Below are 57,671 nucleotides of genomic sequence, written 5' to 3' on the forward strand. Positions count from 1 at the left end.
ATCCTAACCTGATAAAACACATGTTGCTTTCAGCCCCTGAACAACTATGGGTAAGCGATATTACCTACATCCGGACCCAGTTGGGCTTTAGTTATTTAAGTCTGATTACTGATGCTTATTCCAGAAAGATTGTAGGATTCGCTCTCCATCCGAACCTTGAGGCTACTGGTTGCATCATCGCTTTGGAGATGGCCATCGCTGGAAGAAAGAAGGACTCACCCTTTATATTGGTTCATCATTCGGATCGGGGGATACAATATTGTTCTAAAAGCTATACTGAGCTTCTAAATAGGGATAGGATCGCAATAAGTATGACTGAAAGCGGTAGTCCGTATGATAATGCTTTAGCCGAACGTGTTAACGGAATAGTAAAGAATGAGTTTTTTCCAAAACGGATATACCGTGATCATAAAGAAGCAAAAAGAAGTATTGGGATCATTATCAAAAACTACAACGAAAAAAGACCTCATGGCAGCCTGGATTATCTTACGCCAAGCAAAGCACATGATATGAGCGGTGAAATAAAAAAACGCTGGAAGCATTACCCTTATAAGAAAAAGGATATAGAAAAGGATCAAATGGAGGCTGTTTGATTCAAATAAAGAAAAAATGAATAGGCTTTTCTTTTAATAATAAATTACGAATTGTACACTTGTAAAGTAATATCAGAATTACCAGAAATGAGATGTAAACTTATTCCAGTATTACCACCTAGAAAATGTAAACTTATTCTAGTATTACAACCCAAAAACGACAAGTAAATTCAGGACGGCACACTCCTCAACCTGGTGAGATTATATTGTACGCTCGTTTAGCTTTTATGCTGACACCCTGTTTCGCACCAAACTGACGTGCTGTCTCGGATCAAGCTGTACGCACTGATCTTTGGATCAGTATTTCTTCTCTCAGCAATTCCTTTTAATTTTTTAAGTTCAGGCCAAATAAAGGGCTCAGCAGTCCAGGTGCTACTTGATGTGGTCTTTGATCAGTCAATTGGGATTTGAGCGTTTCAGGGCTTCTTTTGGAGGGAGATTTAGCTTTGCTTTCAATTCATGCTTTACTGATCTTGTGAAGAGCTTTAGGTATAGTCTTTAAACTGGATGATTGGGAGTCTTTCCTAGGGGAAGGAAATTTGAGATCGAGGCCTGTTTTTGTTCAGAGGGAAATGGACAATTTAGGCAGCCTCCCAGCAATCGAATTCGCGTACTGTTTGGTCCGAAAGGGACTGTACAGTTTCAGTTTCATTGAAATATGCAAATAATTACTCCAAATAATCCTTTTGTACCTCATCAATATTCAAAATTACTCGCCCTTTTTCTAGCCCCATCCAACAAAAAAGCCAGCAGTTATAGGTAACTACTGGCAAAAGGCGTGGTCCCGACGAGAATCGAACTCATATCTAAAGTTTAGGAAACTTCTATTCTATCCGTTGAACTACGGGACCTTATTGTGGCGCAAATATAATAAATCTTTTGAGCTGTAGCAGGGGATTTTTTTAATAGTCCTCAGGCTTTATCAGTCGCTTTGAAAAAGTCATCAGTCCGAAGTCTAAAGTCTTAAGTCCTGGGCGCAGAGCTCGACTCACCGCCTTAACAGCTCACCAGAACACCACCTACCTAATCACGCTTCCTTCCTGAAATTGCGCTACAGGTGCTACAAAAACCAGTTTACCCGTGGCATCCTCAGCCATTAAAATCATGCCTTGCGAAACAATGCCTTTAATTTCTCTTGGTGCCAGGTTCACAATCATGCTCACTTGCTTGCCGATAATATCTTCTGGTTTATAATGCTCTGCTATACCCGATACTACAGTACGCTCATCAATACCGGTATTAACCGTTAATTTTAACAATTTCTTGGTTTTTTCTACCTTTTCTGCAGCAATAATGGTAGCTACACGGATATCCATGGCCGAGAAATCATCAAACTGGATGTTTTCCTTAGCCGGGATAGCAGCTGCTGGTTGTGCATTGGCTGCCTTGCTTTGGTTTAGCTTTTCAACTTGGAAATCGATCTCTGTATCTTCTATCTTTTCGAATAACAATACTGCTTCACCAATACTATGGCCTCTTTTAACCAAATTAATGGTTCCGGCATCTTCCCATTCCTGTCCACCATTTTCCAACATTTTCATCAATTTATCTGCTGTAAATGGCAAGAAAGGCTCAATTAAGATTTGAATATTAGCGGCAATCTGAATGGCAATATTTAAGATGGTACGCACACGGTCTTCATCAGTTTTGATCAGTTTCCAGGGCTCAGTTTCAGCTAAATATTTATTTCCCAAACGGGCTACATTCATCACCTCAGAAAGGGCTTCTCTAAAACGGTAGTTTTCAATAGATGCAGAAATTTTAGCCGGATAAGTCGCCAGTTCATCTATCACTGCCTGATCTGTAGGCGTAATCTCCATACAGGTAGGCACCACGCCGTTAAAGTATTTATGGGTTAAAACTACCACGCGGTTAACAAAGTTGCCCAAAATGGCTACGAGCTCATTGTTATTTCTGGCCTGAAAATCTTTCCAGGTAAAATCGTTATCTTTAGTTTCTGGCGCAGTAGCAGTAAGCACATAACGCAATACATCCTGCTTGCCTTCAAACTCTCTTAAATATTCGTTTAACCAAACGGCCCAGTTTTTAGAGGTCGATATTTTTTGCCCTTCCAGGTTTAAAAACTCATTGGCTGGAACGTTATCAGCTAGAGTATATTCGCCGTGCGCCATTAACATGGCCGGGAAAATGATACAATGGAAAACGATATTATCCTTACCGATAAAGTGCACCAATTTCGTTTCATCACTCTTCCAGTATTCTTCCCATCCGCATTTATCGGCTTCGTAATTGTTAATGTAGTATTCTTCTGCTTTCGGATTCCACACATCTAGCTTGGCGTAGTTACAAAGCTCTTTTGTAGCCGAGATATAACCAATAGGGGCATCGAACCAAACGTACAGTACTTTACCTTCGGCATCGCGCAGGGGAACACGTACACCCCATTCTAAGTCGCGGGTCATGGCGCGTGGCTGTAAGCCTGCGTTTAACCAGCTTTGGCATTGTCCATAAACATTGGGCCTCCACTCTTTGTGGCTTTCAATATAAGTTCTTAATCTATCCTCGTATTGATCTAAAGGCAGGAACCAGTTTTTGGTTTCTTTCAAGATCGGCTTATCTCCCGATAGGGTAGATTTAGGATTGATGAGATCGGTAGCGTTTAAGGTAGATCCGCAGTTTTCGCACTGATCGCCATAAGCATTCTCGTTACCGCATTTAGGGCAGGTACCTGTAATGTAACGATCGGCTAAAAATTGTTTTGCTGTTGGATCGTAGTACTGCTCGGTTACTTCTTCGGTAAAAACACCTTTATTGTAAAGTGTAGAGAAGAAATCTGCAGCCGTTTGGTGATGCGTTTGCGAAGATGTACGATGATAGATATCAAAAGAGATTCCGAATTCTTTAAAAGAATCGCCAATAATCTTGTGGTATTTATCTACTACTTCCTGAGGCGTAATGCCTTCTCTTTTGGCCTTTAGGGTAATGGGAACACCATTTTCATCAGAGCCGCAAATAAACTTCACATCGCGTTTATTAGACCTTAAATAGCGGGCATAAATATCTGCAGGGATATAAACCCCAGCTAAGTGCCCAATGTGAACCGGTCCGTTAGTGTATGGAAGTGCCGCAGTTACGGTATATCTTTTTATTTTACTATTATCCAAAACAATTTTTATTAATTTGGCAAAGATAAGTGTTTTTGAAGATGATTAAGCAAGCCCCATATTTAAAAAAAGGAGATAAGATTGCGCTGGTTTGTCCGGCGAAGAAATTACCTAAATCTATAGACCATGCAATTGCCGTTTTAGAAGGCTGGGGACTGGAAGTTGTCATCGGTAAAAGCCTTTACGCCAGTCACCACCAGTTTGCCGGTACAGATAGTTTACGCACAGCTGATATTCAACAGTTTCTGGACGACCAGGAGATTAAAGCCATTATTTCTGGCCGTGGAGGCTACGGCACCATCAGAATAATCGATCAGCTGGATTTTACTATATTTAAACAGCATCCGAAATGGTTTGTAGGCTTTAGTGACATTACCGTTCTCCTTTCGCACATCATTGCCGAAACGGAGCTTCAATGTATCCATGCCCAAATGCCTTATACTTTTGAGGAAGCTACGCCCGAATCTTTAACATCTTTAAGGAAATCGCTATTTGGCGAAAAGCAGGATTATAGTTACACCAGCGGATTTAAGAATAAAACAGGGGAGGCTTCCGGCCAGTTAATTGGGGGTAATTTAACTTTACTCTGCGCATTGCAAGGCTCGGTATCTGAAATGGACTTTAAGGACAAGATTCTGTTCTTAGAAGACATTGGTGAACAGGAATATGCGGTAGACAGAATGCTTAGGATGTTGCAGAGAGCAGGTAAACTGAAAGACTTACGGGCATTGGTTATCGGCGCATTTAACGAGATAGCGGAAGAGAAAATTCCTTTTGGCCAAACCGTTAATGAGGTGATTTGGGAGGTAGTAAAAGGCTATGATTACCCGGTTTGTTTTGATTTCCCTAGCGGACATATAGACAATAACCTGAGCATGGTTTTAGGTGCTGAAGTAAAGTTAACAGTAGAAAGCAATAACGTTCAATTTAAATATTTATAAGATGGCTATTTTTGACAATTTAGGCAAGTATCGCAACACAGGTTTATTACTGCTGAGGTTAGGTTTGGGGGTAATGTTTATTATTCATGGTTTCCCTAAACTGGCGGGTGGACCAGCTGGCTGGACAGGCCTTGGTGGCAGCATGAAAGTAATTGGTATTGATTTTCAACCTGTATTTTGGGGCTTTATGGCCGCAGCTACCGAAACCTTTGGTGGCTTTCTATTAATTGTAGGGCTCTTTTATCGCCCTGCATGTATGCTTTTGGTATTTACCATGATTATTGCTGCACTGGTTCATTTCGGCAAAGGAGACGGCCTGCAAGGTGCTAGTCATGCCATAGAGTTAGGCATTGTATTCTTCAGTTTGATTTTTATCGGACCAGGGAAGTATAGTGTGGATAAGAAATAAAAAAAACAGGCTGTATCATAAATCAATTAATTTCTTGAATATTATCACGTAGAGTTTGTCGAAATACATTAAGAAAAGTTCATCAAATTCTCGATAACTTGCCCGATTTTCACCAGGGGCCTCAAGTGAAGGGAGAAAAATATGATATGATACAGCCGATTTTTATTGGTTCAAAAACTTGAATAACTCAACCAAGTCTTCCTCATTCTTCAAACTTTTATTTGCAGATAAATAAGTATCCAGCTGACTTTTATGATTTGCCAAAATAGTTTCTAAACTTTTCTTATTGATCTTAAACTCTTCCAGCTTAGTGTTTTTGAGATAATAATACTTTTTGTTTTCATCAATAACTTTATTGAGGTTGGCAGAATTATACCCTTTTGCTTCCAAAAGGGTTTTTTTGACTTTCTTATAAACTTTAAACTTTCCATCGGCCAATACCTCATAATAACCAGCATTGCCTGAGCCGGATTCAGGTGTAAGATATATATACCTCTTACTAGCTGTTCCTGATTTAATCACAAAAGACTTCACCTTAGGCTTGAATTCATAGCTTGCTCCATTTGCCTGAAAAAGGAGGTTATCTGTAACTTGATCGTATTTTAATGAAAGGTTCTGTATCAATTTATTTTCATTTGTAATCACTTCACCAAGTTTCCAATCTGCATAGAGATAAGCACTACCCTCAATATTTTCGTAACGTTTATCCGTTATTAATTTTCCCTTTTCATCAGGAATAAACTGATACTGCGCATTTACATTTTTTACAGCCAAAAGTATAAAAAACAGAATAACGCTCGAGATTTTTGCGTTTAATTTCATATTTATAAAATTAAAAGAGCCCAAAGTGGGCTCTTTATTATAAAGTTAATTTACCATGTAGGATTTTGTTGAGCTTTCAATGTTGGATTGTTGGTCGTTTCAGAAAGCGGAATTGGCCAAACAAATCTATAATCTGCATAAGGTATAGCAACAACAGATCTAGCTCCTGTATATGGGGTTGATGCATTCCATGAAGCGAAGGTGGTGCCGGCAAAAGAAACCTTTGCAGGTATCCCTCCAGTTGTAAATGTAGCATCTGTAGCCAGTCTATGAATATCGCCCCAACGGTGACCTTCAGCTAAGAACTCTATTCTTCTTTCATCTAAAATTGCCTGAACCAGGCTGTTTGGCGTAGCAAAGTTGGCAATCGTGTACTGATCAGCTACATTGGTTATGGCTCTGTTACGCACTGCATTTAATAATGCAAGTGCTCTCAGGTCCAGGCTATTTGTTCTCGATAAAGCTTCAGCAAGATTTAGTAACACCTCCGAATACCGGATTATAGGGTTAGCATCAGTAAAAGTAGCCGGATCACGATATTTATTAGAGAAATAAGCTCTTGCAGCTACCGTTGAACTTGCATCGCTATTAGCCAACAACGTTCTTCTTAAATCATTTGCTTTCCAGAACGGCGCATTCCAGATAATCGGAGAAATAGCAATTAATCCCCGGCCAGGTGCCTTACTGTACATGGTAGAAATAGCCCCATTAGTACCAGAATTTCTATTCGTATTATTCTCGATCGAAAATATAGATTCGTTGGTTCCATAATTTTGAGCAAAGGCAGCATCAGGGCTGCTAGCCAGTTCGTAAGACCCTACAGTACTTTTAAATGGAGCAGTTAACGATACGATTTTATTCCCTTCTTCAACCACTTTAGCCCAGTTGTTCATGTGTAGATAAATTCTGGTTTTAATCGCAATTGCAGCACCCCTTGTTGCGTGGGTGATCTTCAAACTTGCAGAAGAATAAGTAGGAGGCAAATTGCTTTCTGCATAATTTAAGTCTTCCAAAATTTTATCGTAGCAATCCTTAACAGTATTTCTGCCTTGATTATTATTTTGAGTTACCCTTTCAGGTGTATTTACGGGTAGCGTACGATAAGGCACCCCAGGATGAGTTGCTCCCGCGGTATGACCATAAGGACGAGCAAAGTGAATCAGTAGTTCGTGATGCGCCAATGCCCTTAAGAAACGTGCTTCACCTTCATATTGCTTAGCAAGATCGGCAGTAATTACATTTTTTGCTGCCGCACCTTGCACTCCTTCTATAACTACGTTGGCTCGATTAATTAAGGCATAGAGTGTTTCCCACATAGCTGTACCATTAGGAGAGTTGGTAGCATTTGTTGTTTCATAAGTTATAAGATAAAACGATGGAACGGCAATTACATCTTCTCCTCGGGCATCTTGTTGCTCTGTATTTGCTGCTCCAAAAGGATACCCACGATTTGTTCCATCTGTATACGCTCCGGCTTGAGCTGCGCTATATACTCCAGTAACAGCCTGTGCTACACGATCCGGAGTTGTAAAGGCCTCTTCCTCAGCAAAACTGTTATTAGGAACCAGATCAGTAAATTTCTTGCAGGAACTTACAGTTAATGTAAGTCCAATCATCATAAAAGCCACGCTGTTACGAATATTTATATGTTTTATTATTTTTTTCATTTCCTTAGATTTTGATAGTGTTAAAAACCTAGATTCAAACCAAATGTAAATGTTCTCAATTGAGGGTTTCCATTAAAATCTACGCCTGCACCGGTGGTATTGGTTTCAGGATCCAAACCTTTATAACCAGTAATCACAAATAAATTTTGAGCAGACGCATATACTCTTACTTTTTTGATGCTCCCTTTTGATAAAATAGAGCTTGGTAATGAGTATCCTAATGCTAGATTATCCATTCTTAAAAAATCACCTTTTTCAACAAACCTCGACAACGAGTTGTTATCCAGATTAATAAAAGAACCTCTAGCTGCCCATAGTCTAGGCATTTGTCCATCACCAGGATTTTCCGGGCTTTGCCATCTTCCCAAAACCTCAGTACTATTATTTACAAAGTTGTTACTCAATAAGTCTTGTCTGGTTCTGTTCATAATGTAATTACCACCTTGGAATCTTAAGAACACATTTAAGTCGAAATCTCCATAAGTAATGGTATTGTTAAAGCCTCCAAACCACTTAGGTAATGAGTTTCCAAGAATTACCTTATCTGCAGCAGTAAGCGACGAGCGGTTATCTGGGTTTGTAGCACTAACTGGCTGTGCCGCATTGAAGAAATAGTTTGGATTAGCCGGATCATACTTATAGTATGTTGTATTGCTGATTCGACCCTGTACTAAGCTACCATCAGCTTTCACATACAGCGGATTTCCATTTGCAGCATTTACGCCAGCATATTGGTAACCATATAATGTTCGGATAGATTCACCAACACGGGTAAGGTTATAATCTCCAACAATATCGTTACCATCAACTAAACCGGTAACCACATTTTTCTGGATAGAGAAGTTTAATGTAGTATTCCAGGTGACTTTGCCTGCAGGTAACACACTCGCATTTACTGAAAACTCCCAGCCTTTATTGCTCATACTACCCACATTTCTACTAATGGAGTTTCCAGGCACACCTAATACTGGCGCTGTTGGAGCAGCCAAAATCAAATCTTTAGTGTCTTGTTTCCAGTAGCCTAATCCCAAGTTTATCCTGTTTTCCAACAAACCAATATCTAATCCAACATCGTATTTCTTCTGCGATTCCCATTTTAGTAATGGATTTCCGGTATTATTAAATCCAATACCTCCTTGATTACCATAAAGTGCAGCACCGTATGTTCCAAAATAAGGGAATGAACCAATATCAGTATTTCCAACTTCAGCAAAAGACGCTTTTAATCTTAAATCAGAAATGAAACTCAAGCCAGATGCATTTTTGAAGAAATCTTCTTCCGTAATGCGGTACTGAACGCCCACCCCTGGAAAATAACCTACTCTGTTATTGAGTGGAAGTGATGATAAAGCATCTCTACGAATGGAACCCGTGATGTAATATTTATTTTTGTAGTTATAGTTAAACCTTCCCAAATATGATTCAATACCATTCAGAGTTAAACCTCCTGAAACAGTAGGGGTAATAAATGTACCTGAAGTAATGTTTTGGTTAAAGTAAATGTTCAGTAAGTTAGATACGTTAGCCTGGAAGAAAGAAGATCTTTGCTTTTGCAACTCTGATACTAATGTAACATCGATATTATGCTCTCCATTAATGGATTTTGTGTACGACAAAATATTTTGCCAGTTCCATCTGAAAAATGGACTGTATGCCTGAGACATTGATCCATTACCACTAAAACCATCGCCATGGCGAGGATCTGTATAAACAAAATCTTCGATGTAGGAACCATCAATTCCTAATTGTGTTTTGAACTTCAAGCCGTCAAAAATCTTTGCCTCTAAATAGGTTGATCCAATTAAACGAATGGTTTGAGATTGACGAACATTATTATCCAATACAAATCTGATGTTAGGAATATTATCAGAAATAGGACTCAAATTAGCACCTGGCCCGAGTGATCTTCTATCTGCGCTAATATTGTAACCAGTGATATCTGTATCACTATAAACAGGTACGTTAGGCAACATACGTGTAGCCGCAAAAATATTTCCTGAAAGGTTGTTCGAGCCAGCTAAAGGCCCTAAGTTCTTCTGATAAGTTACCCCTGAAGTAATACCGAATGTTAAAAAGTTGGTGATTTTTTGATCCAGATTCGCTCTAAAACTATATTTCCTCAACGAGTTGGATACAATTGCGCCTTTTTGATCTGTAAAACCAAGCGACATAAAGTACTTCGTTTTGTCGGTTCCACCTGAAGCAGATACTGAATGGCTTTGCTGTACAGATTGCTGGAAAACAGCATCTTGCCAATCCGTATCGATGAAGCCTCCGGATCCATCTGGAGTAGCTTTAGCCTGAGGTGTTTGACCTGCATTAGTGAAACGCTCGTTTGCTATGGTCACAAATTGATCAGCATTCAATAAGTCAAAACGGCTGGAAATATTTGCAATGGCGGTCCAACCATCATAGTTGAATTGCACACCCGACTTACCTCTTTTAGTTGTAATCAACACAACTCCATTGGCAGCTCTTGATCCATAGATGGCCGTAGCAGCACCATCTTTAAGTACCTCCACAGATTCAATATCATTGGAATTGATGTCAGCTAAAGCATTAACAGAGGTAAATCCACCCACGTCACCACTAATAACGGGAATACCATCTACCACATACAAAGGTGAAGCACCTGAGGTAATGGAATTTATACCACGAATTCTAATTTGAGGCGCCTGGCCTAATAAACCAGAGGGTGTAATAACCTGAACACCTGTAGCTTTACCAGCTAGCGCACGATCAAAAGAAGGGGCAGGTATATTTTGAAGTGATTCTCCAGACACCTTTGCTATACTACCAATAACGTCCTTCTTTGCGGCAGTACCATAGCCTACTACTACAACATCTGTTAATGATTGTGCATCCGAAGCTAAACTAACATTAATTGTGTTTTTGCCAGTAATTGAAATAGATTGGCTAATATAGCCCACAGAGCTAAATTCTAACGCTGATGCTGATGTAGTAACGCGTATGCTGTACTTTCCGTCGGCACCACTGGTGGTTCCGCCAGAGGCCCCCTTGATTCTTACGCTTACACCTGGTAATGGAAGTCCGTCTTCCTTTCCGGTAACTGTTCCGGAGACTGTTCGATCCTGTGCCATTACCGAAGAGGCAATGAACAGTAACACGAACAAACTTTGTAGAAGTTTTTTCATGAATGGTTTAGTTTAAGTTAATAATGATTTTGAAATATAATTAAAAATTGACAAAAATTACAACTCTTTAATTGAAATAAATTATAGAATTACTCATTTTACCGATTTATTTAAAGAATTCTATTAAAAATACGCTAAAATATTAAAACTACATAAGAAAACTCCTAAATTAAGAGCGCAAAAAACCCGTTATTATGGTTTTTTAAAAGTAAAACACTTACAAAAACCACAAATCAATATTATAAACAAGAAATCTTATGCACTAGAATAAAATTAGCAAGAATAGGCTCAGATGAGCCATATTAGTAGATCAAATTTTCTCATAAATTAGTTTAGGTTAGTTAATAATATACAAGATAACAATAAGTATATTGTAATGCAAATTTTACAAATATTTTTTAATCAAGTAATAACCAAAGGGTTACTACACGTTTAAACTTTTCTCCGAAATACCAAGCCAGCCACTTATTTTCCAAAGTATCATTAAAAGACCAGATCAAAAATACATGACAAATAAAAAGGGCGGCTATTTTAGAAATAACCGCCCTTTTAAGGTATTTAATATCAAATACTATGGGTTTTGAGGACCAATGTTTGGATTGGCATTCAATTCATCTCTTGGAATCAAGAATAGGAATCTTGGATCTCCAGCAGGAATTGAAACTACTTCAGATACAGACGCAGAAACATAGTTAGGAACGTTAGCTGTTGATCTATCTAATGGTAGATTCAATCGTTTCAAATCTAAATACCTGAAACCTTCACCCCAAAGTTCAACCCTACGGTTAATCATAATTTCGTCGGTAAGAGCAGTGCCTGTTTTAGTACTCTGTACAGCAGTTAAGTCTCTTTTAGAAACTAATGCAAATAATGCCGATTGAGCTAAGGCTGTTTGACCACTTCTGGCATAAGCCTCTGCTAAAATTAAATGCATCTCTGCACTTCTCATCCATGGAACATCACCTAAAGAAGGATCTCCCACTGTTTTTACCGAGAATTTTCTGCTCATATAAGCTCTTCTGGTGAAGGCCGTTGTAGGTAAAGGAAAGTTAGCAGCTGTTGGTGATGGCTCCCACATTTTCTTTCTCACATCGTTAGCACCAATCTGATCATATAGCGCCTTGTTAATCATTTTTGGCGTACCTCTCATGTAGGTAGTATTCGCATTATACGCAATTTGTGCATAAAATGATCCGAAAGTATCACCCTGCTCAGTAGTTGGCATGGCGCACCACATAAATTCAGACAAAGTGTTATTGTTGAATCCAATTTGATAATCAGCCTGGCTCATTAACGGATATCTTCCCCCATCAATTACTTCTTTGGCGTATTTAATGGCATTTGGATAATCTTGCATGGTTAATGCTACCCTTGCCCTTAATCCTTTAGCTACCCAAACATCTGCATGGGTTTTATTCACCTTCGTTGTAAGGTTTAAAGCGATTGCCTTGTCTAAATCTGAAATAATCTGAGCATAAACCTGCTCAACTGAAACGCGAGGCATAGCTACATCAGCAACTTTCAATACCAATGGAACGCCCAGTTGATTATTTGGGGCACCAGCTATATATCTCGTTCCATAAAACTGAACCAGGTATGAATAAGCATAAGCTCTGATGGTATAAGCTTCTGCTTTAATTCTGTTCTTATCAGCATCAGATCCGGTAGCCGCATCAATATACTCCAACAAATAGTTTGCATTGTTAATCATACGATAAAACGTACGATAGTAATAGGTATTACTTGGATGAGTATCGTTACGGGGAGCAACATAATTTCCCTCACCAGTAGAGGTAAACCAGGTAGCTGCTGCCTGATGTAAATCTTCACCCATGAAGTCAATACCCAGCAAAATTCCGCCAACACCAGGTTTGCCCTGAACATTGGTTGTAGTTGCTGTTGTTCTGGTAAACATGTAAGAATAAATACCATTTAATACCGATGTGGCATTGGTTGTTGTAGAAAAAATCTCTTCCAGGCTGACCTGATTAGTAGGTTGCGTTTGGAGGTATTCCTTTTTACAGCTTGGCGCAATTAATACGACCAATAGAACTGCAAATATTAAAATCTTTTTCATATCTCTTTCTTCACTAATTTTAAATACTATAATGATAAGTTAACACCAACACTAATAGCACGCCCCTGAGGGTAAGTATTAGCGTTTACGCCGTCAAATGATTCGCTTGGATTTAAACCTTTTCTTTTGGAGTGCAGGTATAAATTTTCTGCAGTAACAAATAAACGTGCATTTTTAACATCAATTTTGCTTAAGAAACTTTGTGGTAAAGTATAGGCTAAGTTTACGTTGCGAATGTTCCAGTAAGAGGCATCAACTAACCATCTTGATGAGGTGGCATTAATATTAACAGAGTTACCATAATCTGCTCTAGGAATACTAGCAGTAGTATTGCTTGGTGTCCACGAACTTAAAATGTCTTTATGTAATGCTGAACCATAAGATCCAGTACTCATTAAGCCCTGGTAAACCCCATCATAAGCTTTTCCACCAATTTGATAGTTGATTAAGAAGGATAATGACCAGTCTTTATAACTGAAAGTATTGTTCACAGAACCCAACAAGTCTGGAATAGCTGAACCAGAATAGTCAAACTTAGCGTTTGCCTGAGTAGTTACATATTGTACGCCGTTAACAGTTCTAATGCTAGTTGCCGCAGTCCCCTCAGCAGGAATATACAAAGCTGCCCCATCCGTAGGGTCAACACCCGCATATTGTCTCAACCAGTAATCATAAATACTATGTCCTGCCTCTCTTCTTTTTGTTCCACTAATAATTTGTGGTGTTTCGGCAGGCAATTTGGTGATTTGGTTCTTGAAAACACTCCAGTTGGTTACGATATTCCAGTTGAAATCTTTTGATCTCAAAATTTCAGCACCTAATTGAAGCTCAACACCTCTGTTGTACATTGAACCAGTATTTCTCACAACAGTAGTAACTGCTGAGGAAAGTGGCTGTGGAATATTTAAAATTAAATCATCAACATTCTTGTTATAGAATTCTAACTCTCCATATAATCTTTTACCGAAGAAAGAGAAACTTACACCAGTGTTTAAGGTATTTTGTTTTTCCCAGGTTAAATCAGGAGTAGCAACTGTAGCTAAAAGCACACCACCTTCAACATTCGAGTTTAAACCCAGGTCAAAGAAAGCTCTGTCTCCATAGTAACGTGCAGATCCATCACTTTCAAGAATCGCATTGTTACCCACTTGTCCATAAGAAACCTTAAGTCTCAAATCGTCAATCCAGCTAGATTCTTTCAGGAAGTTCTCTTTTTTAATAGCCCATGATCCACCCACAGAGAAGAAAGTTCCCCATCTTCTGTTAGGAGAGAATCTTGATGAACCATCACGTCTTAATGATGCATCCACGAAATATTTATCATTATAACTGTAAGAGAACTTTGATAAATAAGACTCAATGCGGTCATTATCCGCTCTACCTGTAGAACTTAATGAAGTTACAAAGTTTGGAAACTCTGTATTTCCGCGTGCGATCAGGTTATTTCTATCAGCAGAGAAAGTACGGAAATTATAACTGTAATTCTCGTGACCCACTAAAGCTGAAAAATTATGCAAGCCAATTGTCTTGTTATAAGTAAGCAACTGGTTAAAAGTATATGATCTGATGGTATTTGTGGTTTGTGATTTATATCCATTGGTTCCTGCACCATCTCCAACCAGTGGATTCCAGAATACTTCTGTATTATTGTTTCTTAAGTCCATGCTGATGTTTGGCGTGAAGGTGAAATCCTTTAAAAATTTCACTTCGACAAACGATCTCGCACTAATTAAACTTCTTCTGAATGCGTTATCATTCAGCATCGTTTCATAAATAACATGACGACCTGGAGAAGCACCTGAAGGACGGTTAATTGCGCCTGGATGAATACCATAATCGTACCATTGCTCGCCTGTTATCGGGTTCATAATTGGATTTCCTGTAGCGTCGAAAGCATGAACAGGGTAAATCGGACCAATACCTCTTGCAAAGCTGAAAGCATTAACAAAACTCGCACCATTTCCGGTAGAAGCATCAGAAGCTACACTCGCATCAGACATTGTACCTGATAAATTTAAACCTGTTCTTAACCATGGCTTTAATTTAGTGTTTACGTTAACCCTCGCGTTGAAACGACGGAAATCTGATTTCAAGATAAATCCCTGATCATTCAGATAACCTAATGAGATCAGGTAATCAGATTTATCTGTGCTTCCTGCAGTACTTACATTCGCATCAGTTCTCTTTCCTGTTCTCTCCATACCGCCATACCAATCGAAATCATCATACAACAATGAGGCATTAGGATTTAGCATACCATCTAAACCTACTACCTGATTGGCCGGCACATTAAATGGGTTATAAATTAAGTTGGTGCCAACGTCTTGACTGGCTCTTGCCGAAGCAGCAGCATCAGTTAATTTTGTTGTGGCAGTGAACATGAAGTTGTTTTTAATTCCTTGCCAAACCGCAGGATAGTATTGATATGCATCTAAGCGATCGTACTCAGGAATACCCCTTGTAGACCAACCCTGACTAAAATTAACATTGATAGTCGGATCGCCACCTCTACCTTTTTTGGTGGTTACAATGATCACACCATTGGCACCTCTTGCACCATATAGGGCAGAAGAAGAGGCATCCTTCAACACTGAGATACTCTCAATGTCATTTTGGTTGATATCACCAATACTACCGTCGTAAACCGCTCCATCTAATACAATTAAGGGGCTGCTTGATGAAGATAAGGAACCAAAACCACGGATTCTGATTGCTGCACTTGCGCCCGGTTGCCCGTTTGAAGCACCAACAGAAATACCAGGTGCAGAACCTTGTAAGGCAGCTGTTAAGTTAGTAACAGTCCTTTTCTCTAAATCCTTTGAACTGATGCTGGACACTGAACCTGTAATAGATTCCTTTTTCTGCGTACCATAAGCCACAACAACCACATCACCTAAGCTCTTCGAATCTGAAGCTAAGCCTACATTTAGTGTGTTTGATGAAGTTACATTAACTGTTTTGGTAACGAATCCGATATAAGAGAATTGGATCGCTGTTACAGAAGAACTGATTCTAAGTGAATATCTTCCGTCGCCGCCCGTCACTGCTACCGCTTGTGACCCTACGGCTTTAACACTTACACCTGGAAGCGGGATATTGTCTTCCGTAGATGTTACTGTTCCACTAATTGTTCGATCTTGTGCCATCGCATGAAATGCAACAAACACCAACACGAACAAACTTTGTAAAAGTTTTTTCATGAAATTTAAGTTAGTTTGAATGATAATTATTTAATGTGCTAATATAAAGAAAGTATTCTGTAATGCAAATTTTACATAAACATTTTTTTTTGCTTATTAATTAGACAAAGAATTTAGGCTTAATGAATTACACTTTGCTACAAAATGGCTTTTTCATACGATAGAAGCAAATTTTTGCCTTGTAAGCCCGCTAAAGCAGAAAACAAACGTTTATTATGAGTAAATTTTGCTTCTGTATTTCTCCTAATACAGGATTGAAGCTTTTAGTGCAAATAATTTGTAAACAAAAAAGCCGTACCATTCTTAAATGATACAGCTTTTTTTGAAAATTATTCGAACTATTAGTAACCTTGATTTTGCTGACCTTGTAAGCCAGGATTGTTATCAATCTCTCTTTGAGGAATTGGCAAAATAGTTTTAGCACCACCAAATGCTGCTGCTGGATTCGCTGCTCTTAATGGTTGCCTGTTACGAAGCAAATCCATTCTGCTATGTCCTTCGAAAGCCAATTCTTTACGTCTTTCAATTAGTAAAGCATCTATAAGGGCTTGTTGAGTAGCCACAACTTTAGGTAATAAACCTGCTCTGTTTCTAATTCTGTTATTCAAAATAGTCACCGCTTCTGCATTAGGTGTTGTATTTTGACGAGCCAAAGCTTCTGCCAGGTTCAAATACACCTCAGTTGTACGGATAACCGGAGAGTTATCAGAGTTATTTACCGCATCAGGGAATTTAGTAGTGAAAAAGTGTGGTAAACCATCAGCTGCATTTCCAGAAATCTTAAGTGCAAAACGTCTGTCTGTAGGCTCAGTGTTATATGCATTAATCAAATCCTGAGAGAAAGGCGCATCACCACGACCAGCTAAAGCTGCCGGATTGTAGTATGAAGCCCAACCGCCAGAACCTGTTCTGCCGTTATCAATAGCACTATTTTGGATAGTGAATACGTCTTCGCTTGTGTTTCCACTGTAGAAAGCATAGTTTGGTGCAGTATCATAAATACCTTGTGCTAAAGTGCTTCTAGCTGCGCTTTCCGCTTTAGCCCACTCTTCTCTGTAGATGTACAATCTTGATAAAAGTGCATATGCAGCTCCTTTAGTTGCACGTCCACGTGTTTCAGCCGCATCACTATATGATGGAGGTAGGGCAGGAATAGCTTCGTTCAAATCCTGAACAACTTGCGCATGTACCTGACTTAATGTACTTCTTGATGGGTAGGTCACTGTACCATTGAAAGGTTCTAAAACTATAGGAACCGCAAGATTACTTCCTGAGCTTACCTGAAAAGGTTGAGCGAAAAGGTTTGATAACTGGAAGTAAGCTAAAGCTCTTAGAAACTTTGCTTCAGCAATGTATTGAGATTTATCAGCATCAGACAAACCGTCTACAGCACCAACCTTCGCAATTACGTTATTTGCACGGGTAATTACTTGGTAATGAATTTGCCAAATTGTAGCCACATTTCCATTGGTAGATACACTTGAGAAGGTGTTAAGCTCTTGCAAGGTCGGGAATGTACCAACAAAGTCAACATTATTCCCCATGTAATCGCCAATTACCTGAGGTAAACTACCATAAAAATCTAAAGTTTGAGCGGTACTATACACCCCCCTTAACGCACCTAATGCAGTTGCAGGAGAGTTAAATACAACTTCTTCTGCCAAATCCTGTTGTGGCAATTTCTCCAATTCTTTCTTGCATGCTGATATAGACACTACAAGAGCTGAGAGTATAATTATATATTTTAATTTCATCTTTTCAAATTTTAAAGGCCAATATTTACACCGAAAGTAAAGGTTTTCGCCTGCGGCAAAGCAAAGAAACTCTGGCCTAACACCAGGTTGGATGAGCCGTCAGCAGAAATCTCAGGGTCTCCTCTGAAATCTTTGTCCTTTATAGTCCAGATATTCTGACCCTGGAAGTAAAGTCTTAAGCTGGAGAAAACCTTGCTTTTTTGCAAGAATTCTTTAGGGAAACTATATCCCACAGATAAAGTTTTTAAACGCATGTATGAACCGTTCAACAACTGTTTTGTAGAAACCTGTTGATAGGTTGTTCTGGTTGGACTAGTTAAACCAGGCGCAAATGCATTATCTCCTGGCTGTTTCCAGTAATCTAACATTTTAACACTCTTGTTATAAGAACCTGACCCAAAGTTGTCTGCAAACTGTAAACCATCTAAGTAAACATCATTACCATAGCTAAAGTTGAAGAATGCTGATAAATCAAAATTCTTGTAAGTAAATGTGTTGGTGATACCCCCTGAAAAATCTGGATTACCTTTACCTACAATTACGCGGTCAGATGCAAGAGGCGTAGTTGTTGGTGTACCATCCTTCTTCAACCATTCTGCATTACCCGTTTGTGGGTTAATGCCATTGTAGCGGATAAGGTAGAAGCTATTTTTAGAGTAACCAGTAATCGCGCGTTGCACGGCACTTCCAGTTAAGAAATTACGGCCATCTTCATCCGGATTAGCCGGTAAATCAATAATAGTGTTTTTATTGAAACCGATGTTAAATGAAGTTCTCCAGGTGAAATCACGTCCAACTATGTTATCAGAATTAATACCAATCTCAAAGCCTCTATTTCTCATTTTACCCACATTCCTATTAGCTGTTGCATAACCTGTAGTATATGGATAAGGAACGGCCAATAAAGCGCCGGTTGTATTCTTATTATAGAAATTTAACTGAACATCAATAGCTTTAAACAATCTGGCAGAAAGACCAATATCTAATTGTGCGGTTTCTTCCCAGCTTAAATCAGGATTTGGAACGACATTTGGAGTTAGTCCAGCCTCACCCAGATAGTTAGACCCTGAGGCAAATGTGCCAATGTAACCGTTGAACCCAATATTATCGTTACCCGCAGTACCATAACTTGCTGTTAACTTTAAGTTTTGAGCAATGCCATTATCTTTGTTAAAGAAAGCTTCGTTAGAAATTAACCAACCTCCAGAAACTGCATAAAAATTACCGTACTTTTTGTTTGCTCCGAACCTAGAAGACCCATCTCTTCTGAATGAAGCTTCAAATAGGTATTTCTTGTCATAGTCATAGTTGAACCGACCCAATAATGATTGAAGTGCCCACTCAAAAACTTCTTCTGAAGCAGTAATTGGTGTAGAGGCAGAACCTACGTTAGGAAGATCATCACTTACGAAACCAGATCCTTCAACCATCATCTGAGTAAGTTTAGATGTTTCAAAACTGTAACCAGCTAAAACACCAATAGTATGTTTGCCAAAGGTCTTGTCGTAGTTTAAGGTATTGTTGTTAACCCATTTATTGTCAGTGTAATGCGTTCTGTAAGCATAACCACCTGGTGTTAATAAATCTGTTTCACGGTATTTTTCATCAACACCATAATTATCAATACCCCAATCAGTTTTCAATTTTAATCCCGGGATAACATTATATTCAAGGAAAGCATTTCCTGTACTTCTATCTGAGTAGTTTTTATTGATCCCAGTTTCTGCAATCGCTACTACGTTGGCTACGAAACCAGTATTCTGGAACTTGCCATCAGGACCAAAAGGCGTTACATAAGGCAATTGTAAATAACCAGCCGTTAAAGGCGCATATGTGTTATTTTCAGCACCAATACGATCCATGTCGATGTGTGACAAATTGTAGTTTAATCCGACAGTGAATTTATCAGAAATTTTGTGATCTAAATTTAACCTTCCTGATAAGCGTTTTAAGTTGTTTCCGATTGTGTAACCACTCTCATCAGAATAGGTACCGCCAATGTAGAATTTAGTTTTTTCATCACCACCGGTTGCATTTAGGTTAACCGTATTAAACTTTCCAGTGCGTACAACGGCATCAATCCAGTTATAACTAGCTGTCGGATAAGTAGGTACAGTAAGATTATTAGCTCTTAGATAATCTGTTCTAAACTGACGAAACTGATCTGCAGACATCATTTCTTCTGTTGCAGTAGGTGAAGAAAAACCATTCTGATAATCTGCATTAATGCGCGTTTTGCCCGCCGCACCTTTTTTAGTGGTGATTAAAATTACACCATTTGCACCACGTGATCCGTAAATGGCTACTGCAGCCGCATCTTTCAACACCGTCATACTTTCGATGTCGTTAGGGCTCACATTAATCAATGGATTTAAAGCAGCAGAACCACCTTGGGTTTGGCTATATTGGCCACCATTACTATTAAGAGGAACTCCATCAATTACGTATAATGGTCTTCCTATAGCAGAGATCGATCCACCACCACGAATAGTAATTTGTGCTTCTGAACCCAAAACACCAGAAGAGTTGATCATGTTAACCCCGGCAGCCTGTCCTTGCAAAGCTTGTTGTGGTGTTTGGATAGGCATGTTTTTAAAAGACTCAGATTTTACCGTAGCGGTAGTTTGAGTACTTAAAATCTTGCTTTGTTGACCATAACCTACTACAACAACGTCTGATAATGTTTTAGAATCAGACTCTAAAGTTACATTTAAAGTGTTAGTAGCGTTTAGTGTTTGAGTTTTTACCAGATAACCGATAAAAGAAAATTCGAGGGTTTTAGAACCAGAAGGAACTTTAACGGAGTATTTACCATTAGCGTCTGTAACGGATCCGATTTGCGTACCTGTTACTCTTACGCTTACTCCAGGCATCGGCAGCTTGTCATCTGAAGACGTCACCGTACCAGTAATTGTTCTGTCTTGAGCCATTGCGGTAGATGCAACAAACAAAAGTATGAACAAACTTTGTAGAAGTTTTTTCATGAAATTTAAGTTAGTTAATGAATTATTTGTGTTTAAAGCGATAAATATAATAGAGATAAGGAACAATTTAACAAAATTTAACAAACGCGTAGGTTTTAATGACTTTTTACTGACATTGTACGTTTTGCTAACTTTGATTCTTAGCTTTTGTTATAATACAGGAAATAACAACACGCTCATCTGTTGCTTACATTATTATAAAAACCTTAATATCCGCAAAACACCACATTCCCGAACAGCGTTTTTCCACCTTCCCAGAAATTCCTGAATAAAGGATCGTTAGCGATATATACCACCTGCCCTTTACCAAAATCCTGCACACCAATAAGCAATCCCGATTTGAGTTCTTCGCGCACTTTTTTACCTACTACTCCAGCCATTAAACTCTTTTCAGCCAATTGCCCTACATTCCACCCCTTAGTAAAGGGCTCATAAATCTTTCGGTCGGTTTTTAAAGTATAGTAGTTCTTACCTAAGCCGTAAGCAAAGGGGTGAGTAGCATCTAAATTTACTTTATAGATAGCCCCGGGAATAGCATATTCAAAATTATCTTTATCCTTATCCTTAAATGCCTGCTTATTAGGCTCGGGCTTCGCTTCTTTTTTAACCACAACTTCCTTTTTCTTAATATCAAATCCCTTTTTCTCAAATGAAGCTTCAATGGCATCTTCCATCAGGATTAAACGACCTCCTTTATTAAGCCAGTTCGACAGCCCCTCGCCAAACAAATTCCCGTAATTTCCATCTGGAAGCACGAGGGTGTTAATCGCATTGATATCCAAATTGTTAATATTCTGAGCATTGATCACCGTAGGTGTCAATTTAAGGTCGTGCTCCAAATAAAACCAAACTTCGCCAAAAGCAAGAGAAGAAACCTCATTACCAGAAGCGATGGCAATTTTAGGTTGTTTCAAAAGCGGGTAAACATCCGATCCGAAATCCTTACCCTTATCTACAAAACCACTCGAAATAGCTTGTAATGGCTTGCCGTGGGCCTGGGTAATGTCTGTCACTTTTCCTTTAACATTTTTATTGATCCGCTCATTTTCTACCCGTAAAACAATTAATGTTCCCGATGGATAATCCTTACCCGTCACTGTAAATGGCTGGCTCGCCTGACGGACTTTAAGATTTGCCCTTTGCAAATCAATTAACAATTGAGCATCCTCACTCGCTCCCCACTCAAACAACCAGGCAAGCGGCTTATCTACCTCACTGCTAACGGGTTTAACTTCATCCAAAGAAGAAAATTTCCCTTTTACACTTTCCTTTGAAGCATAAGCCTTTAAACCAAATACATAGGGTAACGCCCATGCGGTTATATCGTAAGTATTAGAATCAGACACAAAAGTTTGGGGCTCAAACAAAACATTGGTTAAAACTGCCCGGGGTTGCTGAACATTGACAATCAAATCATTTCGTCCAATGGTAAAACTTTCCTCTTTCTGTGTATCATAATCGTAACCTCTTCCGTTTTTATCCCCCCCATAGGCAAATTCAATCTTATTTTTAGTAAGCAATTCTGCCAATTTCTTTTGCCTGGAAAGATTAGTGGGTTTAATGATAAAGCTCTTGTAGGCTCCTGGCGGATTAGTCATCTCATGCTGGAAGTATTTCTTAAATTCGGTAACCAGTTTGCTGTGATTTATAGCGCTTACCTCTACGGTAGACATACCTGTAGTAAAGTGATGAGCGATACGGTCCTTCAAGGTTAAGGTGTCTCCATCATTATTCACAACAGACAACCCCGCTCTGATCCCGCCTTGCTCATAGGTCATTCCAATAGAGCCGTTATACAAGGGATAAGTGTCGCCGTAAGAGGGATAAAGCAGGTCAAAACGTTCCTTGGTGAAGTACTGCCAGCCTTCAGCATCAAAGTACTTCGCATTATTTTTTCCCACTACAACCTGAAAACTTCTTTGCCATGGCGTAATATCCTGGTGAACAGGCTCTGCCGCAGGGGCAAAGTAGTAGGGCTCGTTATAACCTTGTTCATGAAAATCGACATGCACCTGAGGCATCCAGTCATTGTATAAGGCCAAACGTTGCTGACTTTCAATTTGTGTTTGCCATGCCCAATCTCTGTTCAAATCAAAATAATAATGATTAGGCCGCCCTCCGGGCCATGGCTCTATGTGCTCTCTCGATGTAGGATCTGAATTCGGCTGTTTGCCTACAACGCTGTTAAAGTAATTTACATATCGATCTCTGCCGTCTGGATTTAAGCAGGGATCAATAACCACAACGGTATTTTTTAACCAATCGTTAGCCTGTCTGTTGTTGCCGGAAGCTAAAGTATAAAGCATTTTCATGGCTGTTTCAGTAGAATTTGCTTCATTGCCATGAACATTATAGCTCAGCCAAACAATCGCCGGTTGCTTACTAAGGTCAAGATTATCGCCTTCAACCCTGGTCATTTTCAGGTTGTTCAGCCTAATCTGTTCTAATCTGGAAATGTTTTCTGAAGAAGAGATAATGGCAACCATTAAAGGTCTTCCCTCATTTGTTTTTCCATATTCAATCAATTTGATGTTTTTAGGAGAAAAAGCCGCAGCTTGTCTAAAATAATTTGCAACCTGATGATGGGGTGTAAAATGAGTGCCCAGCTCATACCCTAAAAATTCGTCGGGCGATTTAACTTGAGCATTTAATGATAAAACCGAAGCCAGGATAGCGACACAGAACGTTAGCAGTTTCTTCATAAAAACAATAATTTTATCTAATGTACTAATTTTGTTTTTTCTTGTTGCTAAAGCTTAATTTTACAGCATAATTTTTACCATGAGCATGATTTCCACAGAAGATTTGTATCAAGTTTACTTAGCAAACCCGATTATTTCTACCGATACCAGAAATATTACTAACGGCTGCATCTTTTTCGCCCTGAAAGGTGATCTTTTTAATGCCAACCAATTTGCGCAGCATGCTATAGAGAAAGGGGCTTCGTATGCTATAATTGATGAGGAACAATATGTTTCGGAAAAATGCATCCTGGTAAAAGATGTGTTATCGACGTTGCAGGATTTAGCCAGACATCACCGCAAACAACTTCAAATTCCGGTTATTGGCCTCACGGGAAGCAACGGAAAAACAACCAGTAAAGAACTTATTAATGCCGTATTAGCTGAGCGTTTTAAAACATTTGCAACCTTTGGAAATCTAAATAATCACATTGGTGTTCCTTTATCCATCTTAGCAATTACGCCATCTGTAGAGATTGCTGTAATTGAAATGGGAGCCAATCATCAAAAAGAAATCGAGTTACTTTGTACCATCGCTCAACCTACCCATGGGATCATCACCAATGTAGGGATGGCACATTTAGATGGATTTGGTGGTTTTGAAGGAGTAAAAAAAGGTAAGGCTGAACTTTATGCTTACCTGAAAGCGACAAATGGTTACACTTTCATCAACAGAAACAACCCTAATCTATTAGAAATGAGTGCTGCCGCAGGACTCCATAAATTAGTTTATTACGGTACTGAAAACGGCAACACCATAAAAGGAAGCTTAAGAAGCAGCGACCCTTATATTGAAGTTGACTGGACCAACCACGATGAATCTTCGAGCGTTAAAACCCAATTAACGGGAAGTTATAATTTTGAGAATATCTTAGCTGCAATTTGCATTGGCGACTTCTTTGATATGACGCCAATGGAGATCAATACCGGTTTGGCTCAGTACGAACCTAAAAATAACCGCTCACAACTGACCGAAACAGCCTCAAACAAGGTAATTTGTGATTTTTACAACGCAAATCCAAGTAGCATGGCCGCAGCATTAAATAATATTGCTGTTTTATCGGCAGATAAAAAAACAGCCATCCTTGGGGATATGTTCGAACTTGGACCAGAATCCGCAGAACAGCATGAAATTATTGCTAAGCAGGCTGCAGCAAGTGGATTAGATAAAATTATTCTGATTGGTAAATACTTCTTTGCCTATAAAGATCAGCTGAAAGGTGTTTTCTTTGAAACCCCGGCAGAAGCTGCAGATTATCTGCAAAAAAATTCCATTAAAAACAACCTGGTACTTTTGAAAGGATCTAGAGGTATGAAACTGGAGAATTTGTTGCAATACCTGTAGGTTAAGCGGTGAGTTGGTGAGGGGTTTAGACGGTGAGTTGGGCGATGCGCCTACTACTATAGCCTCCCAACAGCAAACTTGGTGAGGTGGCGAGCTGTTTAGATGGTGAGTTGGGCAATGTGCCTAATACTCCCAATCCTGTCCGTAGAGTTCCGCAGGAGTTCTACGGATTGTTTAATGGAGGAGAGTCTTGGACTCGGTTTAAGTAATGTTGAGTTATGAAACTCAACGGTATTTTGTAATCCGTAGAGCCGCTGCGCTTAACTCTACGGACAGGTTATGCGCCCAAGACTCTGGACTTAAGACTACAGACTGAGGACTTTTTCAATGCACCCAGTACTCCAAACTCCAAGCTCCCAGCTCTAAACTTAGAAAAGCTTTGAGTTGGGCTATGCGCCCAGTACTCTGGACTTAAGACTGCTAACTGAGGACTTTTTCAATCCACCCAGTACTCCAAGCTCCCAGCTCCCCGCTCCAAACTTAGAAAGGCTTTGAGTTGGGCTATGCGCCCAGTACTCTGGACTTAAGACTGCTAACTGAGGACTTTTTCAGGATAGGCAATCCTGTCCGTCGAGTTCCGCAGGAGTTCTACGGATTGTTTAATGGAGGAGAGTCTTGGACTCGGTTTAATTAATGCTGAGTTATGAAACTCAACGGTATGTTGTAATCCGTAGAGACGCTGCGCTTAACTCTACGGACAGGTTATGGGCCATGCGCCCAAGACTCTGTACTTAAGACTACCGACTAAGGACTTGTTCAGAGACTACCTACTAAAAACTACTCCACCAACACCCCCACATCACTCACTTCAACCAAGGGATTATCGCGCATGTTCTGTTCTATTTCGATGCTAAACTTACCATTGTGAGGGAAATAATGACTGGTTAAAAGGGGTAGGGTGTAGTTAAACACATTTCCAGACCCACTACCCAGCCATTCGCCATCGTTTTTTGCAAGCTTGTACTGGTAGCGTTTAGTTACTGTATTTTTTCCGTCTCTAAAATGAGCCAATATGAAGATGTTGGCGTATTTATAGTCGGCTGTATGCCTCAATTTGAAATAAACATTGTATGCTTTACGGTTATCTTTAATCTCAAATGCCGTGACCACATGGTTTCTGTAAGTCCATTTACGTTCAGGAATTTCATTATTGCTATCTACTATACCAGATGAACAACCTAAAAAGATTGAACAAAGTAACCAATAACAAATCAGATAAGCCGTATTTTTATTCAGCCGAAGGTTTACTTTCCGAACCATTATTATTGTTCTTTCTATTGTTATTCTTCCTGCGATTATTTCTGTTGCGATTGCGGTTTTGTTCCGGTTTTGCGCCATCTACAGCTTGTCCTTCTGCTTTTACCAATGGTTTAGCGCCCTGCTCTTGCTGAGGTTTTGCCTGTGGCTGCACTTTCGCTTGATTTTGTGGTGGCCTTGGGCCCTTTGGTTGCTGTCCTTTAGCGTTAGGTTGCTGATTTTTAGCCGGATTTGGCTGTTGCTTCTGCCCACCCTGCTGCTGTGCCTTAGCTTGCTGCTGTTGTGGTTTAGGCTGATTGGAACCTGCCTTATCAGCGTTCGGATTTCTATCCTTTTTATGCTGATTGCGGTTATTTTTCTGATTGTTCTTGTTTTTATTTTTCGAACGCTCGTCTAAACGGGTTAAACTATCTTGTCCAACAACGTTTTCATAATCGAATGATTTTTCTACGATAACCGGAGCTGCAACCTGGATGGCTTGCTCTTTTAAGTTAGGAACTTTTTTTCCCTGCTTATTTAAAGCCATGATCTCTTTTACCCTCACTGAGGAAACCGGAATCCAGTTTTCATCATTCGGGTAACTAAACCACATAATTTTTTTAAAAATATCTGTTTTCTGGTGACGGGCATAACCGGCTTCTGTATCCAGATTTTCAATTCTATCTGGAATATCCTTCAGTGCATCTAAGTAAGTATCAAGCTCATAATTTAAGCAGCATTTTAACTTACCACACTGGCCTGCAAGCTTTAACGTATTTAATGAAAGGTTTTGATATCTTGCCGCAGCGGTAGAAACCGTTTTAAAGTTGGTTAACCAGGTAGAACAGCAAAGCTCACGTCCGCAAGAACCAATACCACCTAAACGGCCAGCTTCCTGACGCATTCCAATCTGGCGCATTTCGATCCTTATCCGGAAACTTTCGGCCATTTTTTTAATGAGCTCTCTAAAATCGACACGCCCATCTGCAGTATAAAAGAATGTAGCCTTAGTCTTGTCTGCCTGATAATCTACATCGCTAATTTTCATAGACAAACGTAAATCAAGCGCCAGCTTACGGGCTTTATGCATGGTTTCCCATTCCATTCCCTTAGCTGCGTTCCATTTTTCCACATCGGCCTCTGTTGCCTTACGGTACACCTTTTTAGTAACCTGATCAACAGTGGTTTTCCTGCGTTTCATCTGGATGCGCACAAGCTCGCCAGTTAGCGAAACGTGCCCAACATCGTATCCGCCAGTTGGGCCTTCAACAGCAACCAACTCGCCAATTTCAAGGTAAATATTATCGCTGTTAAGGAAAAATTCCTTACGTGAACCTTTAAATTTTACTTCTGTAACCTGAAACGGTTTATAATTGGATGGCATGTCTAAATTAGACAGCCAATCATGAACTTCCATTGTTTGACACCCACCTGTGCCGCATGAGCCATTACTTTTGCATCCATTGGGGGTGCAACCACCGCCCGTAGAACAACTTCCACATCCCATAATTAGTTGTATATATATTGAGTCCCCGCAGGGAGCGTTTTAAACTTGATAATTTTTACCAACTGTAAAGATACATCTAAAAACAGAATTTTCGGGTTCGCATTCCGTTCTATATGATAATGTGCTTTTTCCAGTTCGGCAATAATGGCTTCTGCCATTGGTAGGCTAAGTACGTGCTCGCTGAGCTTTTTAGCCGTTTCAAGGGTTAGTGGAGGCAGTTTTACCAATGCTTCGGCACCACTTAAAATGAGACAACATTCTCTCAGATAATTAACCCCGTACCTTAAAAAATTCTTTTGGTTTTCTCTTCCCCACTTGGCTGCCTCATCAGTAAAATTAATCAGGTCGGGCACTTTATTTCCAAAACCCATCCGCAGCCAGCTGGTAAAAGTTCCGGAGCTATCGCTTTGGGTATCGGCCGCTAAAGCCTTCGCCTCAATTAAATTTCCGTCAGCCAAAAAGGCATAGTCAATGGCCTGATGATCAGTCAATCCGTTATTCTCTATTAAGTAATGAGAAATTTCTTCGCCCGTAAGTTTAGGGATTTTAACAATCTGTGTTCTGGATAAAATCGTACTTAAAATCTGGTCCTGGCTTTGCGCAATTAAGATAAAAAGGGTATTGGCTGGTGGCTCTTCAATTAACTTCAACAAGGCATTCCCAGCCTTATCTAAATATTCGGGCAGCCACATAATGAGTACCTTTGTTTCGGCCTCAAAAGCCTTGTAACTTAACTTTTTAATAATGTCGTGGCATTCTGCAATGTTAATGTTCGCTTGTTTATTCGCGGCATCTAACTTAGAACGCCAGATATCCATATCAAAATACGGATCCTGTGTAAGCATACTCCGCCATTCTTCTAAAACATCTACTGCTATTTTAACACTTGCAGATGCGAAGAAAGGGTAAGAAAAATGCAGATCGGGGTGAATATAACGTTCATACTTTCTGCAACTTGCACAAACACCGCAACTATCGTGCTCGCCCTTATCTAAACAGTTGATATATTGCGCATAAGCGATGGCAAGTGGTACTGCACCTGAGCCCACAGGCGACAAAAAAAGCTGCGCATGGCTAATTCGGTTTTCCTTAACCGTTTGAACCAATTGTTGCTTTATTCTCTCTTGTCCTATGATCTCTTTAAACTGCATTTGGTGCAAAATAAGAAATACATATGATATTCATAGCCTCGACAATCAGAATCATGTTTTTTTAGACAATACAAAGAGATAATCAATCCCGTAACATTTCTACTCCATAAAAATAAAAAAGTGCCTTTCGCATAGTTTGAAGTCTGATTGAAATTTATTTTAGGCTAAAAGATCATACAGCACATGGCTGGCAAATCCACTGATAGTGATATATTTACATACCGAACAACTCCATTAGCTCATGAAACCTGTGAAATACTGGCTTACCATATTGCATATTTGCTGGTCTTTCATGGCTATTGCCCAAACCAAAAGCATACAGCTACTCGTAATAGACGAACAAAAAAGACCTATTTCGAATGCAACAGTACAATTACTGGTAGCAGGCAGCCAAAATCTGATCCAATCCAACGCAACAGACAGTGCTGGCCAGGTTTTATTTTACGAGCCTCAAAAAGGAGATTACCTTTTTAAAATTATTGCACTAGGGTATAATACACAGCTGACTAAAATCCTTAAAAGCCCTTTTGAAGGAAATAGCCTTGTTATCAACATGAAAATGGGTGGTAAAAACCTTAGTGATGTGACCATATCTGGGAAAAAACAACTGATTCAACACACGCAAGGTAAAACCATTGTTAATGTTGATGCCGCAGTTACCAATACCGGAACAACTGTTTTAGAACTCTTGGAAAAATCGCCCGGAGTAATGGTTGATAAAAATGGCGGTCTCAGCTTACAAGGTAAATCTAGCGTTCTGGTTATGATTGATGACAAACAAACCTATCTTTCCGGAACAGAACTCAACAACTTGTTGAGCAACATGAGTTCATCGCAAGTCAATCAGATAGAACTGATTACGAATCCTTCGGCGAAGTATGATGCGAGCGGAAATGCAGGAATCATTAATATCAAAACCAAGAAGAATAAACAGGAGGGTTTCAACGGCTCCATTATGGCTTCTGCCGGACAGGGGAAATATTACAAAAACAATAATAACCTGATGTTGAATTACCGCAAAGGACGTGTAAATGTATTTGCCAATTATAGTTTAAACCTGAATAAGAGCTTTACCGATATTTATGCCTACCGTCAATACTTTTCGGAAAACGGCACTGTAGAGGCTATTTTGGATCAACCCACCACATTTTTCAGTAAAAACAATGGGCACTTGCTTAAAACCGGACTAGACATTTATGCCTCCGACAAAACCACTATCGGCTTAACCCTCACCGGAAATCTGGCAGGCAGGCTAGGAAACAGTGAAGCTACAGCCACCTGGAAGAATGCTGCCGCCCAGGTGGATTCTGCAGTCGCTACTTACAGCAATACCGATTTTAAACTCCAGAATGCTGCGATCAATCTTAACCTCAGGCAATCGTTGAGCAAATCGCAAGATCTATCCATCGACCTGGATGCGCTGAAATATGACATTGATAATGACCAGGTATTTACCAATAAACTTTTAGCTGCCGGAGGGTATAGCAGAGGATCGGTCGCTGCCATTCCTTCATCGCTAAAAATTTTTGCAGCTAAAGTTGATCATACCCTGCGCATTGGAAAAAAATACAAACTTGAATCGGGTTTCAAATCTTCTTCGATCAGTACAGATAACATTGCCGATTACCAATTATTTGATGGAACATCGCTTTCGGAAGATTTAAACAAAAGCAACCATTTTTTATACAAAGAGCATATTAACGCCCTATACAGCAGTTTGGAAACCAAATGGGGAAAATTTAACATACAGGCGGGCTTACGTTATGAGAATACCAATTATGATGCGCATCAACTCGGGAACAGCATCAAGCCCGATTCTGCATTTTCAAGAACTTATAGTAATCTCTTTCCGTCAGGCTACATCAGTTACGAAGCCGATTCTTTAAATACGTTTAGCTTTACCGTCAGCAGAAGAATAGACAGGCCGGCCTACCAAAAGCTGAATCCTTTTGTTTTCATCATTAATAAATACACTTATCAGCGTGGCAATCCTTTTTTCTTACCGCAATACAGCTGGAACCTGGAGTTGAGTCATCAATTTAAACAATTGCTCAGTACTACCTTCTCTTATAGCCGGATTAACGATTATTTCTCGCAACTTTTTTTATCTGAAGGGACCGACATTTTGGTGTACACAGAAGGAAATGTTGGAAAAGTTCATAATTTAAGCCTATCCATAGCCTTACAGGTATCGCCATGGTCCTGGTGGTCTGTTAACGCTCAAAGTACCTTTAACCGCAAAGAATTAAAAGGTTATCAAAACGTGAATTACTCTTCCTCCATTAACCAGCTTCAGTCTAGCCTGAGCAACCAGTTTACCATTAATAAGGGATTAAGCGCCGAACTTTCTGGCTATTACATCACTAAGGCTAGAAACGACCTGCAGGAATTGCTTTACCCCACCGGGCAAGTTTCCCTTGGCTTGGCACAAACGATCTTAAAAGGCAAAGGTAGCTTGAAACTAAGTGCACGAGATATTTTCTACACCCAGGCCATGGAGGGATTAACCGATTTTCCCGGTGCCAATGAATATTTTATCCTCACCAGGGATAGCCGTGTAATTAATCTTGCCTTTACCTATCGCTTTGGTAAACCGCTTAAAGCCGCAAAGCGATCAAGTGGAAGCGCTACAGATGAGATGAATAGGGCAGGGAGTTAATGTCGGACAACATTCAGCAGAATGAATGCCGCTGTTTCATAAATTAAATCTATATTCAATTCTGTCAAGTTTGAGCTTGTCGAAGACCTTCTTAATAAGTCGAAAACTAAAATGAATTACCCTTCGACAGGCTCAGGATTGACAATCCATTTTAGTTTTCTCCTTAAGTTGATAGCATTGGAAACGCCCTAATAGCACTTAATTAGGTGTTCGGCAATTTGTCCCGATTTTACGTCAGGAAACACAGGATTGGCAATTTATCGTATCATGATACAGCGGCCTCAATCCAATTAAAACACAGCACTAAAACCGGTATCCAATTCCCAGATTTGCCCTAATTCCAGCCCATGGCCCACTAACATTTACTGTTGCACCATTCCCATCAACACTTGAGCTTATCTTTCCAATTGGCATATCGCTTTCAAGACCTTTCAATTCTTCTCTTAAAGATTTCTGTTCTTCAGCCGACAAACTTTTTGTTCCACTGATTTTACCTTTCGAAAATCCATATTGGGGACCGAAAATCGACCAGTCGAAATACACTTTATTAGCAATTCTCCATTGCGCACCAATTAACACTCCAGTAGTAAAGGTGGTCAAATTACCTTTTAGAGGGATAATCTCCTGGCTGCCATCAACCGTATAATCATAGTCCAGCGCAGCAGTGTAGTTTGCCAGTCTTAAAAATGGGGCCACATAAAACCCTTTAAAAACATTCTTCCCGAAATACCATCTTACCTCTGGGGTAAAGGCAAAGTTACCGGTTTTAATACTCCCTGTTACTTCTTCATCGTCTCCAAACGAAGCTATAAAAGGTACCGAACCTTTAGGGGCAAAACGAATGCCCAGGCCAAGTACCATCTTTTTGTGTATGGCACGTTCATACTGTACATTTAGCGTTTTAAACAGGAAAGAGCCAAAGTTCAATTTGATTAAATTTTTACCGGTATCTGCCGGAAATTTTACATTTGTAGCTTGTCCAAAGCTATTGAAGATAAAAAACAACCCCATAATAGCGCATAGGATTAGTTTCTTTGAATAATTTAGATTCATATTTTGAGTTGGTTTAACCTCAATTAGCAATACCAGCGCCAAACACTCAACATACTGTTAATCAGCAACCAAAAATCAGCTGCTTTAATTATGTGGGAATCTCATTGCTCATTTAGAGCAAAAAAATACACAATGAGCATTAAAAAGTGGTAATCCAAAAAACCTTACCTTTGGGGCTTTTAATTTTTACGCGATGATTTTAAACCCCATCGCTTAACCTGTTAATATGGCCCGAATTCTAGCTTTTGATTATGGCACCAAGCGCATTGGTATTGCGGTTACAGATCCCTTGCAGATTATTGCCACGGGCTTAGATACCATTCATCCAAAAGATATTATGGAATACCTGAAAAAGTATCTTTTAACCGAGCAGGTAGAAGCTTTTGTACTAGGCGACCCCAAGCAAATGGATGGATCGCCTTCAGATTCGGCACAGCACGTAAAGGGCTTTTCTACCTCCTTAAAAAAAGCTTTCCCAACCATTCCGCAACATTGGGTAGATGAGCGGTTTACCTCGAAAATGGCCCAGCGAACCATTATGCAAAGTGGTCTGAAAAAATCTGACAGACAGAACAAAGAACGGGTTGATACCATATCAGCTACGATTATTTTACAATATTTTATGGAACAAAACCGTTTATAACCCGACACATGAGCCTGATAAACGACGACTTACAACAATTGCTTCTTCGCTATTGCGAACCTGAAAGCGAGCTTTTACAGCAGATAGATAGAGAAACCAATTTAAAAGTATTGATGCCAAGAATGCTTTCTGGTCACTATCAAGGCCGGGTGCTGAGCTTCTTAAGCAAAATGATTTCACCTAAAAGGATTCTCGAAATAGGCACTTTTACAGGTTATGCTACACTCTGTTTAGCTGAAGGACTGACTGCCGATGGAATACTCTATACTTTAGATATCAATCTGGAACTGGAAGATATGGTGCGCGGTCATTTTGCACAATCTGCCTATAACAAACAAATCAATTATATTCTGGGCGATGCCACTCAAACACTAAATGACTTAGACGAGGTTTTTGACCTGGTTTTTATCGACGCTGACAAGAAAAATAATGGCACATATTACGATTTGATTTTTGATCGCGTTCGTCCGGGTGGAATTATCATTGTGGATAACGTACTATGGAGTGGAAAAGTACTTCATAATCAACAAGATAAAGACACCAGGAATATTACTAATTTTAATGATAAGATCGCAACAGATGATCGGGTAGAGAAAATGATTTTGCCTGTAAGAGATGGTTTATTTGTGATCAGGAAAAAGTAATAGCTTATATGGAGACGCTAGAGAAGAGACATTAGATTTGAGATGCAGGGCGACAAAAAACAATTTGCACCACTAAATATGAATTAGAATGAAAGTATTTACCCTTTGCCTTTTTCTGCTGTTGGGAACTTTTGCAAAAGCACAAGACACGCAAGATTATATTGAAGAACATGTTGAGTATGCACAAGGATTAATGCGGGATCATAAAATCCCGGCGAGCGTTATCCTGGCTGTTGCCATACACGAATCGGCAGCGGGAAATAGCCGCGTTGCACAACACCTCAATAACCATTTCGGCGTAAAAGGCCCAAATAACAACGAAGAAATCCGTTCTTCCTATCGCGATTACAGCAATGCAGACGAGTCATACAGTCACTTTGTAGAAATCATGGAAACCCGATCGCCTTTCAACAATCTTTTTGAAAAATACGACCAGTATGATTATCAAGGTTGGGTGAGGGGTATTAAACGTTGTGGTTATGCCCATAGCAGAACCTGGTCTAGCCAGGTAATCGCCCTCATTAAAAAGTACAATCTCTATCAGTACGATGAGCGGCCTGAGGGATATGAAGAGCCTGTTTATGCCAAGCCAGTTTACCACAAAAAACACCGGAGCCTAACTTCGAGACGTTATACCGTTAAATCTGGCGATAATTTGAGTATTATTGCCAAAAAGAAAGGCACAACTGTTAAAGCATTAATGCAAAAAAACAATTTGAAAAAGGCTAATCTAAAGATTGGGCAGAAACTCCGTTATTAGAGAATTACCCCCAATCAGTACCATTGTTATATTTTTAAAGATGTATTCAACTAATTATTCTATTATCCGCTCTTCCATTTCGTTAACTTGTTTAGCTTTCTTAATTGTTTTTTTCAGCGCTTGCTCAACCCGTAAGTTTTCAAAGAATAACAAGCAAATAGAAAAAGAGGCTAATAAAGCCAACAACAACAATTATAAAAACTACAATACGCTGAGTTATATCGAGGAGTTTAAAGGAGTGGCCATAGAAGAGATGAATGCCTTTGGTATTCCGGCAAGCATTACTTTAGCACAGGGGATTTTAGAATCGGGTAGTGGTAACAGCGACCTGGCCAAATATGCAAACAATCATTTCGGAATTAAATGTACATCAGACTGGAAGGGAAAGAACTATTTTCGTGATGACGATCAAAAAAACGACTGTTTCAGGGTATATAAAGATGCCCGCGAATCGTTTAAAGATCACTCTGCATTTTTAAAACGTAAACGCTACAGCTTTCTTTTCCAATTAGATAAGAACGACTACAAGAGCTGGGCACAAGGGCTTAAAACGGCCGGGTATGCCACCAATCCACGTTATCCAGATCTACTAATCAATATGATTGAAAAGTACCAGCTTTATCAATATGATCAGTCAGAGAGCGAGAAACAAAAAATAGCCCGCGAAGACCGCGTTTTTAGCGAGATTAACCAAAACATCCCTCAGGAAAGTAAAAAGTTTACTCCTGTAGCTACTCCCCCGGCTGGCGCTAAACCCATTACTGCCGACGGAACTTACACCGTGGTAAAGGGAGATACCTTATATAATATTGCTAAACGATTTAACTTAAGTGTTGATGAGCTTAAAATGCTAAATGAAATGGATGGCGATGGAATTAAACTTGGTCAGGTATTGAAGGTTAAATAATGTTAATCTAAAACCTAAGCCTGCAGTTATTTGTAGTTTTGTAGCCTGATGAAATTTTTTATAGCCACTATGCTTTTCCTGGGCTTCTCTTCGATGCTCTTTGCACAAACCAAACCTGTGCAGGGCATTGTTATTGATAAAGAAAGCAAGCAAAGATTAGCGAAGGTTTACATTTACAATTTACGCACAGGCGATGGTTTATATAACAACACTAAAGGTGAGTTTAGTACCGTAGCACTTCCGGGCGATACTTTGGTGGCCGCGCTTACAGGCTATGGCGTAGATACGATGGTATTTAAAGGACAATCTGCAGCTTATTTTCAACTTAAATCCATTGGAATCCGACTTCGCGATGTGGTTATTCAACAAAAACGCTTGTCGCCGCAACAGCAATACGAGAAAAATATTAAAGAGTATCGCTACCAAACCATGAAGGGAAGTAGCAAAGATCTCCTCAACTTAGGAAATGGTGGCGTTGGATTAGGAATTGATGCAATCTATAACCTGCTAAGCAGACAGGGAAGAAACGCCCGCCACCTTCAAAAGATATTAGAAAAAGATTATCGGGAAGATTTAATCGATTACCGCTTTAGCGCTAACCTTGTACAGCAGGTGTTGGGAATTAAGGGTGATGAGCTGGTAGACTTTATGCAACAATACCGACCAACTTATCAGTTTGTACTGGACGCAACAGATTACTCCTTTAATATGTTTATACGCAATGCCTATAAAAGTTATCGTTTAAACCCCAAGGCATTACAACTGCCGCCGCTACCCAAATTAACGATAGAAAAACTGTGAAAGCACCAGTATTTATCATTAAAAAATTACCCGCAGCAGGGATGGCAATCTTTCCTTTTATATTGCTCAAATCTGCCCGGTTAAAGAATGATCCGGAAATCATCAACCACGAAAAAATACACTTAAGGCAACAACTGGAGCTTTTGGTTTTTCCCTTTTACATCCTCTATTTTTTACACTACCTGATTAACCTGATTCGTTATAAAAAACACGATTTGGCATACAGGAACATCGTTTTTGAAAAAGAAGCCTACCGCAATGAAAACAATCTCCATTATTTAAAAAGCGGAAACTGGTATGGCTGGATCAAGGAATTAAGAACTATAAAAAAGACTGATACCCAATAGAAAACTTTTATCTCTAACTAATTTTCTTTTTCTTTGTAGGTAATGAAAAACTGTTTAGCTGCCATAATCATAGTTCTAACTTATTGCTCAACAAGATCTCAAGCGCAGGAAATTGATACCCTACCGATCAATACCAAAGGTTTGGAAATTAAGTTAAAACGCAGTCCGCTACCGAGCAGACAGGGGCCATTAAACTTTGAACCCGTTAAGCTTAAGCCTTACGTTGTAAATGCAAAGGTTAACTACTGGAAAACCAGAACCAATGTGGGCATTAATGTTAACCAGGCTCAGTTTAGTAACAACTGGAAAGGTGGGGGTGTAAACTCAATTGCGGTTGGTGGCTTATTAAACTGGAAAGCAGAATACAACAAAAACAGCTACAGCTATGTATCCGAGCTCATCTTGCAATACGGAAAAATAAAGAATAAGGATCAGGTGCAAAAGAAAACCAATGACAGGATTTTCTGGGACCATAAAGCATCTTTTCAATTATCTAAAAACTGGTTTTTCTTTGGATCATTAAACTTTGAATCTCAATTTGACAATGGTTTCTCTTACAAAACCGTAAACGGTGCCGAAGAAGCAACTTTAATCTCCAAATTTATGGGGCCGGGTTATTTAACAGAATCGATCGGTTTTGAGTATAAACCCGTTAAATATTTCTCTACCCGGATTGGTACAGGTACCGCCCGTCAAACTTTTGTTTTAGATAAAGATCTTTTTAATGACCCTGATCCTAACAAACCACCAAAAGCTACGGTTTACGGTGTAGAATACGGCAAAAAAGTTAAAAATGAGCTGGCCTTTCAGGTAGTAAGTGCTTTCGATAAAGATATTTTCGTCAATACTAATCTTAAGGCCAGATACCAAATGTTTATTCCTTATGAAGACTTTGAATGGTCGAGAATTGACCACCGCTTAGATGTGGCTTTAACCGCAAAAATCAATCGCTTCATGAACACCAGTTTAACTGGCGTTGTGTTATTTGATAAGGATACGGGAACAGACAAAATACAGGCCAGTCAAACTTTGGCCTTGGGTTTTGCCTTTACCTTCCCTCGATAGTTAGGCACCACCAATTCTTCCCAGCTCCCAGTAGGGCATGCTTACAATCTGTTTAAAGCTTACACCTTTTTGTTTAAGGTATTTTTTAAACTGCCTAACAGATTTCGCCCTGCCTGTTAGGTAAAAAGTGGCATCTTTCCACATTTCCCAACACTTAGGATGCATGTTTTCCATCCAGGTAATCGCACTCTGTGCCGGAGCATCAATATCGGCAGGAACAGCATCAATCAATAATTTTAACTGCCCTACAGATGGTAAGTTTTCGGCTTTCATCTCTAAAATCCCAAAATACTCAGCATCTTCATGTAACGCCTTTTTACCCAGCCATTCGTACAAACCCATACTGGTTTCGTCGCCAAAGAAAAAGTGTTGATTAGAGTTGTTATTATAGCCTACCTTGGCACTATCTACAATGAGCTTCAGGCTATCGCCCTTTTGCATATTAACGGCAAAGTTATGGCCGGGGCCCTGACTGTTGAGGTAAAAAATAATCTGGCAGGTGCCCGCTTCAGGATTAAAATCTGCCAGGGTATAGTGCCTGTACTCATTTGCATTTACTCTAAACAACACCTCATTTCCAGGTTCAAAATGTGTATCGCTGAAATCTCCCTTGAGGGTAACAGATTTAATATGGCTACTGAGCATTCTGGTTTCGGTAACCTCTACTGTATATATTTTATTGCTGATGATTTTTTCCATTGTATCAGCCAGCCATGATGGTAATTTGGGCATAGTATGATATTCTTTAGTAACTTTGGCCAAAAGTAATGGTCTAATGCTTAGTTCATTTTACATCAAAAGGATTAAAAGTTACATGAGAGGGATTTTATGGGATTAAGCATTTACGACGAGTCTAATCAGCGCTACGATGTGGGAAACCACATTACCCGTGTGGAGCTGAACCAGGCAATGGTTACCGAGAGAAGGGAGAAATATAGCTTTCCTTTTGGCGATGCAGAGATGGTGCAAATTGCTTTTTCCGGTATTTTTATTGTTTATGGCGATATGCTGGTAAAAAAAAGTCGCCTCAGAATAAAATCTTTTGATGAGCCTGAGCTAGTGGAACTGCACTTTTCACTTACAGGAGGTGGCATTATGGAGAACTATTTAACCCGGAAAAGGGTGACCATAAAAGCCAATCAGCATAATATTATTTATACTCCAGATTTTGATGGTGTTGCCGAGTTTGCTACAGACCAGCAGTGTAAATTTTTTGAGGTACATTTCCAGCGTGATAAATTTATCGATCTCACCAGCGAAAGCAGTCTTCTACTCAAAAAATTTGCCGATGATATCATGAATAATCATGCCGTGGAGCTTTCCGCAGAAAATCTACCCATTAGCTTAGCCATGCACAGTTGTATCCGAGATATTATGAACTGCCATTTTACGGGTAGTTTGAAGCTCTTGTTTTTACAATCTAAATGCCTTGAACTTTTAGCCTTGCAAGCCCAGGCCTTTGAATTGGCCGCAAAAAAACCTGTAAAAGCTTGTCTTAAATCTGCTTATGATAAAGATCGGATCTATTATGCGAAAGAATACCTGATTGAGCATGCCAACCAGCCACCTTCTTTGTCCGAATTGGCTAAAATTGCCGGAATTAATGAGTTTAAACTCAAACAGGGTTTTAAGGAAACTTTTCAGAACACTGTTTTTGGTTATTTAAGCGATTATAAACTGATGAAAGCCAAAGAACTTTTAGAAGAGGGGAGCCTGGATATTAAACACATTTCAGATGATTTGGGATATTCTTCTGTACAGCATTTCAATTCTGCTTTTAGCAAAAAGTTTGGAATCAGTCCTGGCAAGGCCAGATAAACTAGCACCAACTAAGCCTTCCGCTTTTTTCTCAAATTCAAATAATCGATATAGCATAAAACCTTAACCGATAAGCTATTATTCTGCGGAGCAGACAAAATTCCCTGAAGATTTTTGTTGTAACGTTCGGTGTAATAATTATGCGAGGTTTCTGCCGCATCTTTATACGATAATGATAATTCACTCCCTGGGGCAAACTGCCAAACGTAAATCAAATCAATATTAAAAACATTGTAATTTCTATCCAGCCCTGCTAATGGTGCCCCCATATAATTCGCTAAATTTCCATCGGGTTTTAAGATAAAATATTCCTTGTTTCTCCTGTCGCTCCAGTAATGCCTGAGTACGACCGTAACACCCATTTTATTGGTAAAAGTATATTTGGCATCAAAAGAGTTTTCTACTGTTCGCCTGTCGTAGCGGGAGAAAATAGATTGGCCTCCTTGTGTGGTTACCCAATTCACGTAATTATAGTTCGGATTAAAGTTTAAATCTAGGCCAAAAGCTACTTTATCATTCAACCTGAAATTCTGAAACAGGTAGAAGTTATACTCCTTTCCCTTAAAAAGCATTTGCTCCCAAAACCTGATATTCCCGCCAAAATTGTAGGCTTTTGCCCGATTGGGATTAACATATAATGCTATTCCATAACTCTCGGGAGCCTTATAAACCTGACCGTTTCTGGACTCATAAAAATCGTTTCGCCTTGCATTATAACTCGCATCAAACTCTGCCGACCACAGGTTTTTAAACTGCATCCAGGAGCCAGCGTTCATCGTGAAACTTTGGTAGGCGCCAGGTGTAGCTCTCCGGGAGTAAACCATATTAAACCAGTTTTCCCATTGATTATAAAATTTGCCTGGTTTGTAAACGTTATAACCCAAACCCCACCGCTGATCAAAAAAATTATTATTGGTAAAAAAACCCATATCCGATGGATCGAACTGATCGTCAGCATATTTCTGCTGATAGTTCCACGTGAAATTACCACTTTGCTTCCCAAATTTAAAGGCATAGCTATAACCGGTATGGCTATCAGCTCCTTTTAAATAACTCATTTTCGCTTCTCCATTTACAAAATAGACGTTCTTCTTATTGTTCAAATTAAACAGGAGAGCAGAAACATTGGCATCGTAGGCACTTCCCTGCCTCAAAACGTTGGTGTTAATGAATGTTGCCGAACTATTGTTCTTTAAAGATTGATCAAAGACCAAAATATTGTAATTGGTAAGTGGTTGTGTTTCTACCAGGCTCAAGTTACCCTGCGCATCTTCTACCTCCGTATCCATAGCATTGGTAATGGCATTGAAGATACCAATGCCCAGGCCTTTGGCTGTTCTTCCCGAAATTTTGGTGGCATTTAATACCTTTGCCTCTTTCTGGTCCTTTACAATAGTTTCTCCATCTTTTATTCCTGCATAATCGTAGTAGGAGGGAATAGAACCAATCCGCTTGGAGTAAAAAAGATCTCCTTTATTAAACAGTTCAGTACCTTCGGTAAAAAACTGTCGGTTTTCATTGAATTTGACCTCAAAAGGGGTAAGATTTAAAATTCGATTATCCGATTGTACCTGCCCAAAATCGGGCACTAAAGTCATATCCAGCGTAAAACTGTTATTAATCCCGTATTTAACATCCATCCCCCCATTAAAACGGGCTGTAGTATTTTTAACTCCCGGCTGGTTAAGGGGATAATGGTTTACATAGGCAGAAACGTAGGGAGAGAAAGATAGCCGTAAGGGTGGTTTAATGTTTTTAATCCCTGTCCATAAACCCTCTTGGTTAATGAAACCATTTACTTTAGGATCTACAAAATTCCAAAAGGTTTGCGTATTGCTTCTTTGGATTCTCCTGCTAAAATTAAGCCCCCAGTTTTGAACGTCCTTCCCCGAAAAACGCAATGCAGAGTAAGGAATCTTCATTTCACAGGTCCAACCTTGATCATCCAGTTTTACAGCACTTTCCCAAACCGCGTTCCAATTTGCATCTTCATCTCCCACCTGAGAATATTTGGCATCGAATTGTACCCCTGCAGCAGTAACAAAAAATCCATTTCCATTCATTTTATCGTAAAATGGATCAACAATAATTGAAATGAAATCGGCATTCCCGATATTATCCCTCGAAACGAGTTCATGCGATACGCTGTCCGGATGATCGTACATTCTCGCATACACATACACGGCAACATCATCATAAATAACTTTCATCTCTGTGCGCCTGTTCTTGGTTTCTACCCGGCCAGGAACAGGTCTGATCTCGAAAAAATCAGTGGCACCCGGTACATCTAACCAACAGGCATCATCTAAAATACCATCAATTTTGGGGGGTTCAATGGTTCTTACCGCATTCAAATTCTTCTGCCTGGCAGGATCCTGCGCCTTACAGAAAGAATAAATAAATACAAAAAACAGGAATGCGCAGCGTTTCATTGGTTTAGGTTATTATATATAAGACTGCCCGTGTATAGAGATGTTGCACCATTGGAAAAATATAATCTGTGTAAGATTTAAAGTTTTGATTTGAGCAGCAAAGATTTACAATCAAAATTTGATACATTTGCCTTTTATTAAAAACAAGAGGCTTTTTGCAATGGGCAACAGGCTTTTAGCTGAAAAAAGATGTTTGATAATTTACAGGACAAGCTAGACAGAGCGTTTAAAGTATTAAAAGGACAAGGCAGTATTACGGAAATCAACGTGGCAGAAACCATGAAAGAGATCCGTAAAGCATTATTGGATGCCGATGTTAACTATAAAACAGCCAAATCATTTACAGATGATGTAAGGCAAAAAGCTTTAGGACAAAACGTATTAACTGCGGTTTCTCCGGGGCAGTTGCTAACCAAAATAATGAACGATGAACTTGCCGCCTTAATGGGTGGTGAAGTTACAGAGTTAGATACCAAAGCTAATCCAACCGTAATCCTCATTGCAGGTTTAAATGGTGCGGGTAAAACTACCTTTGCTGGTAAGTTAGCACTTCATTTGAAAGGTAAGGGCAAAAAACCTTTATTGGTTGCCGGCGATATGTACCGCCCTGCGGCAGTTGATCAGTTAGAGGTATTAGGTACCTCTGTTGGTGTTTCTGTATACGCAAACCGTAACTCTAAAGACCCGGTTGGCATTGCTTTAGAAGGTATTGCGCATGGTAAGCAAAACGGGAATAATGTAATCATTATCGATACGGCTGGTCGTTTGGCGATTGATGAGTCGTTAATGAACGAAATCTCTGAGGTGAAGGCGCAAACTAACCCACATGAGATTTTATTTGTGGTAGATGCCATGACCGGACAGGATGCGGTAAATACAGCCAAGGTATTTAATGATCGTTTAGATTTTACCGGTGTTGTATTAACTAAATTAGATGGTGATACCCGTGGTGGTGCTGCGCTTTCCATTAAATCTGTAGTTAACAAACCGATCAAGTTTATTGGTACTGGCGAGAAAATGGAAGCATTAGATGTTTTCTATCCAGACCGTATGGCTTCCCGTATTTTGGGAATGGGTGATGTGGTTTCGCTTGTTGAGCGTGCACAAATGCAGTTTGACGAGAAAGAAGCGGCAGAATTACAGAAGAAAATTCGCAAGAACAAGTTCGATTTCAACGACTTCTATAACCAAATCCAACAGATCAAGAAAATGGGTAACATGAAGGATTTGATGGGCATGATTCCTGGAGTTGGCAAAATGATGAAAAACGTTGATGTTCCTGATGATGCTTTTAAATCAATTGAGGCCATTATCAGTTCCATGACGCAATATGAAAAAGAAAATCCTGATGTAATTCAACAAAGCCGTCGCCTGCGTATTGCAAATGGCTCTGGAACTAAAGTAGAAGAGGTTACTAAATTGCTTAAGCAGTTTGAAGATATGCGTAAAATGATGAAGCAATTCTCTAATCCTGCAGCCGCAGCTGCAATGATGAAGGGAATGCCTAAAATGCCTTTCGGGAAACGTTAAGTTATACCAAAATATACCATCCCGATCAGAAATGTTCGGGATTTTTTTTGCCTAATTTTATCCTGTAGAACCGCTTAAGTACACAAACTATTTATATCTTAGTATCATAATCACCCCCTAAAAACCAACATCCCGTTTTATTTTAGCCTAAATTAATGCTTGTAAAAACATACGGGAGTGCTGTTTATGGTGTAAACGCCCTCACCATTACTATTGAAGTCAATATTAGTGCCGGTAACAAATACTATATGGTGGGCCTGCCCGATAATGCGGTCAAAGAAAGTCTGCAAAGGGTAGAAAGTGCCATCCATGCTGCTGGCTACAGAATGCCCAGACAAAAAATTGTAGTTAATTTCGCACCTGCAGATATTCGAAAGGAGGGTTCTGCATACGACCTGCCAATTGCAATCTGCATTCTTGCTGCATCTGGGCAGCTTCCTGCTGATGAGCTGGAGGATTATTTCATCATGGGCGAGCTTTCTTTAGATGGAAATATTCAACCGATTAAAGGGGCATTGCCCATTGCCATACAGGCGCAACAAGAAGGGATGAAGGGCTTTATCCTTCCCAGCCAAAATGTTAGGGAGGCCGCAATAGTTGATGGAATCAGTGCCTATGGTGTAGAAAATCTGGCACAGGTGATTTCATTTTTCAATAAACAAGAAACACTCATCCCCGTTAAGGTTAATACCCACGAAGAGTTTTTAAAGAATATCAGTAACTACGAACACGATTTTGCTGATGTAAAAGGGCAGGAAAATATTAAAAGAGCTTTAGAAATTGCAGCAGCAGGAGGGCACAACGTAATTTTGATTGGGCCGCCCGGGGCCGGAAAAACAATGCTGGCTAAGCGACTACCCACTATTCTACCTCCGCTAAACTTAAACGAGGCGCTCAAAACTACCAAAATCCATTCGGTTGCAGGAAAACTTTCGGCCACAGATGCCTTAATGACGGTTAGACCTTACAGAAGCCCGCACCATACCATTAGTGATGTAGCATTAGTAGGGGGAGGCATAAGTCCCCAACCGGGAGAAATATCTTTGGCACATAATGGGGTATTATTTTTAGATGAATTACCCGAATTTAAAAGAACGGTATTGGAAGTAATGCGGCAACCGCTTGAAGATCGGCAGGTTTCGATATCCAGAGCCCGTTTTTCGGTAGAATATCCTGCCAGTTTTATGTTGGTAGCCTCCATGAATCCATGCCCTTGCGGTTTTTTCAACCATCCTGAAAAAGAATGTGTATGCGCCCCTGGCGTGGTTCAAAAATACCTGAGCAAAATATCAGGGCCACTGCTCGATCGGATCGATCTTCACGTAGAAGTTACACCTGTAGATTTTAGCGAACTCTCCTCCTCGCATGATGCAGAAAAAAGTGAGATTATCAGAGAGCGGGTAATTGGTGCAAGAGCCGTTCAGGACCATCGTTTTGCTGCAAATGAAAACCTCCATTATAATGCGCAAATGAGCCCTAAAATGGTTCGAATGGTTTGTGCGATCAGTAATGAAGGCGTGGCCCTCTTAAAAACAGCTATGGAAAAACTCGGATTATCTGCCCGGGCATATGATCGCATTTTAAAAGTTGCCAGAACCATTGCCGATTTGGATGACCAGAAAAATATAGAGCTGGAGCATCTGGCAGAAGCCATTAATTACAGAAGCTTAGACCGCTCGGGCTGGGCGGGTTAACTGATTTTTTAAGCGGGCTTATCTTTAGAACATTGTTTTCATTACCTTTAAACACCTAATGATGAACGCCACTAATGATACGCACCCTAATTATTGAAGACGAACCCGCTGTTCGTAAAGAACTCGAATGGCTCCTTGCTCAAGAAAAAGAATTCAACTATATCGGCTCGGCAACGAATGTTAAAGACGCAGTAGTATTGATTAATGCTACTGCTCCCGAACTCATTTTAATGGACATTCAGCTCACTGACGGCACCGCCTTTGATATTTTAGACCTCATCCCGGAGATTTCATTTCGCATTATCTTTATTACAGCTTACAATCATTTTGCCGTAAAAGCGATAAAATACGGTGCGCTGGATTATCTTTTGAAACCCCTGGATGAAAATGAGCTGATATCTGCACTGCATCGCATGGCCAGAGAGGGAGAAGATGCCCTGGAAACACAAAAAAAGCAACTGCACATCTTAAAAAGTGGTTTGGCACAAAATCAAAATGATTTAGAAAACCGGATCGTACTTCATACCCTCGAATATTTACAGATTTTACAGCTTAAAGATATTATTTACTGCCAGAGTGATGGTGGTTATACCCACTTTTTCTTGTCGGAAGATCGGAACATCATCATCTCTAAACCACTCAAATTTTACGACGAACTTTTACCAGATAAATGGTTTTTACGGCCCCATCAATCCTATTTGGTCAATGTGCGTTATGTTGATAAATTTTTGAAATCGGGAACAATACTATTGAAGGATAAGACAGAAATCCCTGTTTCCAGCCGACGAAAAGAACTCATCATCAACCAAATTAATCAGATTGCATGAGAGCTATCGCCTACATTTTAGCCAGCTTATTGATGACCATTTGGCTGGGCTGTACGCCCAATGCCAAGGATTTAAAGTTTACTGACCGGGAAAAAGTACTCCGCACTTTTAAAGACACCATGGATAGGCAACGGGACAATCCGGATCTGAAAATGCGGCTGGAATACTGGAAAAAACAAGCCGGGAATAAGAACTTTAAAAATGACTCTGTGCTTTTATCCAAAATCAACTACAATATCGCAGGACAATATTATGGTTTAGGCGAGATCGATTCCGTTAAAAAACATATGCAAACGGCCTGGAGTCTGATGGAAAACTGTCCCGGTTATGAAGAAGAAAAAGTGCTTTTATACTCCGGGTTGGGAAATATTGCCAGTATGGAACAGAAAATCCATCAGGAAAATTATTATTATAACCATGCAGCCCAAATGATTCTCGCTGATACCAGCCTGAAGCTAAGCCCCAAGCAAAAGATTACCATTTTCTTCTCTACCGCACAGTCGAGCGTAAAGCTCAGGCAGTTTGAAAATGCCTATAAACTCAACAGAAAAGCCATAAACCTACTTCCACAACTGGCTAACAATACTAAAGATAGATTTAGGGCCTACAGCCAGATGGCCGATTATTTCTTTAATGTAAAGGGAAGCCTTGATTCGCATTACCACTACATCAAAAAAATGGAACTGGTGAATATTGAACAACCAGACCTTTATAAAGTACGCTATATCATTGATAGAAAAGCCACTTACTTTGAGCGAACACTTCAACTGGATTCGGCCTTATTTTATAACCGCAAGAGAATCAGTATGGATATGGCCGACCTAAAACAAAATGGCAAAAGGGCGGAGAGTGTAAGCAGTGGCAATATGTACATTGGCTTTTTTGATATTGCCGGGCTTTTTATCCAGTACAACCAATTAGATAGCGCCAAATATTACCTTAAGCAATGTGAAAAGTTCCAAAAAGATTATCCGCAGCACGTAGATGATGAGAGTAAGATTCTTTATCAGCAAAACCTGATTAATTACCTTTTTGCAACCAAACAATACGCTACCGCAGAAACAGAGCAGGCTAACCTGATCAGGCTTACACGCAAGGTTTACGAAACTGAAAATACCAGGGCCGTGGCAGAGATGAGTGCCATTTTTGAATTAAAGGCCAAGGATAAATCCATTCACAATTTAAGCGAAACGGTAGCACTTGCACAAAGCCGTTTGCAAAGTAACCGATTGTGGTTAGCAGTAAGTGCCTTAGCAACGTTATTGGCTATTGCCATGGCCCTGCTGCTCTATTTCATTCAGCAACAGCGCAAACTCCAAACGGAAACCGAAAAAGCACAGCTGGAGCAACGGTTATTGCGTACTCAAATGGAGCCCCATTTTATTTTTAACACCTTATCGGCACTTCAAAGTTTCGTTAGGTTTGATGAAAAGGAAAAAACATTAAAATATTTACACCAGTTTGGCCGCCTGCTGAGAAGTAGTCTGGAACTTTCAAGAGAATCATTTGTACCGCTAAGTGAAGAAATTGCTGCCTTAGATAATTATTTAAGTCTACAACAAATGCGATACGATGATGCTTTCGGTTATGAGGTAGATCAGCTGGAAGATATAGATACCGCGGGTATTTATATTCCACCTATGCTCATGCAGCCATTTGTAGAAAATGCGATTATCCATGGTATCAATCCAAATGGGAAAAACGGGCTCATAAGCGTAAATTTTGAATTCAAAGACAAACAGTTGCTGGTTAAAATCAATGATAATGGAACAGGGCTGAGCAGAGATCATGGCCAATCTCATAAATCGCTTTCTACAACCATTAGTCGCGAGCGCTTAAACATTCTCTCTAAGGAGCTTGCTGCACCAGCAGGAATAGAAATATCGTCAAATCCTGCTGGAGGTACGGAAGTCCGTATTACCATCCCAACAAAAACATCGGGTAAAAACGAATAATGCAGAATTCGCAGCAAATAACAACTACAATGTTGCGGATAATAAAACACCGAAAATATCTTGATGCAGCTGTTTAACTTTAGCCAGGTCAATCAATATATCACTTGCTATGCCTGTAAAATCGTCTATTTATCATCACCTAATCTGGAGACTTGTAATTAGCACCCTACCCTTGGCGCTATTTGCATTTTCCTTATGTACAGAGCCCTTGGGGCGCAGTGGCAACAACGGGCCAGGTGTTGAAATGAGCATCTTTATCCCTGTTATTTTACTATTTGGCTGGGGTGGATTTTTAGTAATCGAATCTTTGTATCGCTTTGCTAAAAAAAATGCATCAATTGGTTTTATGAGTTTGCTTGCTGCTGTAATACTTGCCGGATTTTATACACTCATTCTTTATTTCCATCACTTATCATGAAAAAATACGCTTCCTTAAAAAAAACACTTAAGACCCTGCTGTTCAGCTGCATACTGGCTTCATGGGGCTGTTCTTCTCCGAGTACGGCAGAATCTTTAGAAGAGCTGCGAAAAGCCTATAAAACAGATATCAAGTTTAGCCTGGATAGTGTACCGAAAACCTTTAGTGCCAAAAAAACAGATGGTACCACCTTTAATTCGAAAGAGATGAAGGGAAAATATTGGGTGATTCTCGGCTACGAGAAAAACTACCTTAAGCCCGAACACAAAAAGGTAATTGATGAACTTAACAATAATTACGAAAAGTATAAGGATAAAATAAGCATGATCGGAATTCTTGACGGATTTGCTGACGACCCCAAAGAACTCAACGCAATGATTCGCAATGCAAACATCAAGTTTCCTCAAATAGACAACACCAAATCTCTCGAGAAAACCCCGATCATTAACCACGATATTTACTGCTGGCCCATAAAAATAATTATCAACCCGGAAGGTAAAGTAATATATGCCGCTTGTGGCGGAGGATCAGAAGGATTAGATGCTGAGTTACAACAACTGATTGCCAATAAAAAGATTTAAAATGGAAGCGCTTACTCTAGAAGAACAAAAGCAGAAAAACAGTAACCTTTCTGTTCTGCTCATCATTATCAACCTTGTTTTGGTGATTATCTTTTTTACCTGCGTTAGAACAACAGAAAACGATCAACAGCAACCTATTGCCTTGCTAGGCCTGGCTTTTGTGATATTCACCGGTGGATATGCATTCACTTACCATGGTAAAGCCTACAGAATTGGCAAATGGATCTTTGCCATGGCCCTAATCATTGGCCTCGCATTATTTGGCGTGCTTTGGTATGCAAGTCAATTGGGGAGGGGAATTTAACCACTACTATGAAATTAAACATTATCAATAAAGTCTATATGCTAATTGGGGCTGCATTGATTATTGGCACCGTTTTCAGGGTATTAAGGCATAAACCCTGGGATACCTACTACTATTTTAGCAGTGTTTCCGTTCCCGAAACTTTCCCTGTAGCCATTAGAGAAGCCTATTTTCTGCTTCCGAATAATGATTATGCCATTATTTCAAAGGAAGAGGCAGAAAATTTCACTTCTAGCTGGGGAGATGAGTACTATTCTGCCAGGGTAAACGATCCACAACGCATCCCCGAACAACTGGTTCTGCAATATGTGTCTTATCGGGATCAAAAGTTCTATAGCGATACGATCAAAATGCCAGTAAAAGAAGTCAGACAAATATTTAAAACAGCTGCAGAACAGAATAAAATGGAAGAAATTTCTACTTCCAACGGCGAAAAAAAGGGGCTACGCTTTGTTCTGGGTATCGCAAACAGTGGAAATATCATCATTTGGTTAAGGGGAAAACACTTCGAAAAGGCCATTGTAAAAACGAAGATTAAAAGCCACGTTCCACAGGGTGATGATACATTTTATGAAAAAAGGCTTCCCGTATCCGAATACCTGGAACACGCATTTGAACGACTACCAGACAGCACTAAAAATTTACTTAAAAACGGCTTTGATAGCGGTGCAAACTATATAGACACACCATCAAGATATGTAGAAAAGCAGCGCAATATGGATTGAGGCAGTTACACATAATAGATGATTTACAGCAAATCCTCTTTCATTCCCAACGAATAATAAAGCCTTTAAAAATCATCGAGAATAGTAGCTAAATTGGTGGAAACATTGAAAATTAACGCATCGGATATGCTTAGAAAAATTAAACCTCAGTACAATACCTTAGAAGAGCTGAAGCATTATGTGGAGCAAAAGGATCCTTCTCTTCAGTGTAAAATTGAGATAGACCAATGGGTAGATACCCTGGTAAAGGCTTCCAATAAATGTTTAGTGATCAAAAAATCAGCAACAGCAGGAGCCAAAATTATTCTGGTAGAACCGCATGTAGTAGGTGTGGAAGGTATTATGCCAGGCCATTTCTTCAATAATTTTAGAAGAGGTATTGTGGCCATAGCGCTAGATATTTTTACCGCATCCGGCAGGAATCAAATAGCCAATCAAGTTGATGGCTGGATGAAAGAAATTGAAAACTAAAACATAAAACCCATGGCACAAACCTTTACCTATAGAGAAAAATTTAGCTGGGGCTTCCTTTTTCTTGCCGCTGTCGGACTTGCGGGCATTATTTATTCATTCGCAAAACCATTTAACATTAGATTTAAGAGTTTTCGTTTGTTAGAATACCCCACAAGTAAATATGTAGTGATAGCCGTAGGGATCATTTTTATACTCTATGCCATTCATAAATATTTAAAAATGAAGGCCGTAAATGCTGCCGACAATACGATTTTGGCTGCAGATCATGAATTAATTTTCAAAGATTTAAGCGGTTATTCGCTCACAGATAAACGATTTGCTTTTAGCAATGTAGATGAACTCTGGAACAAAACTGATGAAGATGATGGGGAATCCATGATTATTTACACCAACCCTGATCAAAACAGATATGAATTCTTCGCCGAAAACTTTGAATCAGCTTCCGCATTTGCCGAATTCAAAAAGATATTAGAAAATAAATGCGTTAACATCAGCAATCGAAAATGAGAAAGAACAGTTTTGGTTATTTTTTAGTGTTGGTAAGCATGTTGGTATTCACTACAGCATGCAACAGCCAACAGAACGGCGAGAACCAAAATCCCGACTCGAACAAAATATCGAACCCCATTCCATCGTCAACGGATTCCATGGCCACAGCATCTACCTATGAAAAACTTGCTCGCCCATCGGATTCCGTTGTAATGGATACTGATAGTATTGACTTTGAAAAATATAAAGCTGAACAACCTGCAAGCCTTAAGAAAGCCCCTTTAAATTGGTCGAGCTATCCTTCAGCAGCAGATTTTAAAACAACCATTACATCGGCTTATGAGGAAAATGATTCTGCCCACTTTGCAGGATATTATATTTTGGCTACCTATGGTTGCGGCCTCTCTTGTGTTGCAGGCTACATGATTGACATGCGTGATGGAAAAATTTATGATTTGCCCCTGGGAGAAGAAAACTCCTGTTCACACGCAGAAGACCGAGTGGTATGTTATCCCAATAGCAGATTGTTTGTTTCAGCGATTTGCAGATCATCTGCCAACAAAAATCAACTGGAATACATTTCCTACCTGTGGAATGAAGAAAGTAAAAAATTTAAGCCTGTACAAAAGGCCGACTTTCTGGTTGCAAAATAAAGGATGGTTTGGCGAATTATTAAGATACTAAGCATATGCTTGCTCTCTGATTGGCTCTTTGGTGCTCCTGTGCGCATTGATGTATGGGAGCATCAGCTGGAGCCGTTACACTAAAAAGAAAGAGGCCATCAGGTACCAAAAAGAGGTTTGTGATACTATAAATTTTATCAATGATTCTATTCCAGTAAGCCTAAATGGCTTTAAAGAAAATGAAATTAAAACATTGAAGTATTTCAGGATTAGCAAAGGGAAGAGGCATCACGCTGCTACTATACCGCTGGTCAATTCTCAAATATTAGGCCGTCTAAATATCATGGTTCCCACACAGATCTTTAAAACAGATACCCTGGCCATAACATTGGATGATCGTTTATATTATTTATCAGAAATGTCTTTCGAGGCCAGATATAATTATGGAATGACTGGCCCCGTGGGCAAATGTTTTTGCGAAGGCACAGGCTTTAAAAAAATAAATGGAAAGCTTTCATCCACCATACCTTATATTCTGAATAGAGAAACTGGCATCAGCAATTTCAAGATTCATTAATTATTGGTGATTCCTTTTTGGGTCTATTTATCCTGTTGCTTAAACCTTCTTCACCCATTTCGGGCACAACGTCAAGCAACACGCTACAAAACCCTCAAACACCTCGTAATCAATCAATTAAAATTAACATATTTGTTACAAAAACGCCGCCCATTCCGCTAAATTTTCTTTTTTGGCACAACCTTTGTCATTTACCTGTCACATCAAAACTACCACGATGGGAGTCTACCCTTCCATCAAATTGAAAAACATAAAAGATAAAGAGATGAAAAAGACAGTTCAAATTTTCAGTATGCTATTAATAGCATTAACAGTTATGGTATCGTGTAAAAAAGATACTGATCCTGCTGACAGAGATTTTTTCGTAGGGACTTACAAAGGAACAGTTTCATACAAAAATAATGAAACGACCATTAACAGTTCTGATGGAAAAGTAACTGTTAGTAAAGTTGGGGAAACTTACAATTTCTACTTTGGTAGCGGCATTCCTGATATTAAGGGTGTAAAGTTCGAACAATCAGGCGATAATACCTACATCAGTGTTGGAACAGGCGTAACAGGAATTACAATTAATGCCAGTACTTTAAAAATGCTGGTAGTACGAGGCGGCGAAACATGGACCGCAGATTGTACAAGGTAATAAAGAAAGGGTTCCGAAGTTCGGAACCCTTTTTAATTTTTAGTCTTCTAAATCATCCTCTTCATCTGGTACATAACCAGAAATAGCCTGACCAATGGCATTAACCTCCTCATCCTCTTCGAAAATCGGAAGCTCTGTTTTATAATCCATTTTTAGCCAGATAGATGAAGTATCTTTCATAATTTGAATATATTCTTTACCATTTTTAAAAATGGTGTAAGTATCATTCCCTTCTGGAAACACCGCATAGGTCTCGTTTCCAACTTCTACATCAAAAGGTTCTTGCATGACAATAAATTTTGGATAAAGATAAAACTATCTTTTTGAAGAAGATACAAAGTTAATCGCTAAAAAATTACCCACACTTGTTTCAAAATAGCATCAATTGTATTACTTTACAGGGATATTTACCTAACTATTAGAAGATGAAGTTAACGTTTTGGGGCGCGGCACAACAGGTAACCGGAAGTATGCATTTGCTCGAAGTTGGGCATTATAAGATACTCATCGATTGTGGTTTGGATTATGAAAAAGAGACCTATCAGGAAGAAAATCAATTCTTTCCATTCGATCCGGCCAGCATTAACCTGGTTATCCTAACCCATGCGCATATCGATCATTCGGGCAATTTACCAACGCTTGTCCGCTCTGGTTTTGATGGTCAGGTATTGTGTACACCACCAACAGCCGATTTAACTTCCATCCTGCTTTTTGATTCTGTAGAGCTTTTTCTGCGCAAGCAATCCAGAAAACCCCGTACCAAAAGAGGCCATTTCAATGGGCCAAAGCCCTTATATCTCCATAAACATGTGATGGACACCATTGATCGCTTTGTAACCATTGCCTTTAATAAGCCCTTTAAGATCACAGGAGACATCAGCCTTACATTTGTTCCTGTAGGACATTTGTTGGGGGCTGCCGCAGCCGTGCTGACGATAAACGATCAGGGTACTGAAAAGAAAATTGCCTTTACAGGAGATATTGGCCGACAAAATTATCCGGTATTAGTAAATCCAGAACCATTACCTCCGGTAGATTACCTGGTTAGTGAAGCTACTTACGGAGGTAGGTACCACTCTAAAAATGAAACCCTCGAAGAAAGATTAGTTAAAGAGATAACTGAAGCTTGTATTAAAACCCCGGGAAGGTTAATTATTCCGGCTTTTAGTATTGGTCGTACACAGTCTCTCGTTTTCGCCCTTAATCAGATTTTCACTAAGAAACTTCTTCCTCCAATTCAAATTTTTGTCGATAGCCCCATGGCCATCCAAGCTACAGAAGTGTACCGCAAACACCATAATTTAGTTAATCAGGAAGCAAAAGACTTTTACCAAACCATGGGCGATGAGTTTGAATTTGAGCACCTGGCCTACGTTCAAACCATGAAGGAAAGTAAGGATGTTTCCAATTATTTTGACCCCTGTATTATCATCTCTTCCGCAGGAATGCTGGAGGGAGGAAGAATTCAGGACCATTTATATTACAATATCCAGAATTATTATTGTACCATTCTTTTTATCGGCTATTGTGCCAAAGGAACTTTGGGCTACAAATTGCTAAGTGGCGCACCGATTGTTCGCATCAAGGATCGGGAATTAATGGTTTACGCCACCATCAGGCAAACAGATTTGCTAAGTGGCCACGGAGATCACGATGACTTGATCAAAACGATAAAACAAACCGGGCAGCCCAAGCAGGTATTTTTAGTACATGGAGAAGATAAAAGCCTGCAAAGTTTAAGTGCAGCATTACAGCAAGAAAATTATAAGGTAAGTACACCGGAAAGAGGGGAAAGCTTTGAGTTATAGAGGCGTTGTCTAGCGCATTGAGTCTTCAGTCCTAAGTCTTCAGTCCAAAGTCTGGAGTCCTTAGTCTTTAGTCTACAAAAACGATGCACTCAGCTCACAGCTGGCCGGGTTTTCACCCAACTAAACACCTAACCACCTAAACAACTCACCTTACTTCCTAATCTGCCCATCACCCTGAACTACCCACTTATAGCTGGTTAACTCTTCCAATCCCATTGGTCCGCGGGCATGGAGTTTTTGTGTACTGATACCTATTTCAGCACCCAGACCAAATTGTGCCCCATCAGTAAAACCTGTAGAAGCATTGGCGTAAACCGCAGCAGCATCTACCTGATTTAAAAATTTAGCAATGTTTCCGGCGTTTTCAGAAATAATGGCCTCACTATGTTTAGAACTATAATCTGCAATATGATTTAAAGCCTCATCTAAATTATCCACTGTTTTTACAGCCATTTTCAACGATAAAAACTCTGTTCCAAAGTGCTCTGGTGTAGCGCGATTCAATAGGGTAGAAGGGTAGGTATATTTTAAAACTTCATAACTTTTTTCATCAGCGAAAAGCTCCACCTGCCCATCCGCCAAAGGCGAGAGCAATGCCGATAAATCAGCTAAACGGTTTTGATTAATCAATACACAATCAAGAGAATTACAAACACTAACCCTTCTGGTTTTGGCATTGAAAACAATAGCCTTACCTTTTTCCAGATCACCCGATTCATCAAAATAGGTATGTACAATTCCTGCACCCGTTTCAATTACCGGAATTTTACTTTGCGCCCTAACGTAGCTAATCAATGATTGGCTTCCCCTTGGAATCAGCACGTCGACAAAACCAACTGCATTGAGTAAAGCTTCCGTTGCTGCTCTTTCGGCAGGCAATAAGGTTAAAACATCAGGATTAATTTCATGCTTGGCTAAAACTGACTGAATGACTTTGGTAATGGCCAGATTCGAAAATTCAGCATCGCTACCCCCCTTTAATACCGCAACATTTCCTGTTTTAAAGCATAACGAAAACACATCGGCTGTAACGTTCGGGCGGGCTTCGTAAATTACCCCAATAACACCCAACGGAACCCTTATTTTTTGAATATGCAGTTGATTCTCTAAAGTCTTATCTGAAAGAATTTCCCCTAAAGGACTGGTTAATCCTGCAACACTTTTAATATCATTTGCAATGTCCTTAATACGTTCCTGGCTTAGCTTCAACCTATCATACTTAGGATCTTCGATGGGCATTTTAGCTAAATCCTTAAGGTTTTCAGCTAGAATATCTGCACAGTGAAGCACTAAGGCATCTGCCAGCTCCCTTAACACTAAATCAGTAGTTTCTTTGCCAATACCGGCCATTGAACGACTCGCTTTTTGTGCTTTCTCGAAGTATGATGTATAACTCATTTTATTTTCTTTCTATTGATTTGCTGGTGAGGTATTGAGTGTTTAGATCGTAAGTTGATCTATACTCCAAACCCCAAACTCGCTACTCCAAACTAAGAAATCCAAACTTAAATAGCGGAATAAAAGTAATCATAATGTACCAGGGCCTTTTGTTTTTTCAGTCCTATTCTTTCCCTGGCCTTATCAGATCCATACTCAGCAATGCCTAAACCAATCAGGTTATTCTCTTCATCTACAATCTTAATTATATCTCCCTTTAAAAAGTCAGATTCGATCTTGATTATGCCCACAGGCAACAAACTCGTTGCCTTTCCTGAAGTTAATACAGCCTTTGCCCCCTCATTAAGTTTCACAATTCCGGTGGCCGCATTCTCAGAGTGTGCTATCCATTTCTTTTTCCCCGATTTACTCTTTTCAGGCACAAAGCGAGTATGTATAATTTCCTTATTCAGCAAACCAATTAAAACATCATCAGTTGTACCGTTCGCAATGTGCACGTTTATACCTAGTTTGGCTACCTTTTGAGCCATTGTAGATTTAGTGATCATTCCACCACGGCCAAATTGCGATTTACCCGTACTGATAAAGGAGGCTAAATTGGATACTGTACCCGAAATCTCCTGAATCACTTCAGATCCTTCCGCCTTAGGATCACCATTATAAATTCCATTTACATTAGACAGAATAATTAACGCATCTGCATTGAGCATGGAGGCAATTAATCCTGCCAGCTCATCGTTATCTGTAAACATCAACTCCGTTACCGAAACCACATCATTTTCATTTACCACGGGAATGACTTCATTTTGAAGCAGAATTTCCATACAATTTTTCATGTTCAGGTAATGCGCCCGGTCACGAAAATCTTCCTTAGTAACCAGTACCTGAGCACATTTGATGGCATGTTCATTAAAAAAACCAGCATAAGTATTAATCAGCTTTACCTGCCCAATGGCAGCCAATAATTGTCTGGTAGTAACCGCATCCTGTTTTTCTGAAACTTTGATCAAACTCCTGCCAGAAGCCACAGCACCCGAAGAAACCAGGATAACCTCAATGCCTTGCTTCTTAATTGCCGAAAGTTGATTCACCAGGTGTTGAATTCTATGCTCATCTGGCAATCCATTCCCTTGTGTAATTACGTTTGAACCTACTTTAACAACAATCTTTTTGTACGCTAATTTCATTATTTTACTCGATGCAATTTGGTTTGGCAATTTAACACCTATTTTTTTAAATTATTAATATTCTGCCTGTTTGGGTACTTTTTTACGAAAAATGTAAAATTCTATCTCATTTTATAAAAATCAATTCTATATTTCCGCTCAATAAACCATTTTGATAGAAAATTACAAGAAGGTAGATTGCTGTTTATTAACTCAGTTTTTATAAATTGCATATACCTAAATTGTAGCATGATGAAATGCATTCTCTATACGCTAATGATTTGCTGCGCGGTAAGCGCTTGCAACAACCCCAAAAGAAAAATAATGGAACCTTATAAGTGGCCTGATGCCAAAGCCCCAATAGCAGATATTATCCCCCATAAAAGAGTTATTCATGGAGATACCGTAACGGATAACTACTATTGGATGATTGATTATTTTAAGAAAGGCCCAGACAGCACAAAAGTAGTCGACTATCTTAAGGCTGAAAATACCTATCTAAATACCATGATGAGGGGCACCGACCAGTTTCAGGCCGACCTGTTCAAGGAAATGAAAGCACGGATTAAAGAAAAAGACGAATCTGTTACTGTTTTTAAAAATGGTTATTTCTACTATTCACGTAC

At 39.6% G+C, this 57,671-nt stretch carries 46 protein-coding genes and 1 tRNA gene (1 of these 47 running past the window's edge); 28 read left to right on the plus strand and 19 right to left on the minus strand.

The annotated features are described in order from the left end of the window. Positions 1-593 (plus strand): IS3 family transposase (locus tag BMX11_RS00005; protein ID WP_139180099.1); only part of this gene is annotated, 593 nt, incomplete at its 5' end. A 779-nt stretch (positions 594-1,372) separates the two neighbouring features. On the opposite strand, the gene BMX11_RS00010 is transcribed toward BMX11_RS00005, so the two are convergent. Next, a tRNA-Arg gene (locus BMX11_RS00010) sits at positions 1,373-1,444 on the minus strand. A gap of 168 nt (positions 1,445-1,612) precedes the next feature. Then, positions 1,613-3,718 (minus strand): methionine--tRNA ligase, encoded by a 2,106-nt coding sequence (gene metG, locus BMX11_RS00015; protein ID WP_090879436.1) that lies wholly within the window; start codon positions 3,716-3,718, stop codon positions 1,613-1,615. A 41-nt stretch (positions 3,719-3,759) separates the two neighbouring features. Here metG and BMX11_RS00020 point away from each other — a divergent pair, with 41 nt between their 5' ends. Both BMX11_RS00020 and BMX11_RS00025 read left to right on the plus strand, forming a co-directional pair. Then, positions 3,760-4,659: a S66 peptidase family protein gene (locus tag BMX11_RS00020; protein WP_090879439.1), complete on the plus strand. Its 900-nt coding sequence runs from the start codon at positions 3,760-3,762 to the stop codon at positions 4,657-4,659. 1 nt (position 4,660) lies between these two features. Further along, complete coding sequence (locus BMX11_RS00025; RefSeq protein ID WP_090879442.1) at positions 4,661-5,068, plus strand: DoxX family protein; 408 nt, start codon at positions 4,661-4,663, stop codon at positions 5,066-5,068. A 162-nt stretch (positions 5,069-5,230) separates the two neighbouring features. Here the strand turns inward: BMX11_RS00025 and BMX11_RS00030 are convergent, their stop codons facing one another. The 8 genes from BMX11_RS00030 to BMX11_RS00065 all read right to left on the minus strand — a co-directional run bounded on the left by BMX11_RS00030 (position 5,231) and on the right by BMX11_RS00065 (position 23,429). Continuing rightward, positions 5,231-5,890: a hypothetical protein gene (locus BMX11_RS00030; protein WP_090879445.1), complete on the minus strand. Its 660-nt coding sequence runs from the start codon at positions 5,888-5,890 to the stop codon at positions 5,231-5,233. A gap of 50 nt (positions 5,891-5,940) precedes the next feature. Beyond that, complete coding sequence (locus tag BMX11_RS00035) at positions 5,941-7,557, minus strand: RagB/SusD family nutrient uptake outer membrane protein (RefSeq protein ID WP_217643790.1); 1,617 nt, start codon at positions 7,555-7,557, stop codon at positions 5,941-5,943. A 20-nt stretch (positions 7,558-7,577) separates the two neighbouring features. Continuing rightward, positions 7,578-10,712: a SusC/RagA family TonB-linked outer membrane protein gene (locus BMX11_RS00040; RefSeq protein WP_217643791.1), complete on the minus strand. Its 3,135-nt coding sequence runs from the start codon at positions 10,710-10,712 to the stop codon at positions 7,578-7,580. Between the two features lie 571 nt (positions 10,713-11,283). Next, positions 11,284-12,789, minus strand: coding sequence for a RagB/SusD family nutrient uptake outer membrane protein (locus tag BMX11_RS00045; protein ID WP_090879448.1), 1,506 nt, complete (start codon positions 12,787-12,789; stop codon positions 11,284-11,286). 26 nt (positions 12,790-12,815) lie between these two features. Continuing rightward, positions 12,816-15,989, minus strand: coding sequence for a SusC/RagA family TonB-linked outer membrane protein (locus tag BMX11_RS00050; RefSeq protein ID WP_090879451.1), 3,174 nt, complete (start codon positions 15,987-15,989; stop codon positions 12,816-12,818). Between the two features lie 341 nt (positions 15,990-16,330). Next, positions 16,331-17,743, minus strand: coding sequence for a RagB/SusD family nutrient uptake outer membrane protein (locus BMX11_RS00055; protein ID WP_090879454.1), 1,413 nt, complete (start codon positions 17,741-17,743; stop codon positions 16,331-16,333). An 11-nt stretch (positions 17,744-17,754) separates the two neighbouring features. Continuing rightward, positions 17,755-20,727 carry a SusC/RagA family TonB-linked outer membrane protein gene (locus tag BMX11_RS00060; protein WP_090879457.1) on the minus strand — a complete coding sequence of 991 codons (2,973 nt, stop codon included), beginning with the start codon at positions 20,725-20,727 and terminating at the stop codon, positions 17,755-17,757. Between the two features lie 206 nt (positions 20,728-20,933). Then, the gene (locus BMX11_RS00065) at positions 20,934-23,429 is read right to left on the minus strand and encodes a M14 metallopeptidase family protein (RefSeq protein ID WP_090879460.1); all 2,496 of its coding nucleotides are present in this window, start codon (positions 23,427-23,429) and stop codon (positions 20,934-20,936) included. Between the two features lie 85 nt (positions 23,430-23,514). Here BMX11_RS00065 and BMX11_RS00070 point away from each other — a divergent pair, with 85 nt between their 5' ends. Then, a complete protein-coding gene (locus BMX11_RS00070) occupies positions 23,515-24,813 on the plus strand; it encodes a UDP-N-acetylmuramoyl-tripeptide--D-alanyl-D-alanine ligase (RefSeq protein ID WP_175474442.1) in 1,299 nt (432 codons plus the stop codon). 777 nt (positions 24,814-25,590) lie between these two features. Here the strand turns inward: BMX11_RS00070 and BMX11_RS00075 are convergent. The 3 genes from BMX11_RS00075 to BMX11_RS00085 are packed head-to-tail and all read right to left on the minus strand — an operon-like array spanning position 25,591 to position 28,707. Then, on the minus strand, positions 25,591-26,073 hold the full coding sequence (locus tag BMX11_RS00075) for a gliding motility lipoprotein GldH (protein WP_090879463.1): 483 nt from the start codon (positions 26,071-26,073) through the stop codon (positions 25,591-25,593). Further along, positions 26,042-27,556: a PSP1 domain-containing protein gene (locus BMX11_RS00080; protein WP_090879465.1), complete on the minus strand. Its 1,515-nt coding sequence runs from the start codon at positions 27,554-27,556 to the stop codon at positions 26,042-26,044. Before BMX11_RS00080 ends, BMX11_RS00075 begins: the two co-directional genes overlap by 32 nt. Positions 27,557-27,558: 2 nt before the next feature. After that, entirely contained in the window at positions 27,559-28,707 is a 1,149-nt protein-coding gene (locus BMX11_RS00085) for a DNA polymerase III subunit (protein WP_090879468.1), read from the minus strand. Between the two features lie 241 nt (positions 28,708-28,948). On the opposite strand from BMX11_RS00085, the gene BMX11_RS00090 reads away from it, so the two are divergent. Next, complete coding sequence (locus BMX11_RS00090) at positions 28,949-31,366, plus strand: outer membrane beta-barrel family protein (protein ID WP_090879471.1); 2,418 nt, start codon at positions 28,949-28,951, stop codon at positions 31,364-31,366. A 303-nt stretch (positions 31,367-31,669) separates the two neighbouring features. Here BMX11_RS00090 and BMX11_RS00095 read toward each other — a convergent pair whose 3' ends face one another. Further along, a complete protein-coding gene (locus BMX11_RS00095; protein WP_090879474.1) occupies positions 31,670-32,419 on the minus strand; it encodes a DUF3575 domain-containing protein in 750 nt (249 codons plus the stop codon). Positions 32,420-32,645: 226 nt separating this feature from the next. Here BMX11_RS00095 and ruvX point away from each other — a divergent pair, with 226 nt between their 5' ends. The 7 genes from ruvX (at position 32,646) to BMX11_RS00130 (ending at position 37,586) form a co-directional block, all read left to right on the plus strand. Next, complete coding sequence (gene ruvX, locus BMX11_RS00100; RefSeq protein WP_090879478.1) at positions 32,646-33,062, plus strand: Holliday junction resolvase RuvX; 417 nt, start codon at positions 32,646-32,648, stop codon at positions 33,060-33,062. Between the two features lie 8 nt (positions 33,063-33,070). After that, complete coding sequence (locus tag BMX11_RS00105) at positions 33,071-33,706, plus strand: O-methyltransferase (RefSeq protein ID WP_090879481.1); 636 nt, start codon at positions 33,071-33,073, stop codon at positions 33,704-33,706. Between the two features lie 88 nt (positions 33,707-33,794). Further along, positions 33,795-34,466 carry a glucosaminidase domain and LysM peptidoglycan-binding domain-containing protein gene (locus tag BMX11_RS00110; RefSeq protein ID WP_090879484.1) on the plus strand — a complete coding sequence of 224 codons (672 nt, stop codon included), beginning with the start codon at positions 33,795-33,797 and terminating at the stop codon, positions 34,464-34,466. Positions 34,467-34,506: 40 nt separating this feature from the next. After that, complete coding sequence (locus tag BMX11_RS00115; protein ID WP_090879488.1) at positions 34,507-35,373, plus strand: glucosaminidase domain-containing protein; 867 nt, start codon at positions 34,507-34,509, stop codon at positions 35,371-35,373. Between the two features lie 48 nt (positions 35,374-35,421). Further along, on the plus strand, positions 35,422-36,174 hold the full coding sequence (locus BMX11_RS00120; RefSeq protein WP_090879491.1) for a hypothetical protein: 753 nt from the start codon (positions 35,422-35,424) through the stop codon (positions 36,172-36,174). Beyond that, the gene (locus BMX11_RS00125; RefSeq protein ID WP_245738546.1) at positions 36,171-36,521 is read left to right on the plus strand and encodes a hypothetical protein; all 351 of its coding nucleotides are present in this window, start codon (positions 36,171-36,173) and stop codon (positions 36,519-36,521) included. The genes BMX11_RS00120 and BMX11_RS00125 overlap by 4 nt, the downstream gene beginning before the upstream one ends. A gap of 42 nt (positions 36,522-36,563) precedes the next feature. Further along, positions 36,564-37,586: a DUF3078 domain-containing protein gene (locus tag BMX11_RS00130; RefSeq protein ID WP_090879494.1), complete on the plus strand. Its 1,023-nt coding sequence runs from the start codon at positions 36,564-36,566 to the stop codon at positions 37,584-37,586. On the opposite strand, the gene BMX11_RS00135 is transcribed toward BMX11_RS00130, so the two are convergent. Beyond that, a complete protein-coding gene (locus BMX11_RS00135; protein WP_139180100.1) occupies positions 37,587-38,318 on the minus strand; it encodes a ferredoxin reductase domain-containing protein in 732 nt (243 codons plus the stop codon). It abuts the gene before it with no gap. A 96-nt stretch (positions 38,319-38,414) separates the two neighbouring features. Between BMX11_RS00135 and BMX11_RS00140 the strand changes: the two genes are divergently transcribed. Beyond that, a complete protein-coding gene (locus BMX11_RS00140; protein WP_090879499.1) occupies positions 38,415-39,404 on the plus strand; it encodes a helix-turn-helix transcriptional regulator in 990 nt (329 codons plus the stop codon). Between the two features lie 11 nt (positions 39,405-39,415). Here the strand turns inward: BMX11_RS00140 and BMX11_RS00145 are convergent, their stop codons facing one another. Next, positions 39,416-41,836: a DUF5916 domain-containing protein gene (locus BMX11_RS00145; protein WP_090879503.1), complete on the minus strand. Its 2,421-nt coding sequence runs from the start codon at positions 41,834-41,836 to the stop codon at positions 39,416-39,418. A gap of 189 nt (positions 41,837-42,025) precedes the next feature. Between BMX11_RS00145 and ffh the strand changes: the two genes are divergently transcribed. The 13 genes from ffh (at position 42,026) to BMX11_RS00205 (ending at position 52,673) form a co-directional block, all read left to right on the plus strand. Then, on the plus strand, positions 42,026-43,366 hold the full coding sequence (ffh, locus tag BMX11_RS00150) for a signal recognition particle protein (protein WP_090879506.1): 1,341 nt from the start codon (positions 42,026-42,028) through the stop codon (positions 43,364-43,366). A 155-nt stretch (positions 43,367-43,521) separates the two neighbouring features. After that, the gene (locus BMX11_RS00155) at positions 43,522-45,060 is read left to right on the plus strand and encodes a YifB family Mg chelatase-like AAA ATPase (protein WP_090879509.1); all 1,539 of its coding nucleotides are present in this window, start codon (positions 43,522-43,524) and stop codon (positions 45,058-45,060) included. A gap of 74 nt (positions 45,061-45,134) precedes the next feature. After that, on the plus strand, positions 45,135-45,887 hold the full coding sequence (locus BMX11_RS00160) for a LytR/AlgR family response regulator transcription factor (protein ID WP_090879512.1): 753 nt from the start codon (positions 45,135-45,137) through the stop codon (positions 45,885-45,887). Further along, positions 45,884-47,842 (plus strand): sensor histidine kinase, encoded by a 1,959-nt coding sequence (locus tag BMX11_RS00165; protein ID WP_090879515.1) that lies wholly within the window; start codon positions 45,884-45,886, stop codon positions 47,840-47,842. The genes BMX11_RS00160 and BMX11_RS00165 overlap by 4 nt, the downstream gene beginning before the upstream one ends. A gap of 109 nt (positions 47,843-47,951) precedes the next feature. Beyond that, entirely contained in the window at positions 47,952-48,260 is a 309-nt protein-coding gene (locus BMX11_RS00170; protein WP_090879518.1) for a hypothetical protein, read from the plus strand. Continuing rightward, complete coding sequence (locus BMX11_RS00175) at positions 48,257-48,841, plus strand: peroxiredoxin family protein (protein ID WP_090879522.1); 585 nt, start codon at positions 48,257-48,259, stop codon at positions 48,839-48,841. The genes BMX11_RS00170 and BMX11_RS00175 overlap by 4 nt, the downstream gene beginning before the upstream one ends. Before the next feature lies 1 nt (position 48,842). Next, positions 48,843-49,145, plus strand: coding sequence for a hypothetical protein (locus BMX11_RS24055; RefSeq protein WP_139180101.1), 303 nt, complete (start codon positions 48,843-48,845; stop codon positions 49,143-49,145). An 8-nt stretch (positions 49,146-49,153) separates the two neighbouring features. After that, complete coding sequence (locus BMX11_RS00180; protein WP_175474430.1) at positions 49,154-49,870, plus strand: DUF2931 family protein; 717 nt, start codon at positions 49,154-49,156, stop codon at positions 49,868-49,870. Positions 49,871-49,996: 126 nt separating this feature from the next. Further along, positions 49,997-50,341 (plus strand): hypothetical protein, encoded by a 345-nt coding sequence (locus BMX11_RS00185; protein WP_139180102.1) that lies wholly within the window; start codon positions 49,997-49,999, stop codon positions 50,339-50,341. A 12-nt stretch (positions 50,342-50,353) separates the two neighbouring features. After that, entirely contained in the window at positions 50,354-50,851 is a 498-nt protein-coding gene (locus BMX11_RS00190) for a hypothetical protein (protein ID WP_090879531.1), read from the plus strand. Beyond that, a complete protein-coding gene (locus BMX11_RS00195) occupies positions 50,848-51,486 on the plus strand; it encodes a hypothetical protein (RefSeq protein WP_090879534.1) in 639 nt (212 codons plus the stop codon). The genes BMX11_RS00190 and BMX11_RS00195 overlap by 4 nt, the downstream gene beginning before the upstream one ends. Positions 51,487-51,565: 79 nt before the next feature. Further along, positions 51,566-52,033, plus strand: coding sequence for a hypothetical protein (locus BMX11_RS00200; protein ID WP_090879536.1), 468 nt, complete (start codon positions 51,566-51,568; stop codon positions 52,031-52,033). 265 nt (positions 52,034-52,298) lie between these two features. Continuing rightward, positions 52,299-52,673: a hypothetical protein gene (locus BMX11_RS00205; protein ID WP_090880335.1), complete on the plus strand. Its 375-nt coding sequence runs from the start codon at positions 52,299-52,301 to the stop codon at positions 52,671-52,673. A gap of 39 nt (positions 52,674-52,712) precedes the next feature. Here the strand turns inward: BMX11_RS00205 and BMX11_RS00210 are convergent, their stop codons facing one another. Beyond that, on the minus strand, positions 52,713-52,961 hold the full coding sequence (locus BMX11_RS00210; protein WP_175474431.1) for a hypothetical protein: 249 nt from the start codon (positions 52,959-52,961) through the stop codon (positions 52,713-52,715). 137 nt (positions 52,962-53,098) lie between these two features. Here BMX11_RS00210 and BMX11_RS00215 point away from each other — a divergent pair, with 137 nt between their 5' ends. Then, positions 53,099-54,481, plus strand: a complete 1,383-nt coding sequence (locus BMX11_RS00215) for an MBL fold metallo-hydrolase (RefSeq protein ID WP_090879542.1) — start codon at positions 53,099-53,101, stop codon at positions 54,479-54,481. Between the two features lie 150 nt (positions 54,482-54,631). Here BMX11_RS00215 and BMX11_RS00220 read toward each other — a convergent pair whose 3' ends face one another. After that, on the minus strand, positions 54,632-55,879 hold the full coding sequence (locus tag BMX11_RS00220; RefSeq protein WP_090879544.1) for a glutamate-5-semialdehyde dehydrogenase: 1,248 nt from the start codon (positions 55,877-55,879) through the stop codon (positions 54,632-54,634). A gap of 107 nt (positions 55,880-55,986) precedes the next feature. Next, positions 55,987-57,066 (minus strand): glutamate 5-kinase, encoded by a 1,080-nt coding sequence (gene proB / locus BMX11_RS00225; protein WP_090879548.1) that lies wholly within the window; start codon positions 57,064-57,066, stop codon positions 55,987-55,989. A 303-nt stretch (positions 57,067-57,369) separates the two neighbouring features. Between proB and BMX11_RS00230 the strand changes: the two genes are divergently transcribed. Continuing rightward, on the plus strand, positions 57,370-57,671 hold the start of the coding sequence (locus BMX11_RS00230; protein ID WP_245738547.1) for a S9 family peptidase. Its footprint extends 1,777 nt past the window's final position; 302 of the gene's 2,079 nt are visible here — the first part of the coding sequence; it begins with the start codon at positions 57,370-57,372; its stop codon lies off the right edge, out of view.

The sequence above is a fragment of the Pedobacter rhizosphaerae genome (assembly GCF_900111155.1).
Classification (GTDB): Bacteria; Bacteroidota; Bacteroidia; order Sphingobacteriales; family Sphingobacteriaceae; genus Pedobacter; species Pedobacter rhizosphaerae.

Coding starts and splice junctions, on each gene's coding strand:
- BMX11_RS00020 (WP_090879439.1), top strand. CDS start 3,760: ATGATTAAGCAAGCCCCATATTTAAAAAAAGGAGATAAGATTGCGCTG.
- BMX11_RS00025 (WP_090879442.1), top strand. CDS start 4,661: ATGGCTATTTTTGACAATTTAGGCAAGTATCGCAACACAGGTTTATTA.
- BMX11_RS00030 (WP_090879445.1), bottom strand. CDS start 5,890: ATGAAATTAAACGCAAAAATCTCGAGCGTTATTCTGTTTTTTATACTT.
- BMX11_RS00035 (WP_217643790.1), bottom strand. CDS start 7,557: ATGAAAAAAATAATAAAACATATAAATATTCGTAACAGCGTGGCTTTT.
- BMX11_RS00040 (WP_217643791.1), bottom strand. CDS start 10,712: ATGAAAAAACTTCTACAAAGTTTGTTCGTGTTACTGTTCATTGCCTCT.
- BMX11_RS00045 (WP_090879448.1), bottom strand. CDS start 12,789: ATGAAAAAGATTTTAATATTTGCAGTTCTATTGGTCGTATTAATTGCG.
- BMX11_RS00050 (WP_090879451.1), bottom strand. CDS start 15,989: ATGAAAAAACTTTTACAAAGTTTGTTCGTGTTGGTGTTTGTTGCATTT.
- BMX11_RS00055 (WP_090879454.1), bottom strand. CDS start 17,743: ATGAAATTAAAATATATAATTATACTCTCAGCTCTTGTAGTGTCTATA.
- BMX11_RS00060 (WP_090879457.1), bottom strand. CDS start 20,727: ATGAAAAAACTTCTACAAAGTTTGTTCATACTTTTGTTTGTTGCATCT.
- BMX11_RS00065 (WP_090879460.1), bottom strand. CDS start 23,429: ATGAAGAAACTGCTAACGTTCTGTGTCGCTATCCTGGCTTCGGTTTTA.
- BMX11_RS00070 (WP_175474442.1), top strand. CDS start 23,515: ATGATTTCCACAGAAGATTTGTATCAAGTTTACTTAGCAAACCCGATT.
- BMX11_RS00075 (WP_090879463.1), bottom strand. CDS start 26,073: ATGGTTCGGAAAGTAAACCTTCGGCTGAATAAAAATACGGCTTATCTG.
- BMX11_RS00080 (WP_090879465.1), bottom strand. CDS start 27,556: ATGGGATGTGGAAGTTGTTCTACGGGCGGTGGTTGCACCCCCAATGGA.
- BMX11_RS00085 (WP_090879468.1), bottom strand. CDS start 28,707: ATGCAGTTTAAAGAGATCATAGGACAAGAGAGAATAAAGCAACAATTG.
- BMX11_RS00090 (WP_090879471.1), top strand. CDS start 28,949: ATGAAACCTGTGAAATACTGGCTTACCATATTGCATATTTGCTGGTCT.
- BMX11_RS00095 (WP_090879474.1), bottom strand. CDS start 32,419: ATGAATCTAAATTATTCAAAGAAACTAATCCTATGCGCTATTATGGGG.
- ruvX (WP_090879478.1), top strand. CDS start 32,646: ATGGCCCGAATTCTAGCTTTTGATTATGGCACCAAGCGCATTGGTATT.
- BMX11_RS00105 (WP_090879481.1), top strand. CDS start 33,071: ATGAGCCTGATAAACGACGACTTACAACAATTGCTTCTTCGCTATTGC.
- BMX11_RS00110 (WP_090879484.1), top strand. CDS start 33,795: ATGAAAGTATTTACCCTTTGCCTTTTTCTGCTGTTGGGAACTTTTGCA.
- BMX11_RS00115 (WP_090879488.1), top strand. CDS start 34,507: ATGTATTCAACTAATTATTCTATTATCCGCTCTTCCATTTCGTTAACT.
- BMX11_RS00120 (WP_090879491.1), top strand. CDS start 35,422: ATGAAATTTTTTATAGCCACTATGCTTTTCCTGGGCTTCTCTTCGATG.
- BMX11_RS00130 (WP_090879494.1), top strand. CDS start 36,564: ATGAAAAACTGTTTAGCTGCCATAATCATAGTTCTAACTTATTGCTCA.
- BMX11_RS00135 (WP_139180100.1), bottom strand. CDS start 38,318: ATGCCCAAATTACCATCATGGCTGGCTGATACAATGGAAAAAATCATC.
- BMX11_RS00140 (WP_090879499.1), top strand. CDS start 38,415: ATGGGATTAAGCATTTACGACGAGTCTAATCAGCGCTACGATGTGGGA.
- BMX11_RS00145 (WP_090879503.1), bottom strand. CDS start 41,836: ATGAAACGCTGCGCATTCCTGTTTTTTGTATTTATTTATTCTTTCTGT.
- ffh (WP_090879506.1), top strand. CDS start 42,026: ATGTTTGATAATTTACAGGACAAGCTAGACAGAGCGTTTAAAGTATTA.
- BMX11_RS00155 (WP_090879509.1), top strand. CDS start 43,522: ATGCTTGTAAAAACATACGGGAGTGCTGTTTATGGTGTAAACGCCCTC.
- BMX11_RS00160 (WP_090879512.1), top strand. CDS start 45,135: ATGATACGCACCCTAATTATTGAAGACGAACCCGCTGTTCGTAAAGAA.
- BMX11_RS00165 (WP_090879515.1), top strand. CDS start 45,884: ATGAGAGCTATCGCCTACATTTTAGCCAGCTTATTGATGACCATTTGG.
- BMX11_RS00170 (WP_090879518.1), top strand. CDS start 47,952: ATGCCTGTAAAATCGTCTATTTATCATCACCTAATCTGGAGACTTGTA.
- BMX11_RS00175 (WP_090879522.1), top strand. CDS start 48,257: ATGAAAAAATACGCTTCCTTAAAAAAAACACTTAAGACCCTGCTGTTC.
- BMX11_RS24055 (WP_139180101.1), top strand. CDS start 48,843: ATGGAAGCGCTTACTCTAGAAGAACAAAAGCAGAAAAACAGTAACCTT.
- BMX11_RS00180 (WP_175474430.1), top strand. CDS start 49,154: ATGAAATTAAACATTATCAATAAAGTCTATATGCTAATTGGGGCTGCA.
- BMX11_RS00185 (WP_139180102.1), top strand. CDS start 49,997: ATGCTTAGAAAAATTAAACCTCAGTACAATACCTTAGAAGAGCTGAAG.
- BMX11_RS00190 (WP_090879531.1), top strand. CDS start 50,354: ATGGCACAAACCTTTACCTATAGAGAAAAATTTAGCTGGGGCTTCCTT.
- BMX11_RS00195 (WP_090879534.1), top strand. CDS start 50,848: ATGAGAAAGAACAGTTTTGGTTATTTTTTAGTGTTGGTAAGCATGTTG.
- BMX11_RS00200 (WP_090879536.1), top strand. CDS start 51,566: ATGTATGGGAGCATCAGCTGGAGCCGTTACACTAAAAAGAAAGAGGCC.
- BMX11_RS00205 (WP_090880335.1), top strand. CDS start 52,299: ATGAAAAAGACAGTTCAAATTTTCAGTATGCTATTAATAGCATTAACA.
- BMX11_RS00210 (WP_175474431.1), bottom strand. CDS start 52,961: ATGCAAGAACCTTTTGATGTAGAAGTTGGAAACGAGACCTATGCGGTG.
- BMX11_RS00215 (WP_090879542.1), top strand. CDS start 53,099: ATGAAGTTAACGTTTTGGGGCGCGGCACAACAGGTAACCGGAAGTATG.
- BMX11_RS00220 (WP_090879544.1), bottom strand. CDS start 55,879: ATGAGTTATACATCATACTTCGAGAAAGCACAAAAAGCGAGTCGTTCA.
- proB (WP_090879548.1), bottom strand. CDS start 57,066: ATGAAATTAGCGTACAAAAAGATTGTTGTTAAAGTAGGTTCAAACGTA.